The following is a 57,671-nucleotide window of genomic DNA, read 5'->3' as shown; positions in this document are numbered from 1 at the left end:
TTAAAGTTGGTGCGCCTATGATTGGACTGAATGATTCCGGAGGTGCGCGTATTCAAGAAGGCGTAAAATCTCTTGGTGGGTATGCGGATATTTTCTTCAGAAATGTGCAAGCCTCTGGAGTAATCCCTCAAATATCTGCTATTATGGGGCCTTGTGCTGGAGGAGCTGTTTACTCTCCAGCTATAACCGATTTCACCATAATGGTTGAAAACACAAGTTACATGTTTGTTACAGGACCAAACGTAGTTAAAACTGTAACAAATGAAGAAGTTAGTAGTGAAGAATTAGGTGGTGCATATACACACGCTTCAAAATCTGGAGTAGCGCATAAAACCTCAGCAAACGATATTGAATGTTTGGAAGATGTTAAAAAACTTTTGAGTTATATACCACAAAACAATCAAGAAACAACAGGGAAAATTGAGTTTAATCCAGAAGATGAAATAAGAGATGTATTAACTGATATAGTACCTGAAAATCCTAATAAACCTTATGATATGCACGATGTAATATCTGGGATTATAGATGAAGATTCTTTTTATGAAATCCATAAAGATTATGCCGAAAATATTATTGTTGGTTTTGCTAGATTAGGAGGTAGAAGTGTTGGTATTATTGCAAATCAACCCATGTTTTTAGCTGGTGTATTAGGCGTTAAGAGTTCTACAAAGGCCGCTAGATTTACACGTTTTTGCGATTGTTTCAATATTCCATTATTAGTTTTAGTTGATGTACCCGGATTTCTTCCTGGTACGGACCAAGAATGGAATGGCATTATAGTTCATGGTGCTAAATTGTTATATGCCTTAAGTGAAGCCACCGTACCAAGGGTAACAGTTATTACAAGAAAAGCCTATGGTGGGGCCTATGACGTGATGAATTCTAAACATATTGGAGCAGATTTCAATTATGCGTGGCCTGGAGCAGAAATTGCTGTAATGGGAGCGAAAGGTGCCAGTGAAATTATTTTTAGACGTGAAATTGCTGCTGCCGATAACCCTGAAGAAAAACTTGCTGAAAAGGAAGCTCAATATGCTGAAAAATTTGCGAATCCATTCAGAGCCGCAAGACGAGGCTTTATTGATGAAGTTATTCTGCCTAAAAATACTAGAAGAAAACTAATTAAAACGTTTTCTATGTTAGAAAACAAAAAAGTTAACAGGCCAAATAGAAAGCACGGTAATATTCCGTTGTAAATTAAAAATCACTCAAATATATACAAACAAAAAGGAGGCTCCCTAACCTGCCTCCTTTTCTTTTTAACCTGTAACCGAATAAACTGTTTGGTTCAGTTTATCTCAATTAACTACCAACAAATCTGCTTATATAACTAAAACAAAATCAGTTTAAATAAACCAATAAATTTTAGACCAACCAAAAACAAAAATGTAGGCTCTACGAAGAGAGATATAATTGTCGATTAATAGCTTCACAAATATCACAAAATCACGCAAAAATTAATCAAATTTTACTACGCATTTATTACGCACTATCAATTTTTAATGGCTTTTAGGGTAATTATACTTCAATTTTGTAATTGAACTAAGTGTCTATAAAAGTATCTTTTAAAAATTCGGTTAAGGTAGTTTCTTGTTTATCAAGTTTCAATTTCTTAGAAATTCTGTAGCGTTTACTTTCAATGGCCCTAACTGTTGTGTTAAGAAAAACAGCTATTTCTTTATTCTTAAAACCAATAAAAATATAATAACATATAATGATATCTGAATCATTTAGGTTTGGGTAAGATTTTTTTAGGCTTTTAAAAAAATCAATATTAAAATCGTTAACCAGCTCCAAATGATTTTTACCTTCAACTAAAATAGTAGAGGAATTTAGATGCAGGTTTTTGTAAAAATCCTTGATTTTTTCTTTTTGAACCGCAACATCCTCAATAGAAGCAATTGATTTGACTTGATTTTTCAGACTATTAATATAATCTTCTAAGCCTTGAACTTTAACCGTTAGTTTTTCATTATTAATTTTTAAATAAGATAAACTTTCTGCTTGTGTGCTTAAATGATTTAATTTCAATTTTTGCTTCTTATAAAAAAGAAAATATACTAGACTAACACCAGCTAATATGAAAAACAGAGTAACACCAAAAACTCCAAAATAGAACTTATTTTTACTTTCGCTTTTCAACTCTGACTCCGTATTTAAAAGCGTGTTGTTTATGTGTAAACTGGCATCTACAATGTTCTTCAACATTTTTTCCTCAAATATTATCAAAGAATCTAAATATGCCCTTGCACCTTCAATATTACCAGTATATTTATGTACATCTGCATTAATAGTGAAATATGATTCAATGGTGTCTTCTCCCATACTTTTTCTATTCTTTGATGCCAAATCTAAATAATGGAATGTAGAGTCTATCTGCTTCTTTTCATAAAACACATCTGCAAAACATACATTTATTGTAGCTTCAAAAGATTGGAAATTATAAGGTACTATGGTTGGGTCTTCTTTTAAGCTTTTAAATGTTTTATAATATTTGTGAGCATCATCCAAATCATCAAGGTATATATAATTTGATGTTAACATATAGAGTGCAAACATGTAATAGTAGGCATCATCTTTAACATTTTTATAATCATCTAGATGCTCAAAAATTAAATCATTACACGCACCAAACTCACTATCTAAAAACTTAATATAAGCCCTAACTTGTTCAATTTCTAAAAGTCCATTTTTATAATTGCCTTTACTATAATACTCTTTGGCTTTTTCTAAGTAAATATTAGCCGTAGAATCTCTCTTAACAAAATATAAATTTGAAAAAATATCTAAACTTGATGCACCAGCAACCTCATAATTCTCTTCAACTTCCGCATATTTAAGTGCTAAAATATTGCTTTGATACACCTTGGCAGTTTCATTAAAATCATCATGAATTAATGCCTTAATGGAATAATAGTCTGCAACGCGACCTTCAATATAGTGATGGATGGGTTGTGGAATGGAATCTAAAAACTCTAAAGCTTTTATTGAACTTTCATCAATATGATTATCGGCAGAATCAACAAAACGTTCATAATCATTCTGACTACAAACTACACATGATAATAGTACGCAAATAAGGAACAGCCCTTTTGTTGCACAATTGTTGAGAGAAAAAAACAAAAGTTTTAATTTAATTAATCCACAAAGCTTAAATGTAAGGATAAATGTACGAGAATTAATTTTTACTATGAATAAATTTAAAAACAATCACCTAATTTGATCAAAAAAAAGAAAATAGTTTTCTAATTTAATTCGAAAATAAACTTTTGTCTAGACCAGGAACAATGCGCAGTGCATTTTTATAATACACCTTTTTAAGCACCTCATCTGGCAAGTCCATGCCATACATAGGCCAAAAGGCATGATATTTTTTATGATAAGGAAAATACTCATCATCACTTTCTAATACTCTAAAATATGTTGGAAACTCTTCGGGTTTCCAGCTGTCTTTTCCAAAAAGTATTCGGTCTTGATACTTTATAAAAAATGCCTTGGCAAACCTTGGCTGCCTTCCTAATTCTGCAATTACCGCGGCAATTCCAACATTCATATTTGGAATTTCATCAAGTAGTTCTCCCAACTTCGCTAAGTTATTACCATACCACCCCATATGGGCATTTATAAAAGTAGTGTTTGGGTGGTTTTTAAACATATTATGTTGCTCACCTATAATTTGCTCCCAAGGTGCCGGGTTATCTGGTCCTCTTTTACGGCGTGGATGTGTTTTTAATTCTAACCAGCGTTCATTATTACCATCAAACGCTTCCCAAAAAGGTCTTGGATCTGCAGCATGAATCAAAACCGGAATGCCCAATTCTCCACAAGTTTTCCAGATGGGATCTAAGCGCCTATCATCTATAGCTAGTCTGTTGCCATCGCTGTCTTTATTATACATACCTAAACTCTTGTAAACTTTTAAACCTCTGGCACCGTTCTTTACATCCTCTTTTAATTGATTTACTGTTTTTTCAATCCAGCCATCTCCTCCAACACCGTTAAAATCTACATTGGCAAATACTACAAATCTATTTGGATAATTAGTTTCAGCATTCTCAATTGCTTTTTTTAAGTTTTCTCCAGACCGTCCACTTAAATTCACCATAATCCCCATGTTAAGGGTGTCCATAGCTGCAATTACCGGCGATAGATCTTGAGTGGCCATTCTGCGTTGATGCCCATGCACATCAATAAATTTAAACTTCGCCCTTTTTATAACCTTACCTGGAACTACCAAAGTTGATGGCGGGTTATATTCCTCAAATGATATTTCTTGAGCAGAACCACAAAAAAAACCCAGAAATATTAACCCAACAGATAAGAATTTTTGAAAATCCATACATAAAGATTATTAAGATGAATGTTAAAAGTAAGCATCTGATAAACAAATCAATACTTTTTTATGATTGGTTTAACATGAAAGTATTATATATAAAAAGAGTGCTCAATTCTGAACACTCTTTTAAAAATAGATATTTTTTCTTTTTAAAATTCTAAATCTGTCACTAAATCAAATTCATCGTATATAGCTTTATCCTGTAAATTATCAAAGAAACTTGTTGACCCATATCTTACGTCGTACTTACTTCTATCAATTTTAATTGAAGCATTTGCTTTGTTTCCATATACTGAAATAGTAAATACAACCGGGTTAGTTTTCCCCTTAATAGTCAAATCACCCGTTACTTTGTATGCATTTTTACCAGAAGCTTCTACACTAGTAAACACCAATTTTGCCGTTGGAAAAGTTTCTACTCCAAAGAAGTCATCAGATTTTAAATGACCGTCTAATTTGCTTTTCCAGTTACCTTCTAAATCTGTTGCGCTTATGGTAGTCATATCTATTTCAAACTCTCCTCCTATTAGCCTATCGGCTTCAAAAGTTAAAGAACCCGTTTTAATAGCAATGGTTCCTTCGTGAGATCCAGTTACCTTATAACCTTTCCACACGACCTTACTGTTTTCTATTTTGATTTCTTTTTTATCTCCATCTATAGTTGTAAATGATAATGTAAAGAATACTACCAAGGTTACTAATGCTAATGTTTTAATTATACTTTTCATTTTTTCTGTTTTAAATAATTGATAGAGCAAATATCTAAAACAAACCAAGCTTAAAGAATAAGCTAGTTTATAAAATAATGTTAAACTAGATTAACATTACCTATTCTAATGCTATTTGACTCTTGATTTTACTCAAAAATTCCTTTGTAATTCCCAAGTATGAGGCTATCAAGTACTGAGGAATCCTTTGCTCCATACTTGGATATTGTTCCTTAAAATAAAGATATCGTTCTTTAGCTGTTAAACTAAAATTTCTAACTATTCGCTTTTGAGAAGATACAAATGCTCGTTCTAACATTTTTCTAAACAAACGCTCCAGCTTTGGGATTTTTTCAAGTAGTTCTTCTTGAACATTATATGAAAATTGAATAGCTTCAGTAGGTTCTAAACATTGTACATTATAATCTGCTGGTGTTTGGGTAATAAAGCTACCAATATCTGAAGTCCACCAATCCTCTATGGCGAACATAACAATATGTTCTTGCCCTTTATTATCGACATAAAAAGTTTTTGTACAACCAGAAATTATAAAACTACTGCTCTTACAAACATCTCCCTGCTGAACTATATACTGACCTTTTAAATACTTTCTATAGTTAACCTTAGACAACAAGATAGCTTCTTCCTCCTCATTAAGAGTCACATATCTACTAATATATTCCAATAAAGACTTTCCTTTTTCTTCAATCATTTATAAATCTAATAATCTTCTATGATAATTTATTTGCCCTAAGTGATAAGACAAGTGCGTTGTTAAATGGACTAAAAAGTATTCGGTTGTCATTGGCTTTCCAAAAACTTCTATAGGATAGTTTTTTTCCAGAGCTTCAAATTGAAAATCTTTAAGTGTTTTTTCAACAACCTCAATTGTTTCATTAATTTGTTTTAGTATCTCAATTCTAGGAGCGTCTTTTAAAGAAAATTCCAAATCCCTTTGTCTTACATAGCCAGTATTGCCTAAAACAGCCCCAATAAAATGATTTAAGTTACCTATTAAATGCAATGCCAAATTACCCGCCGTATTATTAATATCTTTCTCTAAAAGCCATAAATTACTTTCTGATTTATACAATTCTATTTCAACCTTAAGTTTATTAAGGTCACGTTTAAATAGTGCTATTAAAGTTTCCGTTAGCATTTTTATTATTTAATCGAAAGATAATAAATCAGATTCAAAACTTTGTGAATTCTTTAACTTAAAGCACGCATTCACAAGGACAACAATAAATAATATTAAGTTACTTTTGCCCAATGCAAAACGGAAACTCCTTTAAAATAGAATTTGTTGCATTAATGGCATCGTTAATGTCTATTGTTGCGCTTTCTATTGATGCCTTATTACCGGGTTTGCCTAATATTGGGAGTGACTTGGGAGTGACCAACCCTAACGATAATCAGTGGTTAATTACCATGATTTTTTTAGGTTTGGGTTTTGGTCAACTTATTTTTGGGCCTTTATCTGATAGCTTTGGGAGAAAACCGGTTGTTTACGTTGGCTTTGTTGTTTTCATAATTGCTAGTATCATTTGTTTGACTACTAAAAGTTTTGAAATGATGATTTTTGGCCGCATACTTCAAGGTGTGGGTTTATCTTCACCAAGAACTTTAAGTCTTGCTATTATACGTGATTCATATAGTGGAAACTATATGGCAAAAATTATGTCTATTGTTGTTATGGTATTTATCCTTGTTCCTGTAATTGCTCCGGCAATGGGACAATTGGTTTTAGATTTTTATAGTTGGCATTCTATTTTTTACATCAACCTAATTTATGGTTTTTTAATTATGCTTTGGTTTTGGAAACGACAACCTGAAACTTTGGCAAAAGAAAACAGAATAAAATTCACTTCTCATTTATTTATTGATGGTGTAAAAGAGTTTGTAAAATATAGAGACGCAGTAGCTTTCACGTTTGTTTCTGGGTTTATAACTGGCTCCTTTATGGTTTACCTCAGTACTTCTCAACAAATATTTGAACAACAATATAATTTGGCAGATTTGTTCCCTTATATTTTTGCGAGTTTAGCTATTTCTGTAGGTTTGGCCACCTATTTAAACAGTGTGCTTGTAGTTAAACATGGTATGTGGAAGATTGCATATCTAGCCGCCGGTGCCTATGCCATTATTTCGCTATTATATGTAATATTGTTCTGGTCTGGTATTAACCCTAGCATCCAAGTTTTAATAAGTTTTTTTGCAGTGCAATTCTTTGCGGTTGGGTTCCTTTTTGGAAATTTAAGAGCTTTAGCAATGCAACCTTTAGGTCATATTGCTGGAATTGGTGCTGCCATAAATGGTTTTGTTTCAACGGTTATGGCTGTACCAATTGCCAACTACATCGGTAGCTTTGTTACGGATTCTGTTTTACCGTTATTCATTGGTTTTTCTTTCTTCGGAGTACTCTCACTACTCACTTTTATTATTTTGAAAAGACCTGCGGAAGCAGTTACAGATAACGCTCATTAATCACATTAATGTGATGTTGGCAATGTCCTAAATTGATAAAAGCGATTGCTCTTGCAGACATATCTGATCCATTTGCAATACCGATTTGATTTAAATCTTCAGTACTTAAGCTTTTAAGTAAAGACACAAAACTCTTTCTTACTGCAATAAACTCCTCTAAAAGTGCTTCTATAGTCTTACTATTCGCTTTGGAAGGCACTATGTAATCATTCTGTTCAAACCCTGGAAGTGATGTTTTATCATGCCTAGCTATATGAAAACACCTAAACTGAAACACCCGTTCGGTATCAATCATATGCTGAAAGGTTTCTTTGATTGTCCACTTGCCTTCAGTATACGCGTAATCCCATTTATCGATGGGAATTGATTGAAAAAAACTTGAAACGGTATTAGCATTTGCTTCAAAACCTTGAATCAGTTCAGTATCTACTGAAACCAAACTCAAATACCTACTATAAAACGGATTATATTCTGATGTATTTAGTTCTTGTTTAGTCATTACATATAATTTGGTTAATCCATGAACAATTTAGGAAGATATAATGAAATCTCTGGAACTAAAGTAACAATTGTAAGTACAACTAAGCTGGTAATTAAAAATGGTAAACCAGCTTTACTTACTTTACCAATAGACACTTTCCCAATACTGGACGAAACGAAAAGACAAACCCCTAAAGGCGGTGTGGTTAATCCAATCATTAAGTTTAATAAAGCAATTACTGCAAAATGAATAGGATCTACATCAACTGCCATAGCCACTTTTAATAAAATTGGAAATAAAATTAACAAGGCTGCAATAGTTTCCATAAAAGTTCCTACGAAAATCAGTAAAATGTTAATTAAAAGTAATACAACATATTTATTATTGGAAAAATCAAGAATCTCTGCAGACACCAATTGCGGTAGTTGCTCTGTAATTAGAATCCATCCAAAAAGGTTGGCGAACCCGATAAGCACCATAAGTGATGCCGAAGTTTTCATGGAATCTAACACAATAACTTGAACATTCTTAAAATTAAGTTTTTTGTAAATAAAAGCACCAATAATCAATGCATAAACTACGGCTATGATAGATGCTTCGGTGGGTGTAAAAACCCCACCAATTATCCCGAAAAGAATTATAAAAGTCATCAATAGTGACCAAAAAGTATCTTTAAATGCAAATAGAATTTTTCTGAAACTGCTTTTTGGATGCTTCGGATACTTTTTCTTTTTAGCGATAAAATAAGTGACACCCATAAGCCCAAAACCTAACAAAAAGCCAGGGATTGCCCCTGCAAGAAATAGTCTACCAACAGATAAACCACTTAAGGTTGCAGCAATAATCATAGGTACACTAGGAGGAATAATAGGTCCGACTGTAGATGAAGATGCTGTTATTGCACAAGAAAACTCAGCATCATACCCTTCTTTTTTCATAGCTGGAATCATTACTGAACCAATACTGGCTGTATCTGAAATAGCAGTACCTGAAATACCAGCAAATAACATAGAAGCCCCTATGTTTGCTAATGCTAAACCACCACGAATATGACCTGTTAAATGATTACAGAATGCTATGATTTTGGCAGTTAAACCACCTTGATTCATAAGGTTTCCTGCTAAAATGAATCCGGGAACACTTAATAATACAAACACATCAATACCGGAATACATTTTCATTGGTACTACAATCAAAGGAATACCTGCAAAAAGTAAATACATTAAACATGATAAGCCTAATGAAAACGCAATAGGAAATCTAAATATTAAGCAAATAATAAATACAAGTATTAATATCCAAATCATAATTAAGGCTTTAGTTTTTTAATGACTTTTTGTAAATCCCAAATAGCATAAATGGTTATAAACACACCCATAACCACAATAGAACTAAAAGCAATAGCCATGGAATATCCCAAGCTAGGAGACCGTTCTAGAATTCCAACCTTAACAAATTGAATGGCATAAATAGTAAGCCCTATAAATAAAAGAATAGTTAAGATAGAAACAATGAATTCCAAAATATATTTCTGCTTGGTGTTCATTTTATTGTATAATACATCAAACTTTACATAGTAATTGCCTTTCATTGCTAATCCTGCAGCAAAACTCATAGCATAAATAAAGAAGAAACGTGCTGCTTCTTCTGTCCATGACGGCGCACTTTCCATGAAGAATCTGGCATAAATTTGAATAACAGTAACAGCTATAAAACAAAAACTGCTCACCAGCGTTCCATATTTTAAAAATTTACCAATAGCCTTCTTTATAATCATTACTCTCTAAGTTTTAGAATATCGTTATATACCTTTTGCATTTCAGGTGATAAGCTATTAAATATGGATTCTCTTGCAGCTTCTCCAAAAGCATCTTTATCAACCTCAACTAATGTCATTCCAGCTTCTTCTAAATCACTTTTAATCTTCTCTTGGTCTTTCAAAAATAATTTGTGTTCGTGTTTTACCATATCTTCTACTGCTTGTAAAAAGATTTTTCTTAAATCTTCAGGAAACATTTGAAACTTCTCCTCTCCTATAACGGGATAAGTCCAACTCACCACGTGGGCGGTCTGGTTAACATATTTCTGCACCTCAAAAAATCCTCCTGCTTTTATAATTGCAAAACCATTTTCCTGAGCCTCAACAGTTCCTTGTTGTAACGATGTAAATACTTCTGAAAATGCCATTGGGGTTGGTTTAGCACCTAAAGCTTCCCAAGCTGTAACAAATGATGGCACATTTGGCACCCTTACTATCAATCCTTTTAAATCATCAGGATGTTTAATGGGCCTGTTAGAGGTTAAATGTCTTGGACCACCTGGAAACTGTCCTAAAGGCCTAAGTCCAATTTTATCAATCATTTCCTGCTCCATCCGCTTCCCAATATCACTATTTATCAACACCCGCATATCGGTTGAATCTCTTAAAAGAAAAGGGAGCTCACAAAAGGTCAATATTTCAACCCAATTACTTAAGGGAGACCCTGTGGTTGTCATATCAATAACACCGGCTCGAATCATCCTAATTGCTTCACTTTCTTTTGCCAATTGCTCAGAATGATAATTATCAAGTACAATTCTACCATTGGTTCGTTCCTCTAAAATTTCAGAAAAATATTCGAAGGCCTGAAACCAAGTATGACTTTCGTTTACCAATAGACTTGCGCGTAAGTGAAATTCAGGCTCACTCTTCTTACCACATTGAACCAATACTAACGATAAAGTTAACAAAAGCCCTAGCCTTTTTAATAATGACAACTGATTTGAAACGTTAGAAATAAAACTCAATATTTAATTTTTGAAGTCGAGTTTCGAATATATAAAAAAATGTTGAATGAATTCTATTATAAAAATGAATAGTTTCTACCATAATTTAAATGGAAAACAGCTATTTACTCGTCCATATTTGATTATTTTTATTGCTTCAAAACGTAATCATATATTAAACAAAAAACACCATGAAAATTATAGGTATTGGAAAAAACTTTGTAACAGATAAAAGTGAAATTGCAAGTATAAAAGATGGACACCAACTCATTTTCCTCAAGGCTGATAGCACGTTAGTTACTGGGAATAAAGATGTAGTTTATCCTTCCGAAATAACGAATCAAATAGTATATGAAGTAGAACTAGTTGCGAAAATAGGTAAAGTTGGAAAGAATATTTCAGAAACCGATGCACCTTCTTATATTAGTGAAATAGCCGTTGGAATCGATTATACTGCAAAAGATATTTTAACCGAAAATAGAGAAAAGAAATGGCCTTGGGCATTAGGTAAAGGTTTTGATGGTGCTTCACCTATTTCTGATTTTAAACCAATTTTTGATTTCCCTAATTTAGGAGACATCAACTTCGATTTAAAAATAAACGGTGAACAAATTCAAGTTGGTAATACAGATTATATGATCTATAATTTCAGTGAAATTATTGCTTACGTATCTAAATACATGACATTAAATCCCGGAGACTTAATCTTTACAGGGACACCAGCAGATGGGATTGGTTTAATAAATAAGGGCGATCATTTACAAGCCTCCATTGAAGGTGAATTGCTATTGGATTTTAAAATGATTTAAAGTAATGCCTAATGCCTTTTCAAAATAAAAGCGTTTAAGATCTATTTCTTAAACGCTTTTTTTTTATAATGCTAGAATTTATTTTTAACTCTTATTATTTGGAATCCGTCTCTTCTGGATCCAAATAATTAGGGATTCCGTTTTTGCCAATATCATTTGTTGGGTCTCCATCATCATTTAAATCTTCGTTTATTGTTGGTACACCATCACCATCATCGTCTGGATCAAAATAGTTAGGTACACCATCTTCATCGGTATCATCACCATCTTGTAAACCAGCTTCCGTATTTAATGAGAACTCTCCATCTCCATTTAAATCTTCTAAATACGAAAGAATACCATCATTATCATGATCATTTTCTGTGGTATGCACTAATTCGAACTTGAAAATTAAAGGTGAATATGACGGAATACCACTTTGTGAGCTAGAAAAATAAGCCAATCCTGAAGGAAGAAACATAACGCCTACTCCAGGGTTTACAAAATTTACTGTACCATCAATATTTTCAACAAAACTCTCGGCTGTATTAAATTGAGGAAAGACTTTTCTCCAACCTGGTATCAAAGTTGTCAGATCAAATTCTACTGGGTTAATAGCACTATCAAAAACTTCATTATCTAGTGTAAAGCCCTCATAACTTACCAAAATATTATCGGCAAAAGTTGGTGAATCTGCACCACCTCCCTGGTTGATATTTAGCACATAATATTCATAATCTACATCTAAGTAAACAACCTTTTTTGAAACTCCAACAGCTTCTTTTAATAAAGTATGCCCCGTTGGAACAGATTCTCCTTCCACTAACGGAGTTATTGCTAAATCAGCAATACTTGGGTCTGGGTTTCCTATAAAATCATCTGAATTATAATAATGTGTTTCCAAATAACCAACTATAGAATCGTTGTCTATAACTTGTTGCTCGGTTCTATCCCTGAATACTATTTCAACCTCATCATCACCGCCATCATCTTTTCCGCAAGACAAAAAGCAAAACGTTAAGCTCAAAATAAATAAACTGATTCTTTCTAAGTTCATTTGAATATCTTTATTTTTCAATTTCAACATAAAACATTTATTAAAGTAAATTTTGGGCGTAATAAATATTTTCGCTTTTAATTTTTAATAATGCTTATTTTTGAGCCGCAAGATACAATTTTAATATAATCTTGCACAATAACATTAACGTAGTTTTAGCAATAATTATATGCGAATTGATAAGTATTTATGGTGTGTTAGATATTATAAAACTAGATCTCTAGCAACCATCGCATGTAAAAAAGGACAAGTTAGAGTTAATGAAGAAATTGTAAAACCCAGCAGAGAAGTTTATCCTTTGGATATTATTCAGTTAAGAAAGAATCAGATTAATTATAGGCTAAAAGTAAATGATATTCCTGAAAGTAGAGTTGGTGCTAAGTTAGTAGACATTTACAGAACAGATACAACTCCTAAAGAAGAGTTTGAAGCACAAGAACTTCTTAAATATTCTAAGGATTATTATAGAAAGAAAGGAACAGGAAGACCTACTAAAAAAGATAGACGAGATATTGATGATTTTACTGATGAAAATGAGTAATTTTATATTTTGAATTTTTAAGTTGATAACTATGACTGTTAAAAACAACGTGATTTTAAATCATACCGAAATTAATCATAAAATAAGAAGAATAGCTTTTCAGATATATGAAAACAATGTAGATGAAACGGAAGTTATTCTTGCAGGTATTGATAAAAACGGTTATGTATTTGCAAAAAAGTTAAAAACAGCTCTTCAAAAAATATCTGAAATAAACCCAATACTTTGTAAAGTAAGTATTGACAAAAAAAATCCACAGTCTGAGGTTAAAACCTCAATTTCTGTTGAAGATTATAAAAATAAATCATTAGTTCTTGTTGATGATGTATTAAACTCTGGCACTACCTTAATATATGGTGTGAAGCATTTTTTAAATGTACCTTTAAAACAATTTAAAACCGCTGTTTTAGTTAACAGAAATCATAAAAAATACCCAGTGAAAGCAGATTTTAAAGGTATTTCATTGTCTACATCTTTACATGAACATGTAAATGTAGTTTTAGAAGGAAAAGTGTTTGAAGCTGTCTTAGAGTAGTTCCAAAATTTCTTCAGTAATTTCATCTTTACTTTTATCATCGGTAACAACTTGATACTGAGCCTTTGAATAAAAATGAGCTCTTTCAAATAAGTGCTTACCAATAAATTCAGCCAATTCTTGTTTTGTTTCAATATGTGCAATTAAAGGGCGCTTAGCTTTTTTCTTTATTAACTTATCTACCAACTTTGGAATTGAAGACTTTAAATAGATGCTTTTTGTATTATCGGCATCAATAATATGATTCATATTGTTTCCGAAACATGGTGTTCCGCCTCCTAATGACAAAATAACATCTTCTTTAAACTTTAGTAATTCTAAAAGATATTCCTCTTCTTTCTTTCTAAAATATATTTCGCCTTTAGATGCAAATATTTCTTTAACCGTAGCTTGTTCCTTTTCTTCAATAAAATCATCTAAATCAATTAAACTGCAATCTAGTTTTTTAACTAATCTTCTACCAATTGAAGACTTTCCAGACCCCATATACCCTATTAAAACTATTATCATTTTTACGTTATAAATTGATTATTAAAAACATACATATAAGCGGTGCAAAAAAACAAAAAATTCTTCAAAAAAATATGGTTTAATTAAAAATAGGTTTTATATTTGCACCCGCTAACAGCAATGTTAGTATTAAAAATGACCTGGTAGCTCAGTTGGTAGAGCATCTCCCTTTTAAGGAGAGGGTCCTGGGTTCGAGCCCCAGCCCGGTCACGGCTTTAAAACCTTACTAGAAATCTAGTAAGGTTTTTTGTTTTTTACCTGTGCTCCATTAATATCTAAATAACTTTGAGAACACAAGATATTCGCTTATTTTTATCCCATGTCAAAGAATTTATTAATAGCACTGTTTTCTTGTACTTTTCTTCTAAACACTTTTTTGTTTGAAAGTTTTAGTCAGAATTCCATTTATTTTAATCACATATCTACCGATGATGGATTATCTCAAAATGATATAAATAGCATCTATCAAGATAAAGAAGGCTTTATGTGGTTTGCAACACATGATGGTCTAAATAAATATGATGGATATAATTTCACCATCTACAATCCTGATAGAGGTAACCCCAATAGTATTAATAGTAACCTTATATTCACAATTACCGGTGATGAAAAAGGTAACTTATGGGTTGGTACTACTGGAAGTGGTTTAAATTATTTTGATAAGTCTTTAGATAAATTTTTTCATTTTACCCATGATGAAAAGAACCCACAAAGCATTAGTAACAACCATGTATCTACAGTTTATAGAGATAAAAAGGATAGACTTTGGGTAGGCACACCAAGTGGAATAAGTATACTAGACTTAAAAACATCTTTAGATTCGAAGAGCTTCCATAACATAAACCTTAGTGAGGTTTCACGAATTTATGAAGATAGTAAAGGAAATATTTGGGCAGGAAGTAATGAAGGACTTCATAAAGTACTAACAGATCATGATGGCAACTATAAAGTCAGAAAAATTAACAATGAAATAAACTTACCAGATCATGTCTCCGTAAGAGGTCTTACAGAGGATAATTTTGGTCGCTTAATCATTGGAACAACTTGGGGGTTATATATACTAGACCTAAACCACCCAGAAACAAAAGTCAAGTATATTACAGGTAGCTCTTACAATTGTTTATTAGCCGAAGGTTATAATATTTGGGCAGGAACTAATAATGGTTTACATCTGTTTGAAAATCTTCATCAGGGTCAATTACCAAAACTAAAAAGTAGATTTACTTATAACCCAAGGAATCCGTATGGTATTAGTAAAGATATCGTTAAATCCATTTACAAGGATAAAACAGGTATTATTTGGGTAGGAACCAACGGAGGAGGTATTAATAAGATTGATCCGGACAGAAAGCAATTTCAGCATATAAAGAAAACACTAGATCCAGAAAGCCTTAGTTATGACAAAATCAGAGCTATGTTTGAGGATAGTAACGGAACGCTTTGGGTTGGTACTGAAGGTGGTGGTCTAAATATGTTGACTAAAAATAAAGACAATAATCTTTATAGTGGTTACATAAACTTTGATGTACCTCATAAACCTTTTGCAATTACTGAAGTTCAAGAAGGAGATAAAAAAAAGCTCATAATTGGTGCTGAAGACTTTCCAAGTCTTTACCAAATAGATATCACAAACCCTGAAAATATTAAGGATAATGATATAATAAGAGTGCCAGCTAGTCCTTCCAATAGTGTTTTTTCAATTACAGAAGATAGGTATAAAAACCTATGGATAGGAACATACAGAGGCGGTATTTATAGATGGGCATATTATAAAAATTCAAACTCCTATAAAAAGGATATTTTAATTACCAATAAGAATAACCCTTACAGTTTATCTAATAATATCATTAGAGACATTTTAGAAGATAAAAAAGGAAATATTTGGTTTGCAACAGCCAACGGACTTTCTAAACTTAAGCCAGAAGAAGCACTAAAAAAGGATCCTAAATTTGATGTTTTTAAAAATGTTCCTAGAGAAGAAAATAGCATTAGCCATAATTACATTCTTACCATTTACGAAAGTAGAGCGGGACAATTATGGTTTGGTACATTTGGTGGAGGTTTAAATAAGTATATATCAGGAAAAGAAAATGAAGACCCTAAATTTAAAGCATATTCGGTATCTGATGGATTACCCAGTAATGTTATTAAAGGTATATTAGAAGATGATGAAGGCAACCTATGGGTCTCTACAAATCAAGGACTTTCAAAATTCAACCCAAAGGAAGAAACTTTTAAAAACTACGATGCAAATGATGGTTTGCAAAGTAATGAGTTTCAGGAATTGGCATGTGTAAAAAGAGCAAATGGAGAAATGCTTTTTGGAGGTGTTAATGGCTTTAATGCATTCTACCCTAAAAGTATCACCGATAACAACATAGAAGCCAATACTATTATCACAAAATTTTCTATTTCTAATAAGGAAGTTAAAATTGGTGAAGAAATTAACGGTAGAGTTTTATTAGATAAAGCCATTAATAATATTGAGAATTTAGAATTAAAACCATCTGAAAATAGTTTTTCTGTTGAATTTGCTGCATTACATTTTGCCGCACCTGGTAAAAATAAGTTTGCTTATATGCTTGAAGGTTTTGATAATGATTGGGTTTACACTACCTCAAACAAACGTTTTGCAACCTATACAAACTTAGAATCTGGGCAGTATACTTTAAAAGTAAAAGCTTCAAACAATGATGGTGTTTGGGACTCTGTTCCTTCAGAATTAGAGATTTATGTTTTGCCTCCTTTTTGGCAGACAAACTTTGCTTATTTCTTATATAGTGCCCTTATTGTTGGTTTATTATTGATGTATAGAAGATTCACTATTATTAAAACCACAAAAAAACATCAACTAGAATTAGAACATATTGAAAAGGAGAAAAACGATGAGCTTAATAGAGTTAAACTAGAGTTTTTTACAAATATTTCTCATGAATTCCGCACACCTTTAACGTTAATTAAAGGCCCTTTAAAATATCTACAAAAGCATGGTCATGAAATTGATAGAAAAGCTGCTAATGAGCAATACGGACTCATGCAAAAAAACACAGAGTATCTGTTAAGATTAGTAAACCAACTATTAGACTTTAGAAAAGTTAATCAAGGGAAAATGCGATTGGTTTTACGAAAAAGTAACATCATTCATTTTATAAAAGAAATTACGGAACCTTTCCAATTTTTAGCGCAGAAACAAGAAATAACTTTTAACGTTAATACCTCCCAAGAATCCATTGAATCTTGGTTTGATCATGAAGCCTTGGAAAAAATAATTTCAAACCTTTTGTCAAATGCCTTTAAATTCACTTCTAATCAAGGAAAAATAGGAATTGATATTTCTGAAGATGAGCAAAAGCATGTAGTAATTAAGGTTATTGATAATGGAATTGGGATTGATGAAGAAAAAATCAAAAACATATTTGTTAGGTTTTATACCGATAACAAATCTGGAAAGAAAAAACAAAGAGGTGTTGGCATAGGGCTTTCTTTTACAAAAAGTCTTGTTGATTTACATCAAGGAACCATTGACATTCAAAGTGAGCCAAATGTGGAAACAGTGTTTACAGTGAAGCTCCCAATGGAAAAAAGTGCCTATGAAGATATTCCAGAGATAACATGTAAAGAAGTTGATGATGTTGATTTTTACGTACGCTCTTCTGAAACCGATGCTGCCGCAATTAGCATAAATGATGAGCTTATAGACCAAAACCTCCCTTCTAACAAGTCTAATTTACCTCTATTATTAGTTGTTGATGATAATGCAGATATAAGAACCTTCATTAAACAAGCATTGAGTAAAGATTACATGGTTTATGAAGCTGATAACGGCCAAATGGGTGTGGAATTGGCAAATAAAATTATGCCAAGTATCATACTTACTGATATTGTCATGCCAGAAATGGATGGATATGGCTTGTGTAAAAACATTAAAAACAAAAAAGAGACCAGTCACATTCCAGTAATAATGCTTACGGCCAAATTATCTCAGGAAAGTGAAATTGAAGGCAGAAAAATTGGTGCTGACGGATATATTAGAAAACCTTTTGATATTGAAATACTTGAACTTAAACTTAGCAATATACTAAAACAAAGAAGCGATTTAAGAAAACGTTTTAATCGTGAAATCAGTCTTCAACCTAAAGAAGTAACTGTAACTTCTATGGATGAAATGTTCTTACAAAAAGCTATCAGCATTGTAGAAGATAATATGATGAATACCGATTTTAATGTTGAAATGCTTGTAAAAGAAATGGGGTATAGTCGTAGTAATTTGTATTCAAAGTTTAAGGAAATAACAGGACTTTCTTCGAGTGAATTTATAAGAAACATAAAGCTAAAACGTGCCGTTCAACTTTTTGAACAAAGTGATTATTCGGTTAAAGAAATCATGTACATGACAGGGTTTAATACCGCTTCTTATTTTGCAAAATGCTTCAAAAAGCAATTCGGGGTAATTCCAAGTGAATACGTAAATCAGAATCAAAAAAAGACACAATCTGCAAATGAGGATGCATAATAAATCATTTATTACTTAATATTGAACATTCTCTACATAAGCTCCTGAGTTTTTTTAATTAATTTTATCAAGTTCAAAAAAGACCTAAATAAAATTCATAATGAAAAAACTTCTATTAGTATTTCTAGTACTAACAATTTTTGCTTGTAAAACTTCAAAAAAGGAAATTCCTACTCCTCCTAATGTGGTTTTCATTTTTGCTGATGATATGACTTATTCTGCAATAAATTCTCTGGGTAATAATGAAATTCAAACACCGAATTTAGATAGACTTGTTAATCAAGGAACCACGTTTACAAATGCTTACAACATGGGTGCTTGGAATGGGGCTATTTGTGCTGCCTCTAGAGCCATGTTACTTTCTGGTAGAAGTGTTTGGGATGTTAATAAGTTTAGAAAGAATTGGAGTAATAACAAAGAGTTTGATAAAACCTGGAGTAAATTAATGGAAGGTGCAGGATATGACACTTACATGACTGGAAAATGGCATATAGATGCCAAGGCCGATAGTGTATTTCAAAACGTCACCCATATAAGACCTGGCATGCCCGGAGATGCCTGGGAACACGAAGTACAGGTTGCAAAATTCAAAGAAATCAAAGGTACTGATACAGATCCAGCTACCTTAATGCCCATTGGTTATAATAGACCTTTAAGTGAGCAAGACACAACCTGGTCACCAACAGATCCTAAATTTGGTGGTTTCTGGGAAGGTGGTAAGCACTGGAGTGAAGTTTTAAAGGATGATGCTGTAGGGTTTATTGAGAAAGCAGAAAAAAGTGATAATCCGTTCTTTATGTATTTAGCATTCAATGCTCCACATGACCCTAGGCAAGCTCCCCAAGAATATTTAGATAAATACCCTTTAGAAAATATTAGTCTACCCAAAAGCTGGTTACCCGAATACCCTTTTAAAGATGACATGGGTTGTGGACCCAACTTAAGGGATGAAGCGCTCGCTCCGTTTCCTAGAACTGAATATGCCACTAAAGTTCATATTAAAGAATACTACGCTATTATTACACATTTAGACGCTCAAATTGGTGAAGTTTTAGACCGATTGGAAGCTACTGGGAAAATGGACAACACATACATTATTTTTACCGCAGATCATGGTTTAGCGGCAGGAAAACATGGGCTTATTGGTAAACAATCTCAATTTGACCACAGTATTAGAGCTCCTTTTATGATTACTGGTCCCAATATTCCTGAAAACAAAAAAGTTACTGAAGACATTTACTTACAAGACGCCATGGCAACTAGTTTAGAACTAGCTAATATTGAAAAGCCAAAATACGTATTCTTTAACAGCATTTTAGATTTGGCTAAAGGGAAACAAACAAAAAGTAACTATGATGCCATCTATAACGGTTATGTTGATTTACAACGTATGATAAGAAAAGATGGTTTTAAACTAATCATTTACCCAAAGATTAATAAAGTGCTTTTATTCGATATGAATAATGACCCAGAAGAGATGAATAATTTAGCCGACAATCAAAATTATAAAACTAAAGTTACTGAATTATTTAAAGACCTTGTTCAACTTCAAAAAGACATGAACGACCCCTTAGATTTAACAACTATAATTGAATTATAATTAAGAGAGGCTTTTCTATTAAAAGATAAATTTAGGAGCATTAAATAAGTTATTTTTAACTCTAAAGGCTTTTCTTTTAAAAAACCCCATCGTGGTAACTACCAGATGGGGTTTTTAACTATTAAACTTAAATATTAACTAAAAAACAATTATAATTCAATTTTTAAAGTATGAGCATGATCTCCAACCTTTTCAGATGGTAATTTAACCAACAATCCTTCTGCTGTTTGCTCAAATATGATTTTTGCATCACTTCCCAATAAAGAAACACCTTTAACCTTATCCTCATTTGTAATAGAAGTGATTGTAACCTTACTCTTTTCAGGCCATGCCATCATTATAGCATATAAATTCCCATCTTTCTGAGTAAATCTCATATCCTGACCCGTAAAGTCTTTATTTTGTCCTTCAGAGTGATGTCCTTTTTTAACCTCGGTTGGCCCTTCACCAAACGTTCTCCAATATTTGGTATCATAAATAGCTTCTCCATTAACTGATAACCAGTCACCAATTTCTAATAATATTTTAGCTTGATCTTCAGGAATAGTCCCATCAGATTTCGGCCCACAATTCAATAATAAATTCCCATTCTTAGAAACTATATCTACCAAATCGTCAATTAACTGATTGGTTGTTTTAGATTTCCAATTAGTAACATGAGACCATGAGTTCTTTCCAATAGATGTATCTGTTTGCCAAGGTAACTTACGTATTCCTGGAAGTTTCCCCCTTTCTAAATCGTATACAACAGTGCCTTCGGGAAAAGCTTCATGACTAAAATTCTTATCCTGCAAAACTACTTCTTTACCCCATTCTCTTCCTTTGTTATAATAGTATGCGGCAATTTTCGGACGCATATCAGCATAATCAGGAATATCTAAATAAAAATCAAACCATAAAATATCAGGCTGATAGTTATCAATTAAATCCACCGTTCTATCCCACCACATTTGCTTGAATTCTTCAGAGACAGGCTCATTTAAATCTTTACCTTTTGGAGAATACAAATCCGCATATTCAGGATCTGTGGTGTCAAAATGATCCTTTTTATTATAGAAAGACCAATTAAAAGCATAATGAGATGATGCTCCCATAATCATACCCTTACTTCTTCCTTCTTTAAAAAGCTCACCCAAAATATCCCTTTTTGGCCCCATGGCAGCAGCATGCCAACGTGTAGTGTTAGATTTATACATAGCAAAACCATCATGATGATCGGCCACTGGAACTACATATTTAGCACCTGACTTTTTGAATAAATCAATCCATTCAGCCGCATTGAATTTTTCACCTTTAAACATGGGAATAAAGTCTTTATAACCAAATGTTTTTTGATCACCCCATTTTTCTTTATGATGTAAATAAGTTGCATTCGGACCTGTTCTTTCCAGATTTAATTGCGCTGTAAATGTGGCTGTATCCATATACATTTGTCTAGGATACCACTCGCTACCAAAGGCAGGAACCGAATACGCTCCCCAATGAATAAAAATTCCAAATTTTTGATTATTAAACCATTCCGGGTCTTTGTAGTGTTTTTTAATAGACTCCCAATTAGGCTCATATATGTTGATTGTATCTTTCTCAATAACAACAGCAACATCCTCCTTATTCTTTTTTCCGCAAGAAGATAAAATAACGAAAGAAAGTAAGATTAATACATATTGGTTTTTAATAGACATAAAAGCTTTTATTTTTGGTTAGATAACTTTTCCCTTGGTCATGGTTCTTATCAAAAGCTAAATTCTTCTTTTTTACCAAAACCCACTATTCCTTTTGTTTTAATTAATACAACAAATGTTCTAAATCCCCACAGTAAAAGAATAACACAGAATAAATAGACAAGATTTAAACCAAAAGCTAATAAGGTAACAAATGTCCTTTTCTTTAGGCCATATAGGTCAGGCAGCCCATATTTAAGATTGCAATAACTATATTTACTTAAACATAATTTCACTAAACCATAAATCGATTTCTAATGCGTTTTTTAAAACTGAATTTCATTTTACTTACTTTTTCAATTTCTATATTGTGTTTATCATGCCATACAGAAGGAGCTTCATCAAATCCAATTGCTGACAGTGATTTTAACAAGGACTGGTTGTTTCAAAAAGATAGTATCGCTAATGCGGAAACCGTAAATTTTGATGATTCTGATTGGCAAAAAGTAACTTTACCTCATGATTGGTCTATTGATGGTCCTTTTGACAATAAATACAATGCTAGAACAGGCGGATTACCTGTACATGGTATTGGATGGTATAGAAAACATTTCACAATTGAAAAAGGTTTAGAAGGTAAACAAATTTCTGTTGAATTTGACGGAGCTATGAGTAACGCTAAAGTGTATTTAAATGGAGAATATATTGGCGAAAGACCTTATGGCTATATAGGTTTTGAAATTGATTTAACTAAACATATCAATTTTGGAAGTGATAACGTAATTGCAGTTAGATTAGCTCCTGAAGACTTATCAATGCGTTGGTATGCAGGTGCGGGAATATACCGTAATGTAAGACTGAAAATCAATAACTCTATCCACATTCCGCAATGGGGAACTTATATAACTACGCCTAACATTACTAATGGAAATGCAGATGTTAATATTGAGACAAAGCTTAAAAACACTGGGGCAAACAGGTCAGAAGTTTCATTATCAACTGTTATTAAAGATGCTAACGGAAATATAGTAGGAGAAACAGATAGTAATGATTCGCTTGATGCAAATTCTGAAAAGGCTATTTCTCAAATCATCAAAATTTCGAATGTAACACTTTGGGACATCAATAAATCGTATTTATATACAGCACATAGTACGTTGAAAATAGGGAATGATATTGTTGATGAATATGAAACACCTTTTGGTGTTAGAACCATAGAATTCAATACTAAAGACGGATTCCTTTTAAACGGGAAAAAGGTAAGGTTCAATGGTGTTTGTATGCATCATGACTTAGGGCCTTTAGGTACTGGTGTTAACTACAGAGCTACTGAGCGCCAAATGCAAATAATGCAGAGTATGGGTGTAAACGCATTGCGTACCAGTCATAATCCGCCATCTCCAGAAATGTTAGAGGTGTGTGATAAATTAGGTATTGTAGTCATAGACGAAGCTTTTGACGAATGGAAAATAGGAAAAGTACCAAACGGATACCACAAATATTTTGATGATTGGCACGAAAAAGATTTACGTGACATGATAAAGCGTGATAGAAATCACCCATCTGTAATTATGTGGAGTATTGGAAATGAGATATTAGAACAAGGCAGAAAAGACGGTTGGAAATTGACAAAACACTTAAACGATATTTGTCATGATGAAGATGATACCAGACCAACAACGGTAGGATTTAACTACTACCCTGCCCCTTTTGTAAATAAATTGGCTAATCACGTTGACATTGTAGGTATGAACTACTGGCCTACAACCTATTCTAAAATTGTTGAAGAAAATCCAGAAATGATAGTTTACGGCTCTGAAACATCTTCGCAAACCAGTAGTCGTGGAGTTTATCATTTACCAATTGAATTTAAAGAAAAACACGAAACCAATCACGTATCTAGTTATGATGTTACCGTTGGTCCACCTTGGGCGTATGCTCCAGATATTGAGTTTGACGCTCTAGAACAAAGTTCAAATTCTTTAGGTGAATTTGTTTGGACTGGTTTTGATTATTTAGGAGAGCCAACACCATACGGCGGAAGAGATAACTCAACTAATGGCTATTGGAATGATGACTGGCCATCGCGGTCATCTTATTTTGCACCAGTAGACTTATGTGGATTCCCAAAAGACAGATACTACTTGTACCAAAGTCAATGGACTACAAAACCTATGGTGCATGTACTACCACATTGGAATTGGGAAGGACAAGAAGGAAAAACCATTCCAGTGTATTCATACACCAATTGCGAGGAAGTGGAACTCTTTGTAAACGGAAAATCTTTTGGTAAAAAAGTAAAAGGGAAAGATTTTACTGAAATTCCATCTGAATATCATGAATTTGAAAAAGGGATGTACAAAACCAAATACAGACTATCTTGGAATGTGCCCTACCAACCTGGTTCTATAAAAGTAGTGGCATATAAAGATGGGAAAGAGGCTGCAATTAAAGAGATTAAAACTGCTGAAAAACCTTCAAAAATTAAGTTGGAAGCAGATAGGAGTGAAATTTCTGCAGATGGCAAAGATTTATCTTTTATTACCATAAGCGTATTAGATGAAAATGGAAATATATGTCCAAAAGCTGATAATCTAATCAACTTTAAAATAGAAGGAGCTGGTACTCTTGCTGCAGTTGGAAATGGTGATCAAACATCCTTAGCTTCATTTAGAGCGCCTGAACGAAAAGCTTTTAGTGGTAAATGCTTACTTATTGTTAAATCTGATGAAAGTGCTGGGGCTATCAGTATAACAGCCTCATCTGCTGGATTAACACAAGAAACCATTTCAATTCTAACAAAATAAGGTTTTATATGAAAAAAGTAATTATTTTAATAACTCTTGTTTTCACACAAATATCTATGGCACAATCTAATGAATCTGTTCATTTATGGCCAAATGAAGTCCCAAATGAAAAAGAGCTCAAACAAGAACATGAGTTATCAGATGATGACAGAAATAAAGTAATTAGATATTCAAAAGTTACTGACCCTGATTTTTTGGTTTTTGAACCTATAAAAGCTAACAAATTGAGAGCAGCTGTTATAGTTTGTCCAGGAGGAGCATATAATGTCCTTTCAACTAATTTAGAAGGTTCTGAAGTTGCCCAATGGCTAAATAGTTTGGGTTTTACAGCATTTGTATTGAATTATAGAGTACCACAGAAACAATTAGGTGCATTAAATGATATACAGCGGGCAATTAGAATGATTAGGAAGGATGCTGAAAAATATAATATTGAGCCAGATAAAATTGGCGTTTTAGGCTTTTCTGCTGGTGGAAGTTTAGTTGCCAGAGCATCTACACAGTTCACCTTTGAATCCTACAGCAAGATTGATGAAGTAGACAATTTATCTTGTAGACCAGATTTCTCAATGCTTGTTTACCCTGCATATTTAGATCACGGTGAAAACAATTCGTTGACTCCTGAGATTAAAGTTACAAAAGATACACCTCCATTCTTTATTTTCGGTTCTGCTACCGATGTCAAGTATCGTCATAGCTGTACTGTTATGGCAGCAGCCCTATACGAAAATAATGTCCCTGTTGATGTTCATATAATTCAAGAAGGAGGTCACGGATTTGGACTACGACCTGGGAATTTAGCAGCTAAAATGTGGCCTCAACTAGCTGAAAAATGGTTGGAAAGGGTTTTGGACAAAATCTAAATAGATTCCTGTTTGGAATCGAAATTACTTAAAGTAACAGATATATTTTAAAGCAGGAAACTCAATTAAGAGTTTCCTGTTTTTATTTTGCTATTTCTAGTTCTGTTGTATTTCGCAAAAAGTTCTTTAACCTTATCTTGATACTTAGGGTTATCCACAAGATTTTCGTTTTCGTTTTCAGAAATATTGTCATTCAAATTGAAGAGTGCAAAAGGTGTTCTGGCTGCATCTGTTTTATCCTTTTTATCAACCTGAATTATTAACTTCCATCCATCCTCAGTAATCATAGCCTGTTTAGTTGTTCCACTTTGTGTCATTAAAAAATCATGAGCTTTTACTCCTTTTTCACCTTTCATTATTGGAAATAGGTTAGAAGAATCCATTGCTTGCCCTTCTTCTATCTTTTGATTTGTTATAGATGCCAATGTAGCCATAACATCAATACCTATAACAGGTGCATCTGAAACTTGCTTACCTTTAATTTCTTTAGGCCACCAAGCAATAAAAGGCACTCTGGTTCCACCTTCATAAGCTTGATTCTTACCTCCTCTGTAAATATTACTTGGCTTATGACCAGACTGTAAGGTTTCCTTAACCAAAAGTCCACCATTATCTGAAGTAAATATAATCAAGGTATTATCATAAACACCTTGTTCCTTCAAGGTTTGAACTATCATTTCCATTTGAATATCTAATTCCTTTACCATATCTAAATGATTTGACGGAGTTGTTCCTGCCACCTTAATTCCATTCATTGATTTAGAAGGTGTGTGTGGTTTATGAACCGCCTGAGAACAGTAATACATAAAGAAAGGCTCTTCTGTTTTTGCATTTCTCTGAATAAACTTAACTGCTTTATCCACCAATAATTTACTAGAGTTATGCGGGTCCCAATTACTATCTCCTAAACCTTCTTTTTTATCTAGTTTAAATCCAAGATTTTTTCCGTACTCTTTTGTAATAAGGATAATTTCAGAATCTTCTTTTATTGGTTCCATTATACCATTTTCATAAACAGCATAAGGTTCTGCTTGAATTCCTGCCGGATACATAAAACTGTAATCAAAACCGTTTTGAACCGGCCCCTTATCTAAGACCTTAGTAATATCTACATCAGTCTCATGCTCTTTTCTTGGGCTTCTGTAAACTACCTCAGGATTGTCTTTTCTTCCAAAGTCCATTCCAAATCCCCACTTTCCGAAGAACGAGGTTTTATAACCTGCTTGCTTCATTAGTTTCCCTAAAGTAAGGTCTTTCTCTTCTATGGGAGAAGGTTGATAACAGCCCCAAACCCCCCAAGGCGCATAACTACGATAACAATGATTTCCAGTCATAATAGCGTATCTAGTTGGAGCACACAAAGCCGCCGGTGAATGGGCATCTGTAAAAACAATACCTTCTTTTGATAATTTATCAAGTGTCGGTGTTTCAACTATTATTTTATTGGAATGCATTTTTCGGTAATATGAAATATCTCCAGTTCCAATATCATCGGCTAACACAACAATTACATTAGGTTGTTTTTGTGCAAACAATGAACAACAAATGCTAAAACATAAAACTACTAGTACTTTAATTCTCATAATTACTTAACAATTTTTAACCAATTTAAATTCACTGCTTTTGTTGATCCCCAATCTGAATGGAATACCACAACAATATTTTGTTTCCCAGTTACTTTTTCAAGCAAAGGTGTTTCAATAGTTTCCCAACTACTCCACCCTCCAGTACTTTTTATAGGAAACTTTGCTATCAGCTTTCCTTTAGAATTTCCAATTCTAACTTCAAAATGACCAATACGTTGCCCACAAGCCACTCTTGCCTGCATTTTAGTAGCAGAACCATCGGCAAAATCAACACTATTGAATTGAACAGTACTCATCATTTTGGTATCACACACCATCCAACCCAAGGGCTCATCACCGCTCACAAAACTAGTATTAGCCCCTTTAATGCCATTGTGTCTATCTACCTGAATTTCTTCACCAAATGTAGGCGAATTAATACCACGCATTGTTGGTTTTACCTTTTTAATGGTACCATCTTTTTTAAATTCCATATAATCGGCGCACATAGAACGCAATTTGTTATATCCGCTTATTTGCCAAAAGTGATAGAATAAAATCCATCTACCATTGTAATTCACCACCGAATGATGATTAGTTCCATTATTAATATTATCCATTATCTTACCTTGATATTGAAAAGGTCCTAAAGGATTATCACTTGTTGCATACCCAATAGAATATCCTTCATCAGCGAACACGTGAGCAAAGGTAAAATAGTATTTTCCATCTTTTTTAAAGCAAAACGAGCCTTCTTTATAACCGGCCGGTAATCCTTCAACTTTTATAGGTTCTGCAGCTATTTCTTTCATATTGTCTTTTAACGGAGCAACAAATAATTCCTTTCCGCCACCAAAATATAAGTACGCTTTTCCATTATCATCTAACAATAACCCAGGATCAATACCGCTAACACCTTTGATATATGATTTCTCCCATTTAAAAGGCCCTGTTGGACTTTTAGATGTACCAACACCAATACGTCTGAAAGATGATCCATCCAATGGTTTTGCAGGATAATAATAGTAATAGGTATCTCCCCTTTTAATACAATCTGGCGCCCACATACCATAAGAATTTTTCTCACCCCAAGGCACTTCATTTTGGTCCAAAACAACCCCGTAATCTTTCCAAGTATTACCTCCTTCTAAAGAAAATAAATGGTAATCTGGCATACAGAAACGTGGTGCTTTGGTACCTTCAGGTGGCACAATATCATGTGAAGGATACACATACAATTTCCCATCAAAAACGCGCGCTGTTGGGTCTGCAGTGTAAATGTGCGTTACTAAAGGATTTTGTGCTGTTGTAATATTAACAATGACACAAATTGTTAGAAGCAATAAAAGTTTTTTCATTATTTGTTTTAGTTAAAATATTCTGGAAATGCTAGCTTAATATCCAGTTCATCTCCAGTTTCTTTTTGCCACTGCACAAACTCATTTAAAAGTTTTTTTACAATGGTTTTAGAATTGGAATCAGCTATTAAGTTATCGGTTTCCCACTTATCATTTTTTAGATTATATAATTCTACGGCTTTTGCTTTTGGATACATAATCAGTTTATAATCTCCTTGAATAATACTTCTTTGATCATCAAACATGGCCAAATAAATAGAATTGTAAACATCTTCTTTTGAAGCTTTTTTAATTGTTGATTTTAACGATTTAAAATCAATGTATTCAGGAATATCCGCTCCAACAAAATCTAAAATTGTTGGATAAATATCTTGTAAGTACAAACGCTGCTCAAGTTTTTTGTCTTTAGGAATTCCAGGTCCCATAATAATCAATGGTGCTTTAGCACTAACATCATATAGACAAACCTTTCCTGCCACCCCATTTTCACCAAAACTAATTCCATGATCAGACATAAAAATGATAATGGAGTTTTCATAAAGCCCTTGCTTTTTTAGAGCTTCTAAAATTTCTCCAATTCTATCATCCATATGTGTTACCATAGCATTATTCTGCTGATAACGCCCCTGCATAGTCTTAGGGTTTAACGGAGCAGATGTATAGTTATATTTAATATGTGGATGCAACGGTCCTTTCTTTACACTTGGCGGTAATTTGATTTTATCTTTTGGATACATATCATAATACCGTTGTTCTGTTTGACGAGGTACGTGAGGAGCATTAAACGCTACATATAAAAAGAATGGATTATCTTTTTTTGATGCATCATTTATAAAAGACACTGCTTCGTTCCCAACAATATCTGTATAGTGCCCAACAGGTGAATTGTAGGTTTTTAATTGGCCTGGTAGAATAGAACCATAGTGGTTAAAAGTTTCTTTAACCGATTTACCCCAAGCATGCCATTTCCCAGTAAAATAGGTTTCATAACCATTATCTTTTAATCTTTCAGTTAGTGATGGTCCTGGTATCCTACTTTTATTAATTTTTGAGGCTTCCCATAAATGCACACCATTAAACAACATGGTTCTACTTGGTATACAAACTGCTGGAGACCAGCACCCCATATTATAGGCATTCGTGAAATACACGCCAGATTCTGCTAAGGAATCAATATTAGGAGTTTTAACATTATCAAAACCATATGCTCCGACTGCTAAATTACTTTGGTCGTCAGATTCAATTAAAATAATGTTAGGTTGTGCAAAAGTTGATATACTAAAAAAGAATACTAAAACAATAATTGCTCTCATGATTTGTGTTTTTCACAAAGTTAGAGTTAGTATTTACCAATAAACTCTACATATGTTTTAGATTACATTACAAATGCATTTATGACTGACTTAAATCTACTTTAATACTTGCGGTTTTTGAAGCGCCCAATTCCAAACTTCTTTGAGAAGGCAAAGAGCCACCAACATAAACAGTATATTCTCCACTTCTAAGCACTTCTTTTCCGTTTTCATCAAACTGATTAAAGGTAGCCTTATTTAACTTGAATGTAAGCTTTTCACTTTTACCTGAATCTAAAGAAATTCTTTTAAATGATTTTAAATCGAAAATTGGATCTTCAGAACCCGATAATGGTGAACTAATGTATAATTGTACAACCTCATCAGAATTTAAGTCTCCTGTATTCATAACTTCAACAGTTACATTATAATCATTATTAATACTTAGGTTTTTGTATTCAAATGATGTATAAGATAGTCCGAAACCGAATGGATATAATGGTTCTTCAGTCATATACTTATAGGTTCTCCCTTTCATATTGTAATCCTCATAAGGTGGTAATTGATCTACCGATTTAGGAAAAGTAATTGGTAATTTACCTGATGGTGGCACATCTCCAAAAATAACATCAGCAACCGCATTTCCTCCCTCTTCACCAGGATACCAAACAAATAGAATGGCATCAACAATATCATGTAATTCTGGAATGGCAATTGGACTACCGCCGGTTAAAACTAATATCAAAGGTTTATCGGTTTGACGCTTGATTTTTTTGATGTAATCAATCTGATTTTGAGGTAATTTAATCTGTGTTCTATCTCCTTTTTCGCTAGAAGCAATCGCTTCTCCTTCTTCGCCTTCTAATAATGCTGAAATACCCATAACGGCAATACAAGCATCAGATTTTCCAGCTTCTCCAGTAGACCAATCAATTGGATTTACATTTTTTCTAAAAGGCAAAACACCAGACTTGTAATTAATACTTGTTCCAGGGCTTACCTTACCAACTATACCATCTAAAATCGTTTGTGTATTACTTGTTAATCCGTAGTAATTCCCCAATAGAACCTCTTCATTTGAAGCATTAGGCCCAACAACATACAAGGTCTTAATATTTTTATCTAATGGAAGTACGTTATCATTCTTCAATAATACAATTGATTTTTGAGCAGCTTCTCTGGCAACTTCTCTATTAGCTTCTGAATCAACCACAGCGGCATCTAAACTATCATAAGGTCCAGTTCCAACAGGATCAAAAAGTCCCAGTTTAAAACGAGTTAGAAGATTTTCTTTTAAACGCTTATTTATTAATTCTTCAGTAATTAAACCTTGATTCAGTGCACTTTTTAACACTTGAAAAACATTTCCACAGTTAATATTGGTTCCTGCTTTTAGTGCTAATGCAGCAGATTCTTCTGGTGTATTTGTTACTTTATGAAAACGATGAAAATCTGAAATTGCACCACAGTCTGATACAATATATCCATCAAATCCCCAGTCATCTCTTAAAATATCTTGTAATAGATATGGACTACCACAACAAGGTTCTCCTTGGGTTCTATTATAAGCTCCCATAACACCTTCAACATTAGCCTCTTGCACTAATGCTTTAAAAGCTGGTAAATAAGTCTCATATAAATCCTTTTGAGAAACAACTGCATCAAACTCATGCCTTAATTCTTCAGGTCCACTATGTACTGCATAATGTTTGGCACAAGCTGCCGCCTTAATATAATTAGGGTCATCTCCTTGAAGCCCCTTTACAAAAGACACTCCAATTCTACTGGTTAAGTATGGGTCTTCACCATAGGTTTCTTGTCCACGTCCCCAACGAGCATCTCTAAAGATATTGACATTTGGTGACCAAAATGTTAAACCAGCATATCTACTGCGGTTACCAATTTTTATAGCTTCGTTATATTTAGCTCTAGCCTCATCAGAAATTACTGTACCAACGCGTTGAATTAATTCTTCATCAAAAGTTGCACCTAATCCTATAGCCTGAGGAAAAACAGTTGCCCTACCATTTCTTGCTACACCATGTAAGGCTTCATTCCACCAGTTATATTCTGGAATACCCAACCTTTCAATTGGAGGGCATACGTCTAACATTTGAGAGCACTTTTCCTCTAAAGTCATTTCTTTAACTAGAGCATCCACCCTTTCATCTATAGAAAATGATTTGTTTTCCCAAGGAAACTTTGGTTCTGGAATTTCTACCGTGTCTTTTTCTTGATTTTCAGATTCTTTACATCCAAAAAAAGAAATTAGAAAAAAGGATATAAATATTAAAGTGAAGGGGCTATTAGCCTTTTTCATGGCACTATTTTAAATATGTAGTTTATTAATTATCCCAATGTTCGTCAATAACTTTTTGAATGTGAGGGAATTTATCGCCATCATCTTCATTTAACTCTTTACGTTTGTCGGCTAGTTGAGTTTTTAAATCAGCGATTATGTCTTTATAAGCAGGATCTTCATAAAGGTTATTCATTTCTTCAGGATCATTTTCTAAATCGTATAATTCCCAAGCTGGTGGTGTATGAAATGTAAATCTGTTACCCCAACTCTTTTTGTTCCATTCAGCTCCAGGTTTATCAGTATCAACCCAGTATTTACCATAGAAAAATATTAACTTATACTTTTTAGTTCTAATACCAAAATGTGCAGGATTAGCATGTGCATGCGCCATGTGCATCCAATATCTATAATATGAAGATTGCTGCCAATTATTAGGTTCTTCACCTGTTTCTAAAATTGGTTTAAAACTGTTTCCTTGCATGTAATCTGGTGTTTTTCCACCAGCCATTTCAATTAAAGTAGGAGCAAAATCACTATTATTAATAATAGCATTAGTTCTAGAACCTGCTTTGATTGATTTTGGATATCTAACAAAAAATGGCATTCTTAAAGACTCTTCATACATCCAACGTTTATCTATATAATCATGTTCACCAAGCATGAACCCTTGGTCTCCTGTGTAGACAATAATGGTGTTATCATAAAGTCCTTCGTCTTTCAAAAATTGCACTAAACGTGCCATATTATCATCCACACCTTTTACACAACGTAAATACCTTTTCAAGTATTCTTGGTAGGTTTCATGCGTAAATTCTCTATCACTCATACCTTCCTTAATACGTTTGGAAGGATCAAAATCGGGGTTCGAAATTTTTGTGTATTGCCCACTCCATAAACGCATATGCATTCCTCTAATAGTGTTTCTTTTTGAAACTGAGGATCCTATATCATGAATTAACTCATCATTCTCCCCTCTTGTTGCAATAGAACCATTGTTTCCATTATCATATAAACTTGCCGGTTCTGGTATATGGGTTTCCTCTAAATAGTCTTTATATCGAGGTGCAAATTCAAAATCATCATGTGGTGCCTTAAAATGATGCATTAAAAAAAATGGCTTGTTCTTATCTCGCTTGTTTTTCAACCAGTCTAACGAAATGTCTGTTATCATATCGCTAGAATGTCCTTTTGTTTGAATTTTATTTTTTGGCCAAGGTTGGTCTCCTTGAACAATAAACGATGGATCATGATATTTTCCTTGTCCAGGTAAAACAGTGTAGTGATCAAATGAGGCTGGTTCCCTTTCTAAATGCCACTTTCCTATTATAGCTGTTTCATAACCCAACTTTTTCATTTCTTGTGGCAAGTATTGCCTTTCAGGTTCAATATGACCTTCTAAATCTAATACGCCATTAGCTTGACTATACTGTCCCGTTATAACTGTAGCCCTACTTGGAGTACAAATAGAATTTGTAACAAAGCAATTGTCAAAAATCATTCCTTCATTAGCTATTTTATCTAAAGTTGGCGTAGGATTTAAACTAGCGAGTCTGCTTCCATATATACCAAATGCCTGAGATGTATGATCATCTGACATTATAAAAATAACATTTGGTTTTGTTACTTCAGTTTCACCTTTTTCCTTTTTATCACATGAAAAAACTAGAAGTAATAATAAAAATATAGTTAGTGATTTTTTAATCATGATTTTGGTTAATTTTAGAAGTATAAAAATCGAATTCTTTTACGATTTCTACTATCACATATGTTTTTATTAATGCAATTAATCATTCAAAATACGGTATAGGCTAACCAAAGTAGATTCTAGAAATATTTGTGTTATTAAAAAACATGCCTTCCAAATAATTTTTAAAATACTATATACCAGGTGCTTATATTCATTTAAACAAATATTTCAGAACATTTAATATACAAATACGAACAATCAAGGTATTGTATGTTTAGAAAAATAGGTTTCTTTGAATTGCAAATCATAATTGTATTATTTTTATAAAATACAATCGATTGTAATTTGTTAGAATAAAAATTTATAACCGTATTTCTAAACTCAATAATAACCATGAGAATTTTAAAGTTATTTTCAATCTTATTCATCATTTTTTTCAATTCAATCTTAGCGGAAGCTCAAACAATAAAACCTTCTGCGGTTAAAAAAGAAATGATACGTGTTGCCGATTGGCAAATTGAACATTTTAGAGAGGCTTACACCAAAAAGAAGCCGCATCATATTGCAGATTGGACAAATGGTGCTTTATATGTAGGTATGGTTAAACATGCTGAAACTGCTAAAAAGAATAAATACTGGAAATGGTTGAGAAGCATTGGAAACGAACAAAATTGGAAACTTCATAGACGACCTTATCATGCTGACGATCATGTCATTGGCCAAATGTTTATTGAATTGTACAGAAAGTATGGTGACCCAAAAATGATTAAAGAAACTCAAAAAAGTTTTGACTTCATCATTGAGAATCCCAGCAAAGAACCCATTACTCTAGATGATTATAAACACTTAGAACGTTGGACTTGGTGTGATGCCCTATTTATGGCCCCTCCTGTTTGTGCTAAACTTTCAAACATTACTGGTGACACAAAATATTCAGATTGGATGATGGGTGAATTTGAGGCCACAAAACAACATTTATATGATTTTGATGAAAATCTGTTTTACAGAGACAATAGTTACATAGGTAAATTGGCACATGGCAATAAAATATTTTGGTCTAGAGGAAATGGTTGGGTTTTTGGTGGTCTAACATTATTGATGGATGAATATGCAGAAGGCTCAAAAGAATATGAGTACTTCAAAGATATCTATCTAAAAATGGCAAAAAAACTTATTGAAATTCAAACTCCAGAAGGACATTGGGCTATGAGCTTATTAAGTCAGGATATATATCCAACACCAGAAACAAGCGGAACGTCATTCTTTACATTTGGTTTAGCTTGGGGAATCAACAACGGATTATTGGATAAAGCAACTTATCTGCCACATATTGAGAAAGCTTGGAAAAGTTTATGTGGTCATATTACAAAAGATGGCATGCTTGGGTATGTACAACCTATAGGAGCTGCCCCAGGAAAAGCATGGGCGGATAAAACTGAAGTTTATGGTACCGGTGCATTTTTAGCAGCTGGTGCGGAGATTTATAAGATGCTGAAAAAGTAAGTTAATAACTTACTTTTTTGGTTCCCATACTCTAAAATATTTTACGTGATATTCACCGTCTAATCGGTTATCATCAGGTAATGCACCAAACCATTTGTTAGACTCACAGTTAAAATTTACTTCTAACGGTTGATGCCAGTGTGTGTTTTTAGCTTCCCTAAACAAAATACCGTCAATAAAAAAACGAATATATTCTGGAGTCCATTCTAATCCCCAAACATGATAATCAGCTTGTAGTTCTAAAGGAAAATAATATTTTTTGGTTCTGGAGAAGTGCTTTTTTATATCCCCTTTATCTTTAGGTGCCCTAAAAACATGGATATTAGAATTTAAATCATGTCGGTTGTAATATAAACCGGGGGCATTTTCACAAATATCAATTTCTGTCCACCAATCTCTACCTACATTGGTCATCCAAAAACCAGATACCCAAGGTGCATCCATTAGCTTACCTTCAGCTTCAAAATAACCGTATAAAAATTTATTCTTACTTTTTATAAAACCCGTAGAATGCGTATAACCTTCTGGTAGTTTCTCATTACCATGTTGATTTACTCTAAACACCAATTCTCCATCCTCTAAACTTACATTGGAACCATGGAAAAAGGTAGGCTGCCTTCCTTTCCACCCTGGATTGTTAGGATACCATATTTCGGTATTTATTTTTTTCGCATTAAATTCATCAGAGAATTTCTTAAGAAATTTCCATCCCTTAGAATTACTTTGGTCCGAAAGCGGAAACTTGTTGTTTTGTCGTTTTACGGCATTTTCAATTTTAACCGAATCCACATAATTCTTTGGTGGTATGGTTAAGTTTTGAGCTATGGAAATCTGAAAAAATGCGAACAATAAAAAAGTAAAAAAGTGTCTCATAATAAATAATTTAAAACAAAATTAGATACTATAAAACACCTCATATAACACGAATGGTTTAAACCTTTGTACTAATGGTTTTACTATTCGTAATTTAAATAAATTGTACGTTTCTGAAGATAATGATCAATACCATAAATACCATCTTCACCAGCTATTCCAGATGTTTTATGGCCTGAATGGTAGCCTTGAATATTTCCAATAATTTGTTGATTGATAAAAATAGTACCAACCTCCATGGTATCTATAGCCCTTTGATGCACTCTATAATCATTGGAGTATAAGTAAGCAGATAAACCTTCTTCTCTATCATTTGCTAAAGCCACAGCTTCTTCAAAACCACCAACACTAACGATAGGCATTACAGGTGCAAATAACTCTTGACTAACTGTAGCACCATCACCTTTTACATTTCCTAAGATGGTTGGTGTATACCAGTTTCCTTTTTCAAAATAAGCGCCTTCGGGTCTTCCTCCACCCAAAAGTAATTCTGCACCTTGTTCAATGTTTTGTTTTACCAAATCATCCACTCTATCTAAACCAAAAGTACTAACATTTGGTCCCATGCTAACTGAAGCATCAAACGGGTCTCCTACCTTAATTTGTTGTGTTCTTTTCACCACTTTTTCTGTAAACTCTTCAGCGATTTTTTCATCAACAAAAACCATTTCATTACAGATACACACTTGACCACAGTTAGCATATCGAGAAATAACTGCAGCTTCTACAGCTTTATCAATATCAGCATCTTCACAAACAATAAATGGTGCTTTACCTCCTAATTCTAAAATCAATCCAGTAATATTCTCAGCCGCAGCTCTATACATTGCCCTACCAGCACGTGTACTTCCGGTTAAGGATATTAACTTGGTAATTGGGCTTTCAACTAATAATGAAGCTGCATCGGCCGTTTTGGTAGACACCATGTTGATGACTCCTTTAGGAAGACTAGACTCATCAACCAACCTACAAAACTCTGATGCTGTAATTGGTGTTAATTCATGTGGTTTGATTATCATAGTATTTCCGGTAGCTAAAGCTGGCCCAACTTTTCTACCAATTAAAGCTAATGGATAATTGAAAGCACACAACCCAACCGTTACACCATAAGGCACTTTATAAATAGAAAGTCTTTTGTTTGCTGCCTCCGCAGGGAAAATAGCTCCTTGAATTCTACGGGCAGCCTCTGCAGAATAAGTCATATAGGTAACAGTGTCATCAACCTCCCCCAAAGCCTCAGGGTAGGTCTTCCCTTGCTCCATAACCAAAAGCTTCGCGAAATGTTCTCGTTCTGCTTTTAACTTATTAGCAATTTCATAAATATGCTGCGCTCTAGTATTAGCAGGTGTTAATTCCCATGGTTTTTGAGCTTTTTCTGAGGTTTCCAAAGCATGCTGCACATCTTCTTTTGTACAGGATGTTACGGTAGCAAAAACTTCATTATCTACTGGATTTTCAACTTCAATAATTTCTCTTACTGAACTATCTAACCATTCACCATTTATGTAACACGGATAATGTTTTATATTAGTTTGACTCATAATATTTAGTTGTTTTATTCAAATTCAGGTGTTCGTTTTTCTACAAAGGCAAGAAAGCCTTCTTTGGCATCATAGGTATCGTAAAGCGTATTAACTTTTTCTTTTTCAAGTTTTAAAAAATCACCCAAACTTTTACCAATACCATCGGAAAACGTTTGTTTTATAGCTGCCATGGCTTTTTTTGGACCTTTAGAAAGGTTCACAGCATATTCAAAAGCCTGCTCTTCTGATTTTTCCTCATCAAACAGCTGATTTACCAATCCATTTCTATATGCTTCCTGAGAATCCATATTATTTCCAGAAACTACTAACTCAAACGCTTTTGAAATTCCAACGGCATTAACCAAACGCGGAATACCTCCATTTCCAGGCATCAACCCAAGCTTTACTTCGGGTAATCCCAAAAGGAACTTTTTGTTTGATGACAATCGAATATCACAGGCCAATGCTAACTCCAAACCGCCACCTAATGTATGCCCATTTAAAAAGGCAACAAATATTTTAGAACTCTTACTGATTTGATTAGCTATTTTATTAGCCATAACCACCATTTCCTTATTTTGTTCAGCGGTGTTACTCTGAAACACTTTGATATCGGCTCCTGCCGAAAAAAACTTAGGAATGGCACTTTTTAATAATACAACTGCAATATCAGAATCTACTTCAATAGTATTTAAAATTTTTTCGAATTCATTAAAAAAATGAATATCATAACTATTAGCCGGAGCTTTATTCATTGATATGATTCCTAACCTATCCTCTTTTTTAAATTCAAACATAACACTCTATTTAAAACCTCTGGCAATTGGCATTTCTTCATCGGCTTCTTTAGAACCCTCTTCAGCTCCCAAGCATGGGTAATATCTAAAATAATTTGCCCAACCATATTTTTGTTTGATGTCAAACGCTTCTAAACCTATAGCTCTTAATTCTTTTCTATCCTTTTGCTTATCTGCCACCAAAAGGAAATAGTCGTTTTCTGATAAAATATTTCCTTTAGCATCTACCAAAGTCATTTCTACATAAAACTTGTCTCCCATTTCACCTGGTACTTCACAAGACACATCTGTAAATTTGGAAGAACTATCGCCTTCTATTTCATCAAATTTAAAACTTTCTTCTTTGACTACAGACTTATTTTTATCTAAGAATTTGATAGTAGCTTTGCAGTTATTGAATGATTCATAAAAATCATTTACCACCCAAAGTTCGCCTTTAAATTCTTCCCCTGGCAACCAACGTCTGTCATAATGTTTCATGGTTAGCAAAACTGGTTGATATGCCTTTCTAACATGGTTAAATGACAATTTTTTTTCTTGGTAATAATCTACAATACCCCACTTCATATCTGGTGCAAAAGTGATGTAATGACAAATACAAATAGCGCTTGTTTTAGGCTTTCTGGTTCTAAAATGCTCTAAGGCATATTGAAAAATCACTCCTTGAGCTATTTGAGTTGCTTCAACAAATTTTTCAAATCCGTCTTTGGATTGATCTCCCAGTACTTCAAAATTTAAAGTTCTTAAGGCATCGAAATCTGTCCAATGGTGTCCCCAACTTGGTCCTGGAGGCCAAATCTCATCTGCTGGAATAAATTTCTTAATACTCTCAACATTTGGACAAGAAGAAATAGCTAATTCAGGGATGACTGCATAATCCAAACTTGGAAAATAATCTTCCATAACAAATTCTCCTTCACCATAAAACAAATCGTTGGCGTGGAAACTTTCGTTTGGTTTGAATCCTAGGTTTAATCCAACCTCATCACTTAATGGTGACGATGGAATGTAATATAAAGGCGTATAAGGTTTGATTGCTTCTCCCAGCTCATTTACAAAATTCAAATTATGCTGTGGATCTGACGCTGTCATGAATAGTTCCTCTGAGCCTTCTAATAAAACTATACAAGGATGGTTTCGTTGCTCTTTTACAGATGCAATAGCTTCCTCAAAAACCGCTTGTTTAAACTCCTCATCCTTAGGTAACGACAAACTTGCTAGAGGTAGCACATCTTGCCATACCGTAATTCCAGCCTCATTACATAGCTGATAAAAATATGGAATCTCTTCTGGGTGCCACCCGAAGATTCTGAGGTTATTGAAATTTGCTTCTTTAGCTAAGCGAATTAACTCCTTGTATTTACTTTTGTGAGCACGCCCCATAAAAATATCTGGAGGTCCTCCCCAAGTGCCCGAGCGCATAAAGTGGCGTTTTCCGTTGATCATTACCGTCCAAGGGTTTTCAACTTGATCTCTAGTGAATCCAGGGTTATGCTCCATTTTTATCTCCCTGATTCCGAAAGAGGTAGTGGTTACATCCAATAATGCACCCCTCTCAGTAACTGTAACTTTTGCCTTATACATATGCTGGTCTCCCAAATCCCATGGCCACCATAATTTAGCATTGTCAACATCAAGAACTAATTCTAAATTGTTTATTTCTTTCGAAATTGTAAGTTCTTGAGAAACTGAATATACTTTAGATTCAAAATTTTGTCCTTCTACCTCAACATTAACATTAACCGTTTTTGTTACATCCTCATGGTTTTTAAGTTCAACTTCAATATCTAATTTAGCCGAATCTTCTGATATAATGGTTGGTTTAACATAGGTATCTTCAACCGTTACCTTTCCCATACCTTCTAAATACACTGGCTTCCAAATACCTATTGGAGGAAGCGCTACCCAATAGTCACCATGCCATGCAGGTTTTCTTCCCGCTACCTGACTGTAACGTCTTGGTGCTGGATGCAATCTTACCATCAATACATTAGTTCCGAAACGCAAACGCTCAAAACGAATGGTATTGGATACGTTAAATTTAAACTTAGAAAACATCCCTTCATGTGTTCCTAAAAACTCACCATTCAACCAAACATCACAACCAAAATCAACACCATCAAATACTAATTGAATGTGCTTTCCTTCCATTTCAACTGGAACATCAAATTGACGCTTGTACCACCATTCATTTTCTGGAACCCATTTAGCTTTCAAACTGTTTCTTCCAAAATGAGGGTCCTCTATCCTACCTTGTCTCCAAAGATCTGTATACACATCACCTGGAACCTTTGCGAATCCCCAGTTAAAAGAGTCTCCGGTAATATCAAAATTTAGCTCATGGAAACCAATTTTCTCACCCTCTCCTGGACGGATTCCTTCCATTTGCCAATTATTACCCGTAAGGTCTAGGGTAATTTTCTCATTTGAAGTATTACCATCACCTTGTAGATAATCTTTCTCCTCCTGACTTATATTTTTCATTTATTAAGAATATTATATAAAATGTTATTTTGTTAATCACTATTTTTATATGTAAAAATATAATTTATATGTAAAAATATCAAATAACATAACTTGACAATAACTATACAAGTGAAACATTAAATATAACGTAAAGAATTACCTGCCTAAAAATCAGATAAATAAGAAATAATTAACCGCCTATGAACTTATTGATTTCGGCTTTTGTTTCTTCCATGCTTTTCAAAATAGATTCCACTTTCAATTCTTCTTTTAGTGAAGATGTAAATACTGAAACTGCCAATACCGCCCTTAATTCAGCATTACCACCAATTGAAACAGCTATATCGGTGACCCCGCTAGTTAATTTACTGGCCTCCGCTCGATACCCTAGTTTTGTTACTCTATCAATTTCAGAATTTAGCTGTTCTTTCTGATCTTTATTCCAAGTTTTATAATATTTATCCCTTGAAAGAATTTCCTTTCTCTTTTTTGCAGACAAAGTAGAAAGCATTATTATTCCGGAAGTTGTCATTGATAAAGGAAAGTGTGTACCTTCTTCAATTGAAAGTGACACCGCATCAGGACTTCTCATCTGAGAAATTATCAATAATTGATCATTATTCATAATACTTAAATGACACGATTGCCTTGTTTTCTCAGAAAGCAATTGCATAGGATAACTGGCTACACGTTTCAATTCATCAAATGGTGTATGCGTATGAGATAAACTATACATTTTTAATGACAATCTGTACTTACCTGCATTCGCACCCCTAACAACATATCCTCTGGCTTCTAAGCAAACCAACATTCTATATATTTCACTAGGAGTTCTATGGATTCCTTGTGCTATTTCTGCTTGTGTTAAAGGAATACCTTCTTTTGATAAATACTCCAAAATATCTAAACCCTTATCAAGAGCTGGAGCATTATACTTTACGGAATTGGTTTCTGCCATTTTGTTTTTGAGTTACACAATATTAATAAAACTATTCCAATTTTCTTGTGTATTTTATATATAAAACATATTTTTGCATATAAAACTAACTAACTAAACTTATCATTATGGCGAATCCGATTTTAGGAACCTTAATTCACGCTGTTGGAGGTGTGGCAGCTTCCACATGTTATGTACCATTTCAAAAAGTAAAAAAATGGTCTTGGGACTCCTATTGGATAGTTCAGGCTTCCTTTGCATGGTTTATCTTTCCTTTCATTATAGGATTCTTAACCGTTCCCGATTTGATGAGTGTTTTTAGAGATGCCTCAACCGAAGTTTTATTTAATGCAACCATTTTAGGAGCCATTTACGGTTTTGGTGGTATGTGTTTTGGTTTTGCCATTCGACATATTGGCTACTCGCTTACATACACCATATCAATAGGTATTTCGGCAATTTTAGGAACCATTGTACCACTAATAATGCATGGTGAATTACTTCAAAAATTTAATGGCCCTGGCGGATATACTATATTTTCCGGAATGGGTTTAGCTCTTGTTGGGATTATTATATGTGGTGTTGCTGGATACAGGAAAGAAAAAGATTTAAAAAACAACAATGCTAATGGAGGCGAACCATTAACTTTTAATATGAAAAAAGGCTTAACGCTAACCTTAATAGCTGGGGTTCTATCTGCTGTTTTTGGAATTTCTTTAGAAGTTGGTGCTCCTGTTGCCGAAATAGCTGGAGAATACGGCGCTGGCAACTTTGAAGGAAATGCTAACTTAATATTATCTACTGGTGGTGCCTTCATTACCAACTTCATATGGTTTACCATTGTTGGACTTAAGAATAACACATTAAAAGAGATTGTTGATATAAAAGGGGTTGGTAAAAAGAATTATTACCTAAACCTTGGAATGTCCATTTTAAGTGGCGCATTGTGGTACGGGCAATTCTTTTTCTATGGAATCGGACACGTGCAAATGGGCGCTTACAAATTTGCAAGTTGGGTTTTACATATGTCTATGCTTATCTTCTTTAGTTATATAGTTGGTATTGTAATGAAGGAATGGAAGCAAGTAACAAAAAGAACCAATTACACATTGATATTCGCATTAGTAGTATTAGTGGTTTCCTTCATAATTATGGCATACGGAAGTAAACTTGGTACAGACATAACTGCAAGTCATTAAATTGAATTTATAAAACATAAAATGAGTACAAAAAGAGTACAATTAAAAGGAATTACTTGGAACCATAGCAGAGGGTTTACATCTATGGTAGCCACAGCTCAACGTTTTTCAGAATTAAATCCAAATGTAGATATTACTTGGGAAAAGAGGTCGCTTCAGGCATTTGCCGATGAACCCATTAATGAATTAGCAAAACGATATGATTTATTAATAATAGATCATCCTTGGGCAGGTTTTGCAGGTAAGAATAATGTAATCTTACCTTTAGATGAACACCTTCCAAAAGCATTTATGCAAGATTTAGAGGAAAACAGTGTAGGACGTTCTCATGAGAGTTATTCTTCAAACGGACACCAATGGGCATTAGCCGTTGATGCAGCTACACCAGTAGCTTCTAATCGTCCAGATATTTTTGAAGAAAAAAAATTGAATTTACCTGAAACCTATGATGACTTATTAGAGCTGGCAAAACAAGGCTTGGTCATTATGCCAGGGATACCACAAGACACCTTAATGAATTTCTATATGATGTGCTGTAACTTAGGCGAAGAAGTTTGCACATCTCCAAATCATGTTGTAAGTGAAGAAATTGGTATAAAAGCGTTACAAATGCTACGTGAATTAGCCGTTGAAATGGATCCACAAATTTTTGATTGGAATCCAATTCAAGTATACGAAGCTATGACTCGAACAGACAAATACGCATATTGCCCGTGGGCCTATGGTTACACCAATTACAGTAGAGATGGATATGCCCGTAAATTATTGCATTTTCATGATATGGTAGAAATTAATGGCATTGGAGCTATTTCTACTTTAGGAGGAACAGGTTTAGCTGTTTCAGCCGAAACAAAAGAATTAGAAACAGTAATGAAATATGTTGAATATGTGGGATCTGAAGCATGTCAAAAGACAATTTTCTTTGATAACGGTGGGCAACCAGGACACAGAAAAGCATGGTTAGATAATCACACAAATCAAGTTACTAAAAACTTCTTCAAAAACACATTACCAGGTTTAGACAGATCGTTTTTACGTCCAAGATATAACGGACATATGTATTTTCAAGATAGAGCTGGTACGCCTATAAGAGAATATATGATGCATGGTGGAGATGAAAATGCATTACTTGCTCAGTTAAACGAATTATACATAAAATCTTTAGATATTTAATGTTATGAAACCATTAGAAGGGATTTTAGTTCTCGAATTTGCACAGTTTATGGCTGGACCTTCGGCTGGATTAAAATTAGCAGATTTAGGAGCTAGAGTTATTAAAATTGAAAGACCAAATACTGGTGAGGCTGGTCGTCAAATTGCATTAAAAAACTTATTTCTAGATGGAAGCAGTTTGGTGTTTCATACGGTTAATAGAAACAAAGATTCTTATGCTGCTAACTTAAAAGACCCAGAAGACTTAGAGCGTATTAAAAAATTAATCGCTCAGGCCGATGTAATGACTCATAATTTTCGTCCCGGAGTTATGGATAAAATAGGCTTGGACTATAACACGGTTCAAGGTATCAACCCAAAATTAGTTTATGCAACAGTTACAGGGTATGGTACAGAAGGACCTTGGTCAAAAAAACCAGGACAAGATTTATTAATTCAAGCTATGTCAGGGTTTGTAAACTTAACGGGAAATCAAAATGACGACCCTGTGCCCGTTGGTGCTGCTGTTTCTGATATTATTACAGGAACACATTTAGCTCACGGTATTTTAGCAAGCCTTATTAAGCGTTCTAAAACAAACAAAGGGGCTCTAGTTGAAGTGAGTCTTTTAGAATCTACTTTAGATTTACAATTCGAAGTCATTACTACTTATTTAAATGATGGCAATCAACCGGTTGAACGTGCTAAACAAGGTGCTGCAAACCCATATTTAGGAGCTCCTTACGGAGTTTACAAAACACAAGATGGTTATATTTCCATTGCTATGGGATCTCTTACAAAATTAGGTGAGATTATAGAGAGCCCAGAAATTCAAACATATACAGATTCAGATTCTTGGTTCACAAAACGTGATGAGATAATGGATTTATTAAGAGTTAAATTAATTATTAAAACTACTGAACATTGGCTAAACCTTCTTGAACCTCAAGGTGTTTGGTGTTCAGACGTATTTGATTATAAAACGCTGTTAAATCATGATGCCTACCACGTTTTACAAATGGATCAAAAATTGCCATTACTTTCTGGAGAAGAAGTTCATACATTAAGATGTCCCATAAGAGTAAATAACAAAAGGATTTTTGCAAATAAACCTGCACCTAGAGTTGGGCAACATACAAAAGATATCATTAAAGAATTTAATCTATAAACAATGAAACCATTACAAGACCTATTAGTTATAGATTTAAGTCAGTTTTTATCTGCACCATCAGCAACCTTGAGATTAGCTGATTTGGGAGCAAGAGTAATTAAAGTTGAACGACCAGAAACTGGCGACATTTGCAGACAATTATACGTTTCTAATGTCATTTTAAATGGTGAATCTTCCATTTTTAGAGCCATCAACAGAAACAAAGAAAGTTTCCAAGCAGATTTAAAGAACGCTATAGATAAAGAACGAGTTTTAAAACTTATTGCTAGGGCAGATGTTTTAGTACACAATTTCAGGCCAGGTGTTATTGAACGATTAGGCTTTGACTATGAAACTATAAAGAAAGTAAACCCAAACATTATTTATGGTGACATTTCTGGTTATGGAAATGAAGGTCCTTGGAAATCTAAACCTGGGCAAGATTTATTAGCGCAATCACTTTCAGGAATTACTTGGTTAAACGGTATTGAAGGAAATGGACCTACACCAATTGGATTAGCTCTAGTAGATATTCTCTCAGGAGCACATTTAGTTCAAGGTATTTTAGCAGCCTTAGTTAAACGCTCTAGAACTGGCGAAGGAAGTAAAATTTCCATAAGTATGCTAGAATCTATCTTAGACTTCCAATTTGAATCTATTACTACATACTACCATGATGGTGGTGAACCAACGGTTCGTCCAAAAAACAATAGTGCTCATGCCTACTTAGGAGCACCTTATGGGATTTATAAAACCAAAAATGGTTATATGGTATTAGCGATGGGCTCTATTCCCGTATTAGGAGAGTTATTGGGCTGCGAGCCTTTAAAAGCTTATACCGAAGTACCATCATGGTTTACAAAAAGAGATACTATAAAGAAAGAATTAGCAAATCATTTAAGCACAGATACTACTGAGAAATGGCTATCTATTCTAGAACCAGCAGATATTTGGTGTGCGAAAGTGATGGACTGGGAAACTTTGTTTTCAGAAGAAGGTTTTAAAGTATTAGATATGATTCAAACTGTTACCATGAGTGATGGGTTTGAATATAAAACAACCCGTTGCCCAATAAAAATAGACGGTAAGCATTTAACATCACCTATTGGTTCTCCTAAACTTGGTGAAAATACTGAAACTATATTGAATGAATTAATCAGTTAATATGGCTAGGAACAAGTTTAGAATAGCAGTACGAAAATTTGATGCCTTTGAATCGGCTATTGATAAAATATGGGATAAGTTTTGCGAACAATCCGGTTGTGATTTAGAATTAGAAGCCATCCCTTTAGATTTGCACCCATTATATGACACCATTTTAAAAGACGAAGGTCTAAAGAATGGTGATTGGGATGTGTCTCTAATAAATACGGATTGGATAACGGAAGCATACGCATCTAAATCCATTGAAGATTTAACATCTTATATCGAAAATAATTCACCTGAAGATTTCCCTAACGGATGGTCGCGTTCATTACTTTATAAGCAAGAATTTGATGGAAAAACTGTTGCGCTTCCCTTTCATGATGGGCCTGAATGTTTAATCTATAGAAAAGATTTATTCGAATCCATTGATGAAGGTGTTGAGTACTACGCTCAATATGGCAAACCATTAGAAATCCCAAAAACTTGGGATGATTTAATGCAAGTTGCTGAATTTTTCAACAGACCTAATCAAAATTTGTACGGAACTACGTTCGCCGCATACCCTGACGGACATAATACTGTTTTCGATTTTTGCTTGCAACTTTGGACTCGTGGCGGTGAATTATTCGATGAAAATAAAAAGATTAAACTAAACTCTGAGGTTTCTATTGAAGGCATGGAGTTTTATAGAAAAGCTTTAAAAAGTAAAGCCATTCATCCCGATTCTCGCAACTTTGACTCTGTAAAGTCTGGTATGGCCTTCGCTAATGGCAATTTAGCTATGATGGTTAATTGGTTTGGGTTTGCCTCTATGTGTGAGTTTTTAGAAGATTCTAAAGTAAAAGGGAAAGTAGATATCGCCAATGTACCAGCTGGTCCAAATGGAGAAGGCTCTTCTTTAAATGCTTATTGGATGTATGTTATTGGTAGTGGTAGTAAGCATAAAGATTTGGCTTATGATTTTATCAAATTCGCGGTAAGCGCAGAAAATGACAAGTTATTAACTTTAGAAGGCGCTATAGGTTGCAGAAAATCTACATGGCATGATACCCAAGTGAATGATGAAGTGCCTTATTATTATAAATTAGAAGAGTTACATAAAAATACAAGATCGCTTCCAAGAATGAGTAATTGGTCAGACATAGCTAATGTTATTGACCAATTGGTTTTAAATGTCATCAACACATCCGAAGACATTAAAAGTATTCTTAATAGAGCTCAAAAGGAAATTGATCAAATAGAAAATATTTAATAATGGAATTAGTTTATAAACCAGAGTTACCAAAAGAAAACAGACCCATTTACATAATTGGGGCTGGAGGCATTGTACGTGATGCCCATTTACCCGCTTATAAAAAAGTAGGATTTAATGTAGTTGGAATTACAAACAGAACCAAGAAACGAGCTCTAGATGTAGCAGAATCATTCAATATTCCTAATGTATATGACTCCGTGGAAGACATGATTGCGGATGCACCTGAAAATGCGGTTTTTGATTTAACCTTAATGCCCAATCAGTTCGTTTCTACTCTAGAATTGCTACCAGATGAAGCTGCTGTTTTAATTCAAAAACCTATGGGTGACAATTATGAACAAACATTAGAAATTCTTGATGTTTGCCGAAGAAAAAAATTAAAAGCGGCTATTAATTGTCAAATGCGTTTTGCACCATATGTGATGGCCGCTAAATATTTAATAGAAAATGGACACATTGGAGAGTTATATGATTTCGAGGTTAGGCTATCTACTTATACGCCATGGGAATACTTCCCCAACGTGGTAAATCATCCTCGTTTAGAAATTCAACAACACAGTATTCATTACATAGATTTAATACGTTCATTTTTAGGAAACCCAAAAAAGGTTTATTCCAAAACATTAAAGAATCCTGCCAAAACAATGTCCTCTACTAGAACAACAACAATTATGGATTATAGTGATTCTATGAGAGCCATTATAAACACAAACCATGATCATAATTTTGGGGAGAAAAATCAAGAAAGCTTTGTTAAATGGGAAGGTACTAAAGGTGCTATTAAAGCTAGAATAGGACTTTTATTAGATTACCCCAACGGTAAACCAGACCTATTTCAATATTGCTTAGTTGAAGAAGGAAAGGCACCTGAATGGATTGAAGTTGATTTGGAAGGATCTTGGTTCCCAGATGCCTTTGTAGGTACTATGGCTTCATTAATGCGTTATGTTGAAGGTTCATCAGATGTGCTTCATACTAGTGTTGAAGATGTGGTACATTCTATGGCAATTGTTGAGGCTGCTTACGATTCAAATAATGACGGTGGGGTTACACCAGTTTATGATATTTAAAAGGACAGATTATGCATATAAAATCACAATTTTACGAAGATTACGAATTAGGTCATAAAAGAGAAACCTTAGGACGAACAATCACCGAAACCGATTTTGTAGTTCATGCAGGACATACTGGGGATTATTTCCCGCATCATATGGATGCAGAATGGTGCGCAACGCAACCATTTAAACAACGTATAGCTCACGGTACACTAACCTTTGCTGTAGGTATAGGTATGACCGCAACAGAAATAAACCCCGAAGCTTTTTCTAAAGGTTATGACAGGTTGCGTTTCATCAAACCGGTTCATATAGGCGATACTATTAGAGTGGTTGTAACCATTAGTGAAAAGAAAGAATCAAAACATGCACATTTAGGACATGTTAATGAGCATGTTGAAATTTTCAACCAAAAAGATGAATTAGTTTTGGTATGTGACCATATACTATTAGCTAAAAAGAAAGAATTTATAGAGGACTAAATACACATGAAACCATATATAATAGTCTTGTTTTGTCTTTTGATTATCTCTTGTAAATCAGAGAAAAAAGACAATAACCCTATAGAGGAAGCACCAATTACCTATAAAGCAAATTGGGAGTCTTTAAAACAACATAAAACTCCGGAATGGTTTCTCGATGCTAAATTTGGAATTTACTTCCACTGGGGTGTATACTCACATATTGGGAAAGGCGAATGGTATTCAAGACAAATGTATGAAGTAAAAGATGAAGGTTGGGGTAAAGACATTAGACCTTATCATTTAGAAACCTATGGTAAAGATGTTCATTATCATGAATTTATAGACAAATTTACTGCTGAACATTTTAATGCTACAGAATGGGCTAAACTTTTTAAAGCCTCTGGCGCTAAATATGTTGGTCCTGTAGCCGAACATTGTGACAATTTTTCCAATTGGGATAGTAAAATCAACAAATACAATACGGTCAACTATGGTCCAAAAAGAGATATTGTAGGTGAGTTGGAAAAAGCCATTAAAGCTGAGGATTTAAAGTTTGTAGCTACATTTCACCATTCCTGGGAATGGGGCTGGTATAACACATGGAGTGGGCTAATTGATACCACGGCTGTTGGTTTTGAAGACTTTTATGGAGAACGCACATTACCAGAAACTTTCCATAGTTTTAAAGGTGGTCATGATGCAAGTGGACAATTTACAGGAAAAGTAAATCCAAAATATGCACCTTCTAAAAAGTTTATTAATAGCTGGAAAACAAAGATATACGAAGTTGTAGACAACTATCAACCAGATTTACTTTGGTTTGACAGCAGGCTATTTGTACTTCCGGAAAAAGACCGTCAAGAAATGGTTGCCCATTACTATAACAAAGGTGTAGAGTGGAATAAACCTGTGGTACTAACCTATAAGAATAATGACTTAGCTAAAGGTGTTGGTGTCTTAGATCTGGAAAAAGGTAGATTTGATGAAAAGACCGAATTTCCTTGGCTAACAGATGATTCCTATGCATGGGCAGGATGGAGTTGGAGAAACGATTTACGACTAAAAACACCTACGATAATTATACAAGAATTGGTAGATATTTCCAGTAAGAATGGTTGTTTATTATTAAACATTACACCTACTGGAGATGGGTTAATTCCAGAGGAAATGAGAATTGGTCTTTTAGAAATAGGGAAATGGCTCGATGTAAACGGTGAGGCTGTATATGCAACCCGTCCATACTTAACATATGGTGAAGGAAGTACAAAACTCAAAAAAAATCATTTTGGAGGCGTACAAGGTGATGGTGTTACTTATAAATCATCAGACTTTCGATTCACTCAAAACAAATCAAAAGATGCTATTTATATAACTCAGTTAGCCCTTCCCAAACCAAATGAACTTTTTGTTTTAAAAACATTTGGGAATGAAGGAGTTGGGAAAAATGAAACTATAAAATCTGTTGAATTACTAGGAAGTGATGAAATTGTTGAATGGAATAAAACGGGCCAAGGTTTAAAAATAAAAGCTCCAAAGGTTTTACCTAATGAACATGTTTTGGTTTATAAAGTAAACATAAGAGTTTAGACATATTAACTTAATAAAAAACAACTAGATAAATTAACAATAACTATTATGAAAAATTATTTATTAATACTTTTTTCCGTCGTTTTAGTGTCTTGCGGATCTAAAGAAAAAAAACAGGAAACTGATAATAAAACGGAAAAAGAGGCTATAACGTACGCTGCCGATTGGGAATCGTTGAAACAACACCAAACACCAGATTGGTTTTTAGATGCCAAATTTGGTATTTACTGTCATTGGGGGCCTTACTCAGTACCAGCTTACGAAACAGAATGGTATGCGCACTGGATGTATGTTAACGCTGATAATCCAGAAGCAAGAAAAGGAAAAGCTCATAAAATTTATGATTATCATGTAAAGACCTATGGTCCATTAGATAAATTTGGTTACAAAGACTTTATACCCATGTTTAAGGCTGAAAAATTTGATGCTGCAGAATGGGCTGATTTATTTGAAAAAGCGGGAGCAAAATTTGCAGGACCTGTTTCTGAACATGCCGATGGTTTTGCTATGTGGGATAGCCAGTTGACCGAATGGGACGCTAAAGACATGGGACCAAAACGTGATATCATGGGTGAGTTGGCCGAGGAAATACGTAAACGCGACATGAAATTCATTGCAACTTTCCATCGTCAATGGTTATTCGGATGGTACCCAACTTGGGATGAAACCACAGATGCTTCTGATCCAAAATATGCAGGTCTTTATGGACCTAAATTGAAAAAAGGAGACAATAAAATGCCCCGTAGCAAGCATGATATTGACAATGGTGTTGAAAAATATTATCCAGTAGCAGATCAAACTTTCAACGATGATTGGTTAAACCGTTTAAAGGAAATCATTGATAAGTACGACCCAGATTTAGTATGGTTTGATAATAAAATGGACATTGTTAGCGAGGAACATAGAAAAGGGTTTTTACAATATTATTATAACGAAGCCGAGAAGAAGGGACAAGAAGTTGTTTCAACCTATAAATTTTATGATTTTGCTGAAGGAAGTGCTGTTTATGACTTAGAGCGCGCTAGAATGAGTGAAAAGAAAGATTTTCCTTGGTTAACTGATGATTCTATCGATTGGAAAGCATGGTGTCATATTAGTGATCCTGATTACAAATCTACCAACAGACTTATTGATTTTTTAGTAGATGTAGTAAGTAAAAACGGAGCTGTACTTTTAAACATTACTCCAAGAGCAGATGGTACCATTCCAGAGCCTGTAAAAGAGCGTTTATTAGAAATGGGACAATGGTTAAAAGTAAACGGAGAAGCTATATATGGCACACGAACTTTTGAAATTTATGGTGAAGGTGATGCCAAGGTTGTTGAAGGTCATTTAAGCGAACGAAACAATGATGATAATACTGCAAAAGACATTCGTTTTACAACTAAAGGTGACACACTTTATGCTATTGCTTTAGATTGGCCAGAAAGCAATGAGTTAGTAATTAATTCATTAAAGAAAGGGAATAACCTTTTAACGAAAGAAATAAAATCAATTGATTTTATTGGAGGACCTCAAAATTTAAAATTTGAAGTAAAAGAAGATGGTTTACACATTCAATTACCAGAAAAAACTGGTGATCATGCATTCTCATTCAAAATAAACTCCTAAGTTAAAACTCTAAAATTAATTTTTAACATTTATACAAATAGAAAAAGCCAGAGCATTTAAACTCTGGCTTTTTCATTCACTCAAAAAATTACTACTACTCAGTTCTAAACTCAAAAACTTGTGATTGAGAGTTAGAATCACTTTCGTCAGTAGTTACTACTCTCCAGTAGTATACGGTATCTGCATTTAACGCAATATTATTAATACTTGTATTTGTAGTGTTTTCATGTAAAGTTGTTGGCGGATTAGCAGTGTCTAAATACACATCATAAGAAGCTATATCATTATCAATATCACTTCCACTCCAACTTAAAGTAACTGGAGAAGGCACTGTAGACCCCATTGCTGGAGCAACTAATTCAGCTGGAAATGGCGCATAATTTTCAACACCCTCTCCTGCATTATAAAACTTCCATGTTTCACTTTTAGCTGTAGTGGTAGTTTTATTTGATTTTGAAACCACGTGCCACGAGTAAGGGACATTCCTTGCTATTGTTAAGGTTATGGATGTTGAAGCCGTATTTTGTTCTGTAGAAACATCTGTATCCAAATTTTTTAAAATATGGGTATAACTATTAGTGTTGGCCGAGGCATTCCATTGAAATGTTACTCTACTTTGAGTTACAGAAACAATATTACCTTGATTACATTCTTCATCCTTTGCAGGAGATGCTAATAATGCTGCTTCTGGCGGAAGAATAGGGTCTGGTGGTGTTACACCTCCATCATCATCACTTCCTCCTCCACTACTGCCGCTACAAGAAGCTAATAACAGTATGCAAACTAATAATACACCTCCTTTTATATATTTATTTAATATCATTGTTTTATAATTTTGGCTTGAGAATTAATATTTTGACCAATCACTTTTACAAAATACATACCCGTACTTAAATGTTCTGAGTTAACTTGTATTTTTTGATTATTTACAAATTGGGTTTTGTTTATAATAACTTTACCAGTTGAAGAAACCACTTGATAAGCAACTAAAGATTCTACTTTATTAGAAAAAGCAATAGTAAAATAATCTTTTACGGCATTTGGAAAAATATCAATATCATCAAATGCATTAATCGTTTCTTCATATTGTCCTTGACAATCTTTATCCGTTTTTACTGAAAGACTATTTAATCCTTTTGAAAGGTTTAGTGTAATTTCACCTTGACTGGTATTCGTGATTTTACCATTTAAGTTGATGCTATAATTAGAACCTCCACTTAAATTTAGAGTTACTTGATTCTTTGAATTATCAACTTTAGAAGATACCGATAAATCTTCTGGCTCAACTATAGTAACTGAGAAACACTGCTCATAATTAACATCAGCCGTAGTAGTTATACAAATTGTATAATCTCCAGCGCTTAGGCCTGTAAATTCTGTACTAGTAGTAAAATTATTTTCAGAGGAAGTTCCAACAATTTTAGCTTTAAATTGAAGTGTTGTTTCAACAGAAACTATAGATATTGATCCATCATTACTAGCTCTACAAGATTCTCCAATACCTTTCACTCTAAAATTATCTACTGCCAAAACAAACACCTCACACCCCGTTACGTCAACTATGGTTCCAAGTGGTGTATTAGGACATAAGTCATCAGCATTATCAACCCCATCGTTATCATCATCATTAGGATCAAAAGGAATACAATCTTCCCCAGGTAATCCGTAACAACCTTGTCCTGTTGGCCCATAAAGTGGCAACCAATCTATTCCTGCTGTCCAGTTGTCACCTTCATTTTCATAGGCACCAACATCTGGATTAGCTCCTAAAAACCCATCGGTGATGCCTGCAATTTCTCTACCTTGATCTATTGGAGAGGCATCATTTTTCAAATTGAAATCACCATTTGCTTCGTCAACAAACTCATTGGCTGTTACCACCATATTATTTTGTTTATCAGACTGTGGTTCCCAATTAGCATCATCAGATAGATTATTCCAAACTTTTACATTGGTAAATTGTGTCCCATCTTTATGCCATGCACCCATTACTTCAGAACCTTTCCAAAGGGTATTATTATAAATTTCAATATCTGCTCCATCCCAATTGATCTGGATATTGGTCCATTCTGTATTCCAAACTACATTGTGATGTACCAAATATTTTGAAGCGCTATTATCCAAATAAATACCGGCTGCCTTGAATTTAGTTCCCGGAGAATCCGTATCATGAAACCAATTATGATGAATTTCTGTAACAGTTTCCCTTGGGCCAACTGTATAGAATAAGGCGCAGTCATCAGCTAATCGATTACTTTTAGAAACATCATTATAAGCTATTTCATTACTTTCTCCATTGTATTGAATAGCATCTCGTCCTCCATTAAAAATGGTATTTTTCTCAACTAGGGTGTTATTTATCCCCCTAATAATTAGTGGCCCATCGTAAACAGCTAAGAAATCACAATCATGAATGTAATTATTTTTAATCAGTAAATTATTTCCACGGGCATCAATTCCAGAAGCTGCATTAAATGCAACTTCACATTTTTCTACAACATTGTTAGAACCTTGTACCTTAATTGCAGCCTTACCAGTATGAACACCATCAAATATGCCCTGGGTATGGTTTCCATAAAAAACAGAAATACCATAAAGCGTATTATTTGTTGTTCTTGTATTTCCATTTGATGAGTGCCATGTAGAACTATCTTCCATATTTATGTTACCTCCATAAACAGCCAAGTTTCTAATTTCAATAAACTTTTTATCCTTAAGATTTATAGTTTCTATTCTCCTACGCATTTGTACTTTCCCATCTACAGGGGCAGCACCTCCTGGAAGTTGCACAAACAATTCATCAGTGTCACTATCATAATACCATTCATTTTCATAATCTAAGGCCGCTTTTACACCTTCTAAATAAAAGTCACCTAAATCTTCTGGCGGATGAAATGTTCTTATCCAATCTTGACTTGCTGTAAAATTAAAATTTACACGACCAGCCGAACTACTGGTAATAGTTCTTTTCCAAGCAGTCCATCCGGAACCAGGTCTATCTCCATAGAACCAAAGCGCCCCACCTGTCCAATCAATACCTGGAATTGATGATTCAGTTAAATAAGCACCATTAATAACATTGCCATCGCTTCCACCTGTGTTTCTAATAGAGTTAAGTATAAAAGGGTCATCAGTTGTTTTATTAGGCCATCTTGCTAAGTTTAAAGCTGTTTTGTCATTTACAACAAAGTTATTCTGCCCCAAATCTGAAAATGATATGGTTGTCTTATAAATAGAACCTGAATCTTGAGTCCAACCAGATAGAGCTTCCATTGCAGAAACAATAACTTTCTCTCCAGGATAGGACTGAAATACAATAGGGTTCCCAGCTGTCCCTGAGTTAGTAGGTGTTAAGGTTTCCTCATAAGTCCCCTCTCTTATATAAACTACATCTCCAGCTACGGCTATAGTTGCCGCTTTGGAAATAGTGAGATACGGATTTTCTATACTGCCATCATTATTATCATTTCCATTTTTAGCAACATAAATATCTTTTGCAAAAGTATTAATACCTACTAATAAAAATAGTGCTAAAAAAGTCTGATTATAAATGTTCTTTATCATCAACAAGTTTGTTTAGTTTAAGTTCGAAACAAAACTATTGTGATATAACAGTTTTAAGCACGACAAATGACTTTATAGGTAGAATAAATGTTCAAATATAAAATCACCTATGGTAGTTCATCGAATTTACAGCTATAATATTAGTACAAGAAGCCGTGAATAATAACGTCAATTAAAAGATGAATTTATATATTTGCAGCCGTTACAAGTTACACTATAAAATTGCACACGTGGCGGAATTGGTAGACGCGCTGCCTTGAGGGGGCAGTGTCCTTATGGATGTGGAGGTTCGAATCCTCTCGTGTGCACAAAATTCATTTTAAAAACCCTTTATTCAAAACATGTATAAAGGGTTTTCTTTTTTCACCTCAGTTCTCACCATTATTTTTGCTTATTTAGTTTAGATTAAGCCTAACAAATAGAAGTAGCTTTGTTTAAGACATTTTAAAACAATTAAACTTTACACTTTTGAATTTATAGAAATGGGGGCTTGTATCTGCATTCTTATTTTTATATAATTCGTTAATATTTTAAAATTAAATTCATGTATTTCATACTGTTCCTTAGATAATATATTATTCATTTTATCATTTAAATTACTTACAATACCATCCAACCTATTAATCATTTCTTCTTGTGTATAATCTTTATCCTTATCATTTATACGTTTCATTCTTGAAGTATAAACTAGTAAATTTGATTCGTAATCGGCAAGAGTTTCTTCATTCATTTTCATTTTTTGGAGTTCCGCATGAAACCAAAACTGAATTTCGGTTCTTTCTTCTTCTGTTAATAATTCAATCTCATTATCTTCTCTTTGTTGTTCTTTTTGACTTAGTGTTTGTGAATTAACTGTTACAACAGTGAATATAGACATTGTTAGTAATAATAATTTAATTGTTCTCATGATTTATATTTTTAATTATACCCCAAAAATACTACGAGAATGTGTTTCAAATAACGCAAAAGAAAGTGAAGCGTCTAAAACAACAGGTGAAACGACTAAATTTTAAACCGAAATGTCTTAATACAAAAACAAAATGATTTATTATAAATTCATCCAGTTTTTAATCTCTGATGCCTTGGCCTTACTTGCAACAATACGCTCAGAAAAAGGAGGGTTTACATTAATGATGAGTTTACCATTAAAATAAAACTTAACATTAGCTACTGAATTTTTATTAATAACAAATTGCCTATTAATTCTATGGAAAAGTTCTGGATTTAATTCACCTTCTATATCTTCTAATTTCTTATCAATTATATAAGTTTTATTAGAGAATGTCACACCCTTTACGATACCTGTATCAATATAAAAATATGCAATATCAGCTGATTTAATAGGAAGCAACTCATCTCTATGATGAACCAAATATGTAGATTTATAAGACTTGCTCTTAGCTTGAAGTAATTGCACTAATCCTTCAAATTGAGTATTATCTGAAGAAATGCTCTTTGGTTTATTATTAAATTTATTTATAGCGTCTCTTAATTCCTCTTCGTTAATTGGTTTGAGTAAATAGTCAACACTAT

The 57,671-nt window shown here is 33.7% G+C and carries 45 protein-coding genes and 2 tRNA genes (2 of these 47 only partly in view); 21 read left to right on the top strand and 26 right to left on the bottom strand.

Annotated elements, in window-relative coordinates:
- A protein-coding gene (locus tag FUA22_RS05250) for an acyl-CoA carboxylase subunit beta (RefSeq protein ID WP_147766853.1) crosses the window boundary here: on the top strand, positions 1 to 1,196 show its 3' portion. 346 nt of this gene lie to the left of the window's left edge; only the last 1,196 of its 1,542 coding nucleotides appear in the window; the start codon falls outside the window, past its left edge; the stop codon is at positions 1,194 to 1,196.
- A 346-nt stretch (positions 1,197 to 1,542) separates the two neighbouring features.
- Here FUA22_RS05250 and FUA22_RS05245 read toward each other — a convergent pair whose 3' ends face one another.
- The 5 genes from FUA22_RS05245 to FUA22_RS05225 form a co-directional block, all read right to left on the bottom strand.
- Positions 1,543 to 3,123: a helix-turn-helix transcriptional regulator gene (locus tag FUA22_RS05245; RefSeq protein ID WP_147766852.1), complete on the bottom strand. Its 1,581-nt coding sequence runs from the start codon at positions 3,121 to 3,123 to the stop codon at positions 1,543 to 1,545.
- A 127-nt stretch (positions 3,124 to 3,250) separates the two neighbouring features.
- A complete protein-coding gene (locus FUA22_RS05240; protein ID WP_147766851.1) occupies positions 3,251 to 4,339 on the bottom strand; it encodes an amidohydrolase family protein in 1,089 nt (362 codons plus the stop codon).
- Positions 4,340 to 4,485: 146 nt separating this feature from the next.
- Positions 4,486 to 5,064: a YceI family protein gene (locus tag FUA22_RS05235; protein ID WP_147766850.1), complete on the bottom strand. Its 579-nt coding sequence runs from the start codon at positions 5,062 to 5,064 to the stop codon at positions 4,486 to 4,488.
- A gap of 100 nt (positions 5,065 to 5,164) precedes the next feature.
- Positions 5,165 to 5,755, bottom strand: coding sequence for a Crp/Fnr family transcriptional regulator (locus FUA22_RS05230; protein ID WP_147766849.1), 591 nt, complete (start codon positions 5,753 to 5,755; stop codon positions 5,165 to 5,167).
- A complete protein-coding gene (locus FUA22_RS05225) occupies positions 5,756 to 6,202 on the bottom strand; it encodes a DinB family protein (protein ID WP_147766848.1) in 447 nt (148 codons plus the stop codon). It lies immediately after the preceding gene.
- 113 nt (positions 6,203 to 6,315) lie between these two features.
- Between FUA22_RS05225 and FUA22_RS05220 the strand changes: the two genes are divergently transcribed.
- On the top strand, positions 6,316 to 7,530 hold the full coding sequence (locus FUA22_RS05220) for a multidrug effflux MFS transporter (RefSeq protein ID WP_241664756.1): 1,215 nt from the start codon (positions 6,316 to 6,318) through the stop codon (positions 7,528 to 7,530).
- Here FUA22_RS05220 and FUA22_RS05215 read toward each other — a convergent pair.
- Genes FUA22_RS05215 through FUA22_RS05200 form a run of 4 tightly spaced genes read right to left on the bottom strand, consistent with a single transcriptional unit; the run spans position 7,511 to position 10,798 of the window.
- Positions 7,511 to 8,029, bottom strand: a complete 519-nt coding sequence (locus FUA22_RS05215; protein WP_147766847.1) for a DinB family protein — start codon at positions 8,027 to 8,029, stop codon at positions 7,511 to 7,513. The two genes, FUA22_RS05220 and FUA22_RS05215, sit on opposite strands and share 20 nt — an antisense overlap.
- Before the next feature lie 14 nt (positions 8,030 to 8,043).
- On the bottom strand, positions 8,044 to 9,318 hold the full coding sequence (locus FUA22_RS05210) for a TRAP transporter large permease (RefSeq protein WP_147766846.1): 1,275 nt from the start codon (positions 9,316 to 9,318) through the stop codon (positions 8,044 to 8,046).
- Between the two features lie 2 nt (positions 9,319 to 9,320).
- Entirely contained in the window at positions 9,321 to 9,788 is a 468-nt protein-coding gene (locus FUA22_RS05205; RefSeq protein ID WP_147766845.1) for a TRAP transporter small permease, read from the bottom strand.
- Positions 9,788 to 10,798: a TRAP transporter substrate-binding protein gene (locus FUA22_RS05200; RefSeq protein ID WP_206667090.1), complete on the bottom strand. Its 1,011-nt coding sequence runs from the start codon at positions 10,796 to 10,798 to the stop codon at positions 9,788 to 9,790. The genes FUA22_RS05205 and FUA22_RS05200 overlap by 1 nt, the downstream gene beginning before the upstream one ends.
- Before the next feature lie 170 nt (positions 10,799 to 10,968).
- On the opposite strand from FUA22_RS05200, the gene FUA22_RS05195 reads away from it, so the two are divergent.
- A complete protein-coding gene (locus tag FUA22_RS05195) occupies positions 10,969 to 11,586 on the top strand; it encodes a fumarylacetoacetate hydrolase family protein (RefSeq protein ID WP_147766844.1) in 618 nt (205 codons plus the stop codon).
- Positions 11,587 to 11,680: 94 nt separating this feature from the next.
- On the opposite strand, the gene FUA22_RS05190 is transcribed toward FUA22_RS05195, so the two are convergent.
- A complete protein-coding gene (locus tag FUA22_RS05190) occupies positions 11,681 to 12,652 on the bottom strand; it encodes an FKBP-type peptidyl-prolyl cis-trans isomerase (RefSeq protein WP_170309846.1) in 972 nt (323 codons plus the stop codon).
- A 139-nt stretch (positions 12,653 to 12,791) separates the two neighbouring features.
- Here FUA22_RS05190 and FUA22_RS05185 point away from each other — a divergent pair, with 139 nt between their 5' ends.
- Both FUA22_RS05185 and FUA22_RS05180 read left to right on the top strand, forming a co-directional pair.
- Positions 12,792 to 13,163: an RNA-binding S4 domain-containing protein gene (locus FUA22_RS05185; RefSeq protein WP_147766841.1), complete on the top strand. Its 372-nt coding sequence runs from the start codon at positions 12,792 to 12,794 to the stop codon at positions 13,161 to 13,163.
- A 31-nt stretch (positions 13,164 to 13,194) separates the two neighbouring features.
- Positions 13,195 to 13,698: a phosphoribosyltransferase domain-containing protein gene (locus FUA22_RS05180; protein ID WP_147766839.1), complete on the top strand. Its 504-nt coding sequence runs from the start codon at positions 13,195 to 13,197 to the stop codon at positions 13,696 to 13,698.
- Here FUA22_RS05180 and FUA22_RS05175 read toward each other — a convergent pair.
- Positions 13,690 to 14,208, bottom strand: coding sequence for a shikimate kinase (locus tag FUA22_RS05175; protein WP_147766837.1), 519 nt, complete (start codon positions 14,206 to 14,208; stop codon positions 13,690 to 13,692). The genes FUA22_RS05180 and FUA22_RS05175 overlap by 9 nt on opposite strands.
- 137 nt (positions 14,209 to 14,345) lie before the next feature.
- On the opposite strand from FUA22_RS05175, the gene FUA22_RS05170 reads away from it, so the two are divergent.
- The 3 genes from FUA22_RS05170 (at position 14,346) to FUA22_RS05160 (ending at position 20,321) form a co-directional block, all read left to right on the top strand.
- Positions 14,346 to 14,418, top strand: a tRNA-Lys gene (locus FUA22_RS05170).
- Between the two features lie 109 nt (positions 14,419 to 14,527).
- Positions 14,528 to 18,721 (top strand): hybrid sensor histidine kinase/response regulator transcription factor, encoded by a 4,194-nt coding sequence (locus tag FUA22_RS05165; protein WP_147766835.1) that lies wholly within the window; start codon positions 14,528 to 14,530, stop codon positions 18,719 to 18,721.
- A 100-nt stretch (positions 18,722 to 18,821) separates the two neighbouring features.
- Positions 18,822 to 20,321, top strand: a complete 1,500-nt coding sequence (locus FUA22_RS05160) for a sulfatase-like hydrolase/transferase (protein WP_147766833.1) — start codon at positions 18,822 to 18,824, stop codon at positions 20,319 to 20,321.
- A 149-nt stretch (positions 20,322 to 20,470) separates the two neighbouring features.
- On the opposite strand, the gene FUA22_RS05155 is transcribed toward FUA22_RS05160, so the two are convergent.
- On the bottom strand, positions 20,471 to 22,003 hold the full coding sequence (locus FUA22_RS05155) for an alpha-L-fucosidase (protein WP_147766831.1): 1,533 nt from the start codon (positions 22,001 to 22,003) through the stop codon (positions 20,471 to 20,473).
- 296 nt (positions 22,004 to 22,299) lie between these two features.
- Between FUA22_RS05155 and galB the strand changes: the two genes are divergently transcribed.
- Both galB and FUA22_RS05145 read left to right on the top strand, forming a co-directional pair.
- Complete coding sequence (galB, locus tag FUA22_RS05150; protein ID WP_147766829.1) at positions 22,300 to 24,789, top strand: beta-galactosidase GalB; 2,490 nt, start codon at positions 22,300 to 22,302, stop codon at positions 24,787 to 24,789.
- 8 nt (positions 24,790 to 24,797) lie between these two features.
- Entirely contained in the window at positions 24,798 to 25,652 is an 855-nt protein-coding gene (locus tag FUA22_RS05145; protein ID WP_147766827.1) for an alpha/beta hydrolase, read from the top strand.
- 65 nt (positions 25,653 to 25,717) lie between these two features.
- Here FUA22_RS05145 and FUA22_RS05140 read toward each other — a convergent pair whose 3' ends face one another.
- The 5 genes from FUA22_RS05140 to FUA22_RS05120 all read right to left on the bottom strand — a co-directional run bounded on the left by FUA22_RS05140 (position 25,718) and on the right by FUA22_RS05120 (position 33,874).
- Positions 25,718 to 27,235: a sulfatase family protein gene (locus FUA22_RS05140; protein ID WP_147766825.1), complete on the bottom strand. Its 1,518-nt coding sequence runs from the start codon at positions 27,233 to 27,235 to the stop codon at positions 25,718 to 25,720.
- Positions 27,236 to 27,237: 2 nt separating this feature from the next.
- Positions 27,238 to 28,575 carry a family 43 glycosylhydrolase gene (locus tag FUA22_RS05135; RefSeq protein ID WP_147766823.1) on the bottom strand — a complete coding sequence of 446 codons (1,338 nt, stop codon included), beginning with the start codon at positions 28,573 to 28,575 and terminating at the stop codon, positions 27,238 to 27,240.
- Between the two features lie 8 nt (positions 28,576 to 28,583).
- The gene (locus tag FUA22_RS05130) at positions 28,584 to 29,888 is read right to left on the bottom strand and encodes a sulfatase-like hydrolase/transferase (RefSeq protein WP_147766821.1); all 1,305 of its coding nucleotides are present in this window, start codon (positions 29,886 to 29,888) and stop codon (positions 28,584 to 28,586) included.
- A 79-nt stretch (positions 29,889 to 29,967) separates the two neighbouring features.
- Positions 29,968 to 32,187 carry a glycoside hydrolase family 3 C-terminal domain-containing protein gene (locus tag FUA22_RS05125; protein ID WP_147766819.1) on the bottom strand — a complete coding sequence of 740 codons (2,220 nt, stop codon included), beginning with the start codon at positions 32,185 to 32,187 and terminating at the stop codon, positions 29,968 to 29,970.
- Between the two features lie 25 nt (positions 32,188 to 32,212).
- Positions 32,213 to 33,874 (bottom strand): sulfatase family protein, encoded by a 1,662-nt coding sequence (locus FUA22_RS05120; protein ID WP_147766817.1) that lies wholly within the window; start codon positions 33,872 to 33,874, stop codon positions 32,213 to 32,215.
- Positions 33,875 to 34,249: 375 nt separating this feature from the next.
- Between FUA22_RS05120 and FUA22_RS05115 the strand changes: the two genes are divergently transcribed.
- Complete coding sequence (locus FUA22_RS05115) at positions 34,250 to 35,359, top strand: glycoside hydrolase family 88/105 protein (RefSeq protein ID WP_147766815.1); 1,110 nt, start codon at positions 34,250 to 34,252, stop codon at positions 35,357 to 35,359.
- 9 nt (positions 35,360 to 35,368) lie between these two features.
- Here FUA22_RS05115 and FUA22_RS05110 read toward each other — a convergent pair whose 3' ends face one another.
- From FUA22_RS05110 to FUA22_RS05090, 5 genes are all read right to left on the bottom strand, one after another.
- Positions 35,369 to 36,232 (bottom strand): family 16 glycosylhydrolase, encoded by an 864-nt coding sequence (locus FUA22_RS05110; protein ID WP_147766813.1) that lies wholly within the window; start codon positions 36,230 to 36,232, stop codon positions 35,369 to 35,371.
- A gap of 83 nt (positions 36,233 to 36,315) precedes the next feature.
- Positions 36,316 to 37,773 carry an aldehyde dehydrogenase family protein gene (locus FUA22_RS05105; protein WP_147766811.1) on the bottom strand — a complete coding sequence of 486 codons (1,458 nt, stop codon included), beginning with the start codon at positions 37,771 to 37,773 and terminating at the stop codon, positions 36,316 to 36,318.
- Between the two features lie 14 nt (positions 37,774 to 37,787).
- The gene (locus tag FUA22_RS05100) at positions 37,788 to 38,552 is read right to left on the bottom strand and encodes an enoyl-CoA hydratase/isomerase family protein (protein WP_147766809.1); all 765 of its coding nucleotides are present in this window, start codon (positions 38,550 to 38,552) and stop codon (positions 37,788 to 37,790) included.
- 6 nt (positions 38,553 to 38,558) lie between these two features.
- The gene (locus FUA22_RS05095) at positions 38,559 to 41,036 is read right to left on the bottom strand and encodes a glycoside hydrolase family 2 protein (RefSeq protein WP_147766807.1); all 2,478 of its coding nucleotides are present in this window, start codon (positions 41,034 to 41,036) and stop codon (positions 38,559 to 38,561) included.
- 172 nt (positions 41,037 to 41,208) lie between these two features.
- Entirely contained in the window at positions 41,209 to 41,976 is a 768-nt protein-coding gene (locus FUA22_RS05090; protein ID WP_147766805.1) for an IclR family transcriptional regulator, read from the bottom strand.
- Positions 41,977 to 42,083: 107 nt separating this feature from the next.
- Between FUA22_RS05090 and FUA22_RS05085 the strand changes: the two genes are divergently transcribed.
- Genes FUA22_RS05085 through FUA22_RS05045 form a run of 9 tightly spaced genes read left to right on the top strand, consistent with a single transcriptional unit; the run spans position 42,084 to position 52,574 of the window.
- Positions 42,084 to 43,154: an L-rhamnose/proton symporter RhaT gene (locus FUA22_RS05085; protein WP_147766803.1), complete on the top strand. Its 1,071-nt coding sequence runs from the start codon at positions 42,084 to 42,086 to the stop codon at positions 43,152 to 43,154.
- A 21-nt stretch (positions 43,155 to 43,175) separates the two neighbouring features.
- Complete coding sequence (locus tag FUA22_RS05080; protein ID WP_147766801.1) at positions 43,176 to 44,327, top strand: ABC transporter substrate-binding protein; 1,152 nt, start codon at positions 43,176 to 43,178, stop codon at positions 44,325 to 44,327.
- 4 nt (positions 44,328 to 44,331) lie between these two features.
- Positions 44,332 to 45,474: a CaiB/BaiF CoA transferase family protein gene (locus FUA22_RS05075; RefSeq protein WP_147766799.1), complete on the top strand. Its 1,143-nt coding sequence runs from the start codon at positions 44,332 to 44,334 to the stop codon at positions 45,472 to 45,474.
- Positions 45,475 to 45,477: 3 nt separating this feature from the next.
- Positions 45,478 to 46,620, top strand: coding sequence for a CaiB/BaiF CoA transferase family protein (locus FUA22_RS05070; RefSeq protein WP_147766797.1), 1,143 nt, complete (start codon positions 45,478 to 45,480; stop codon positions 46,618 to 46,620).
- Position 46,621: 1 nt separating this feature from the next.
- Positions 46,622 to 47,854 (top strand): ABC transporter substrate-binding protein, encoded by a 1,233-nt coding sequence (locus FUA22_RS05065; RefSeq protein ID WP_147766795.1) that lies wholly within the window; start codon positions 46,622 to 46,624, stop codon positions 47,852 to 47,854.
- 2 nt (positions 47,855 to 47,856) lie between these two features.
- Positions 47,857 to 48,927: a Gfo/Idh/MocA family protein gene (locus FUA22_RS05060; RefSeq protein ID WP_147766793.1), complete on the top strand. Its 1,071-nt coding sequence runs from the start codon at positions 47,857 to 47,859 to the stop codon at positions 48,925 to 48,927.
- Positions 48,928 to 48,938: 11 nt separating this feature from the next.
- Positions 48,939 to 49,394 carry a MaoC family dehydratase gene (locus tag FUA22_RS05055; protein WP_147766791.1) on the top strand — a complete coding sequence of 152 codons (456 nt, stop codon included), beginning with the start codon at positions 48,939 to 48,941 and terminating at the stop codon, positions 49,392 to 49,394.
- Positions 49,395 to 49,400: 6 nt separating this feature from the next.
- Complete coding sequence (locus FUA22_RS05050) at positions 49,401 to 50,963, top strand: alpha-L-fucosidase (protein WP_147766789.1); 1,563 nt, start codon at positions 49,401 to 49,403, stop codon at positions 50,961 to 50,963.
- 48 nt (positions 50,964 to 51,011) lie between these two features.
- Positions 51,012 to 52,574: an alpha-L-fucosidase gene (locus FUA22_RS05045; RefSeq protein ID WP_147766787.1), complete on the top strand. Its 1,563-nt coding sequence runs from the start codon at positions 51,012 to 51,014 to the stop codon at positions 52,572 to 52,574.
- A gap of 94 nt (positions 52,575 to 52,668) precedes the next feature.
- Here the strand turns inward: FUA22_RS05045 and FUA22_RS05040 are convergent, their stop codons facing one another.
- Both FUA22_RS05040 and FUA22_RS05035 read right to left on the bottom strand, forming a co-directional pair.
- On the bottom strand, positions 52,669 to 53,397 hold the full coding sequence (locus FUA22_RS05040) for a hypothetical protein (RefSeq protein WP_147766785.1): 729 nt from the start codon (positions 53,395 to 53,397) through the stop codon (positions 52,669 to 52,671).
- Positions 53,394 to 56,138: a T9SS type A sorting domain-containing protein gene (locus tag FUA22_RS05035; protein WP_147766783.1), complete on the bottom strand. Its 2,745-nt coding sequence runs from the start codon at positions 56,136 to 56,138 to the stop codon at positions 53,394 to 53,396. The genes FUA22_RS05040 and FUA22_RS05035 overlap by 4 nt, the downstream gene beginning before the upstream one ends.
- A 224-nt stretch (positions 56,139 to 56,362) precedes the next feature.
- Between FUA22_RS05035 and FUA22_RS05030 the strand changes: the two genes are divergently transcribed.
- Positions 56,363 to 56,446 (top strand) — tRNA-Leu (locus FUA22_RS05030).
- 152 nt (positions 56,447 to 56,598) lie between these two features.
- Here the strand turns inward: FUA22_RS05030 and FUA22_RS05025 are convergent.
- On the bottom strand, positions 56,599 to 57,045 hold the full coding sequence (locus FUA22_RS05025) for a hypothetical protein (protein WP_147766781.1): 447 nt from the start codon (positions 57,043 to 57,045) through the stop codon (positions 56,599 to 56,601).
- Positions 57,046 to 57,186: 141 nt separating this feature from the next.
- Positions 57,187 to 57,671: the 3' portion of a LytR/AlgR family response regulator transcription factor gene (locus FUA22_RS05020; protein WP_147766779.1), read on the bottom strand. It continues 277 nt past the right edge of the window; 485 of the gene's 762 nt are visible here — the last part of the coding sequence; its start codon lies beyond the right edge, outside the window — the gene reads right to left on this strand; it ends in the stop codon at positions 57,187 to 57,189.

The organism is Seonamhaeicola maritimus (assembly GCF_008056315.1).
Classification (GTDB): domain Bacteria; phylum Bacteroidota; class Bacteroidia; order Flavobacteriales; family Flavobacteriaceae; genus Seonamhaeicola; species Seonamhaeicola maritimus.
The sequence above is the reverse complement of the archived record's forward strand: the minus strand, read 5'-3'. Positions and strand labels throughout refer to the sequence as shown.

What these genes read in the sequence shown, in the direction of transcription:
- FUA22_RS05240 (WP_147766851.1), bottom strand. Translation starts at nt 4,339, where the DNA reads ATGGATTTTCAAAAATTCTTATCTGTTGGGTTAATATTTCTGGGTTTT.
- FUA22_RS05235 (WP_147766850.1), bottom strand. Translation starts at nt 5,064, where the DNA reads ATGAAAAGTATAATTAAAACATTAGCATTAGTAACCTTGGTAGTATTC.
- FUA22_RS05230 (WP_147766849.1), bottom strand. Translation starts at nt 5,755, where the DNA reads ATGATTGAAGAAAAAGGAAAGTCTTTATTGGAATATATTAGTAGATAT.
- FUA22_RS05225 (WP_147766848.1), bottom strand. Translation starts at nt 6,202, where the DNA reads ATGCTAACGGAAACTTTAATAGCACTATTTAAACGTGACCTTAATAAA.
- FUA22_RS05220 (WP_241664756.1), top strand. Translation starts at nt 6,316, where the DNA reads ATGCAAAACGGAAACTCCTTTAAAATAGAATTTGTTGCATTAATGGCA.
- FUA22_RS05215 (WP_147766847.1), bottom strand. Translation starts at nt 8,029, where the DNA reads ATGACTAAACAAGAACTAAATACATCAGAATATAATCCGTTTTATAGT.
- FUA22_RS05210 (WP_147766846.1), bottom strand. Translation starts at nt 9,318, where the DNA reads ATGATTTGGATATTAATACTTGTATTTATTATTTGCTTAATATTTAGA.
- FUA22_RS05205 (WP_147766845.1), bottom strand. Translation starts at nt 9,788, where the DNA reads ATGATTATAAAGAAGGCTATTGGTAAATTTTTAAAATATGGAACGCTG.
- FUA22_RS05195 (WP_147766844.1), top strand. Translation starts at nt 10,969, where the DNA reads ATGAAAATTATAGGTATTGGAAAAAACTTTGTAACAGATAAAAGTGAA.
- FUA22_RS05190 (WP_170309846.1), bottom strand. Translation starts at nt 12,652, where the DNA reads ATGTTGAAATTGAAAAATAAAGATATTCAAATGAACTTAGAAAGAATC.
- FUA22_RS05185 (WP_147766841.1), top strand. Translation starts at nt 12,792, where the DNA reads ATGCGAATTGATAAGTATTTATGGTGTGTTAGATATTATAAAACTAGA.
- FUA22_RS05180 (WP_147766839.1), top strand. Translation starts at nt 13,195, where the DNA reads ATGACTGTTAAAAACAACGTGATTTTAAATCATACCGAAATTAATCAT.
- FUA22_RS05175 (WP_147766837.1), bottom strand. Translation starts at nt 14,208, where the DNA reads ATGATAATAGTTTTAATAGGGTATATGGGGTCTGGAAAGTCTTCAATT.
- FUA22_RS05165 (WP_147766835.1), top strand. Translation starts at nt 14,528, where the DNA reads ATGTCAAAGAATTTATTAATAGCACTGTTTTCTTGTACTTTTCTTCTA.
- FUA22_RS05160 (WP_147766833.1), top strand. Translation starts at nt 18,822, where the DNA reads ATGAAAAAACTTCTATTAGTATTTCTAGTACTAACAATTTTTGCTTGT.
- FUA22_RS05155 (WP_147766831.1), bottom strand. Translation starts at nt 22,003, where the DNA reads ATGTCTATTAAAAACCAATATGTATTAATCTTACTTTCTTTCGTTATT.
- galB (WP_147766829.1), top strand. Translation starts at nt 22,300, where the DNA reads ATGCGTTTTTTAAAACTGAATTTCATTTTACTTACTTTTTCAATTTCT.
- FUA22_RS05145 (WP_147766827.1), top strand. Translation starts at nt 24,798, where the DNA reads ATGAAAAAAGTAATTATTTTAATAACTCTTGTTTTCACACAAATATCT.
- FUA22_RS05140 (WP_147766825.1), bottom strand. Translation starts at nt 27,235, where the DNA reads ATGAGAATTAAAGTACTAGTAGTTTTATGTTTTAGCATTTGTTGTTCA.
- FUA22_RS05135 (WP_147766823.1), bottom strand. Translation starts at nt 28,575, where the DNA reads ATGAAAAAACTTTTATTGCTTCTAACAATTTGTGTCATTGTTAATATT.
- FUA22_RS05130 (WP_147766821.1), bottom strand. Translation starts at nt 29,888, where the DNA reads ATGAGAGCAATTATTGTTTTAGTATTCTTTTTTAGTATATCAACTTTT.
- FUA22_RS05125 (WP_147766819.1), bottom strand. Translation starts at nt 32,187, where the DNA reads ATGAAAAAGGCTAATAGCCCCTTCACTTTAATATTTATATCCTTTTTT.
- FUA22_RS05120 (WP_147766817.1), bottom strand. Translation starts at nt 33,874, where the DNA reads ATGATTAAAAAATCACTAACTATATTTTTATTATTACTTCTAGTTTTT.
- FUA22_RS05115 (WP_147766815.1), top strand. Translation starts at nt 34,250, where the DNA reads ATGAGAATTTTAAAGTTATTTTCAATCTTATTCATCATTTTTTTCAAT.
- FUA22_RS05110 (WP_147766813.1), bottom strand. Translation starts at nt 36,232, where the DNA reads ATGAGACACTTTTTTACTTTTTTATTGTTCGCATTTTTTCAGATTTCC.
- FUA22_RS05105 (WP_147766811.1), bottom strand. Translation starts at nt 37,773, where the DNA reads ATGAGTCAAACTAATATAAAACATTATCCGTGTTACATAAATGGTGAA.
- FUA22_RS05100 (WP_147766809.1), bottom strand. Translation starts at nt 38,552, where the DNA reads ATGTTTGAATTTAAAAAAGAGGATAGGTTAGGAATCATATCAATGAAT.
- FUA22_RS05095 (WP_147766807.1), bottom strand. Translation starts at nt 41,036, where the DNA reads ATGAAAAATATAAGTCAGGAGGAGAAAGATTATCTACAAGGTGATGGT.
- FUA22_RS05090 (WP_147766805.1), bottom strand. Translation starts at nt 41,976, where the DNA reads ATGGCAGAAACCAATTCCGTAAAGTATAATGCTCCAGCTCTTGATAAG.
- FUA22_RS05085 (WP_147766803.1), top strand. Translation starts at nt 42,084, where the DNA reads ATGGCGAATCCGATTTTAGGAACCTTAATTCACGCTGTTGGAGGTGTG.
- FUA22_RS05080 (WP_147766801.1), top strand. Translation starts at nt 43,176, where the DNA reads ATGAGTACAAAAAGAGTACAATTAAAAGGAATTACTTGGAACCATAGC.
- FUA22_RS05075 (WP_147766799.1), top strand. Translation starts at nt 44,332, where the DNA reads ATGAAACCATTAGAAGGGATTTTAGTTCTCGAATTTGCACAGTTTATG.
- FUA22_RS05070 (WP_147766797.1), top strand. Translation starts at nt 45,478, where the DNA reads ATGAAACCATTACAAGACCTATTAGTTATAGATTTAAGTCAGTTTTTA.
- FUA22_RS05065 (WP_147766795.1), top strand. Translation starts at nt 46,622, where the DNA reads ATGGCTAGGAACAAGTTTAGAATAGCAGTACGAAAATTTGATGCCTTT.
- FUA22_RS05060 (WP_147766793.1), top strand. Translation starts at nt 47,857, where the DNA reads ATGGAATTAGTTTATAAACCAGAGTTACCAAAAGAAAACAGACCCATT.
- FUA22_RS05055 (WP_147766791.1), top strand. Translation starts at nt 48,939, where the DNA reads ATGCATATAAAATCACAATTTTACGAAGATTACGAATTAGGTCATAAA.
- FUA22_RS05050 (WP_147766789.1), top strand. Translation starts at nt 49,401, where the DNA reads ATGAAACCATATATAATAGTCTTGTTTTGTCTTTTGATTATCTCTTGT.
- FUA22_RS05045 (WP_147766787.1), top strand. Translation starts at nt 51,012, where the DNA reads ATGAAAAATTATTTATTAATACTTTTTTCCGTCGTTTTAGTGTCTTGC.
- FUA22_RS05040 (WP_147766785.1), bottom strand. Translation starts at nt 53,397, where the DNA reads ATGATATTAAATAAATATATAAAAGGAGGTGTATTATTAGTTTGCATA.
- FUA22_RS05035 (WP_147766783.1), bottom strand. Translation starts at nt 56,138, where the DNA reads ATGATAAAGAACATTTATAATCAGACTTTTTTAGCACTATTTTTATTA.
- FUA22_RS05025 (WP_147766781.1), bottom strand. Translation starts at nt 57,045, where the DNA reads ATGAGAACAATTAAATTATTATTACTAACAATGTCTATATTCACTGTT.